At 66.0% G+C, this 57,671-nt stretch carries 53 protein-coding genes and 1 pseudogene (1 of these 54 running past the window's edge); 29 read left to right on the top strand and 25 right to left on the bottom strand.

Going from position 1 to position 57,671, the window contains the following annotated elements:
• Positions 1-476, top strand: a pseudogene (locus HH308_RS22290) (hypothetical protein); the annotation flags it as partial.
• Positions 477-1,439: 963 nt separating this feature from the next.
• Here the strand turns inward: HH308_RS22290 and HH308_RS22295 are convergent.
• The 3 genes from HH308_RS22295 to HH308_RS22305 are packed head-to-tail and all read right to left on the bottom strand — an operon-like array spanning position 1,440 to position 4,927.
• Positions 1,440-2,417, bottom strand: coding sequence for a quinone oxidoreductase family protein (locus HH308_RS22295; protein ID WP_170196456.1), 978 nt, complete (start codon positions 2,415-2,417; stop codon positions 1,440-1,442).
• A 12-nt stretch (positions 2,418-2,429) separates the two neighbouring features.
• Positions 2,430-3,236, bottom strand: a complete 807-nt coding sequence (locus HH308_RS22300) for a PaaI family thioesterase (RefSeq protein WP_170196457.1) — start codon at positions 3,234-3,236, stop codon at positions 2,430-2,432.
• Positions 3,236-4,927: an AMP-binding protein gene (locus HH308_RS22305; protein WP_170196458.1), complete on the bottom strand. Its 1,692-nt coding sequence runs from the start codon at positions 4,925-4,927 to the stop codon at positions 3,236-3,238. Before HH308_RS22305 ends, HH308_RS22300 begins: the two co-directional genes overlap by 1 nt.
• 234 nt (positions 4,928-5,161) lie before the next feature.
• Between HH308_RS22305 and HH308_RS22310 the strand changes: the two genes are divergently transcribed.
• The 3 genes from HH308_RS22310 to HH308_RS30525 are packed head-to-tail and all read left to right on the top strand — an operon-like array spanning position 5,162 to position 8,163.
• Positions 5,162-6,616, top strand: a complete 1,455-nt coding sequence (locus HH308_RS22310) for an aldehyde dehydrogenase (protein ID WP_170196459.1) — start codon at positions 5,162-5,164, stop codon at positions 6,614-6,616.
• A gap of 12 nt (positions 6,617-6,628) precedes the next feature.
• Positions 6,629-7,507: a helix-turn-helix transcriptional regulator gene (locus HH308_RS22315; RefSeq protein ID WP_170196460.1), complete on the top strand. Its 879-nt coding sequence runs from the start codon at positions 6,629-6,631 to the stop codon at positions 7,505-7,507.
• Positions 7,504-8,163, top strand: coding sequence for a helix-turn-helix transcriptional regulator (locus HH308_RS30525; protein WP_312870805.1), 660 nt, complete (start codon positions 7,504-7,506; stop codon positions 8,161-8,163). Before HH308_RS22315 ends, HH308_RS30525 begins: the two co-directional genes overlap by 4 nt.
• A gap of 15 nt (positions 8,164-8,178) precedes the next feature.
• Here HH308_RS30525 and HH308_RS22325 read toward each other — a convergent pair whose 3' ends face one another.
• The gene (locus HH308_RS22325; protein WP_170196461.1) at positions 8,179-8,496 is read right to left on the bottom strand and encodes a 2Fe-2S iron-sulfur cluster-binding protein; all 318 of its coding nucleotides are present in this window, start codon (positions 8,494-8,496) and stop codon (positions 8,179-8,181) included.
• A 253-nt stretch (positions 8,497-8,749) separates the two neighbouring features.
• Here HH308_RS22325 and HH308_RS22330 point away from each other — a divergent pair, with 253 nt between their 5' ends.
• Positions 8,750-10,078 carry a cytochrome P450 gene (locus HH308_RS22330; RefSeq protein WP_170196462.1) on the top strand — a complete coding sequence of 443 codons (1,329 nt, stop codon included), beginning with the start codon at positions 8,750-8,752 and terminating at the stop codon, positions 10,076-10,078.
• A 2-nt stretch (positions 10,079-10,080) separates the two neighbouring features.
• The gene (locus HH308_RS22335) at positions 10,081-11,304 is read left to right on the top strand and encodes an NAD(P)/FAD-dependent oxidoreductase (protein WP_170196463.1); all 1,224 of its coding nucleotides are present in this window, start codon (positions 10,081-10,083) and stop codon (positions 11,302-11,304) included.
• Between the two features lie 191 nt (positions 11,305-11,495).
• On the opposite strand, the gene HH308_RS22340 is transcribed toward HH308_RS22335, so the two are convergent.
• Positions 11,496-13,109 (bottom strand): HNH endonuclease, encoded by a 1,614-nt coding sequence (locus HH308_RS22340; RefSeq protein ID WP_312870807.1) that lies wholly within the window; start codon positions 13,107-13,109, stop codon positions 11,496-11,498.
• 236 nt (positions 13,110-13,345) lie between these two features.
• On the opposite strand from HH308_RS22340, the gene HH308_RS22345 reads away from it, so the two are divergent.
• From HH308_RS22345 to HH308_RS22355, 3 genes are read left to right on the top strand one after another with little or no spacing between them, the layout of a single operon-like run.
• Positions 13,346-14,320, top strand: a complete 975-nt coding sequence (locus HH308_RS22345; RefSeq protein WP_170196464.1) for a pirin family protein — start codon at positions 13,346-13,348, stop codon at positions 14,318-14,320.
• Entirely contained in the window at positions 14,320-14,808 is a 489-nt protein-coding gene (locus HH308_RS22350; protein WP_170196465.1) for a MarR family winged helix-turn-helix transcriptional regulator, read from the top strand. Before HH308_RS22345 ends, HH308_RS22350 begins: the two co-directional genes overlap by 1 nt.
• The gene (locus tag HH308_RS22355) at positions 14,805-15,539 is read left to right on the top strand and encodes a pirin family protein (protein WP_170196466.1); all 735 of its coding nucleotides are present in this window, start codon (positions 14,805-14,807) and stop codon (positions 15,537-15,539) included. Before HH308_RS22350 ends, HH308_RS22355 begins: the two co-directional genes overlap by 4 nt.
• Before the next feature lie 191 nt (positions 15,540-15,730).
• On the opposite strand, the gene HH308_RS22360 is transcribed toward HH308_RS22355, so the two are convergent.
• The 3 genes from HH308_RS22360 to HH308_RS22370 all read right to left on the bottom strand — a co-directional run bounded on the left by HH308_RS22360 (position 15,731) and on the right by HH308_RS22370 (position 18,168).
• Positions 15,731-16,642 (bottom strand): cation diffusion facilitator family transporter, encoded by a 912-nt coding sequence (locus HH308_RS22360; protein ID WP_170196533.1) that lies wholly within the window; start codon positions 16,640-16,642, stop codon positions 15,731-15,733.
• A 146-nt stretch (positions 16,643-16,788) separates the two neighbouring features.
• Positions 16,789-17,445, bottom strand: coding sequence for an MspA family porin (locus HH308_RS22365; protein ID WP_170196467.1), 657 nt, complete (start codon positions 17,443-17,445; stop codon positions 16,789-16,791).
• Between the two features lie 39 nt (positions 17,446-17,484).
• On the bottom strand, positions 17,485-18,168 hold the full coding sequence (locus tag HH308_RS22370) for an MspA family porin (protein ID WP_170196468.1): 684 nt from the start codon (positions 18,166-18,168) through the stop codon (positions 17,485-17,487).
• 500 nt (positions 18,169-18,668) lie between these two features.
• Here HH308_RS22370 and HH308_RS22375 point away from each other — a divergent pair, with 500 nt between their 5' ends.
• From HH308_RS22375 to HH308_RS22400, 6 genes are all read left to right on the top strand, one after another.
• Positions 18,669-20,540: an APC family permease gene (locus HH308_RS22375; protein WP_170196534.1), complete on the top strand. Its 1,872-nt coding sequence runs from the start codon at positions 18,669-18,671 to the stop codon at positions 20,538-20,540.
• Positions 20,541-20,614: 74 nt separating this feature from the next.
• Positions 20,615-22,045 carry an LLM class flavin-dependent oxidoreductase gene (locus HH308_RS22380; protein WP_170196469.1) on the top strand — a complete coding sequence of 477 codons (1,431 nt, stop codon included), beginning with the start codon at positions 20,615-20,617 and terminating at the stop codon, positions 22,043-22,045.
• Positions 22,042-23,064: a methionine ABC transporter ATP-binding protein gene (locus HH308_RS22385; protein WP_170196470.1), complete on the top strand. Its 1,023-nt coding sequence runs from the start codon at positions 22,042-22,044 to the stop codon at positions 23,062-23,064. The genes HH308_RS22380 and HH308_RS22385 overlap by 4 nt, the downstream gene beginning before the upstream one ends.
• The gene (locus HH308_RS22390; protein WP_170196471.1) at positions 23,061-23,756 is read left to right on the top strand and encodes a methionine ABC transporter permease; all 696 of its coding nucleotides are present in this window, start codon (positions 23,061-23,063) and stop codon (positions 23,754-23,756) included. The genes HH308_RS22385 and HH308_RS22390 overlap by 4 nt, the downstream gene beginning before the upstream one ends.
• A gap of 77 nt (positions 23,757-23,833) precedes the next feature.
• On the top strand, positions 23,834-24,694 hold the full coding sequence (locus HH308_RS22395; RefSeq protein WP_376767254.1) for a MetQ/NlpA family ABC transporter substrate-binding protein: 861 nt from the start codon (positions 23,834-23,836) through the stop codon (positions 24,692-24,694).
• Between the two features lie 91 nt (positions 24,695-24,785).
• Positions 24,786-26,171 carry a YibE/F family protein gene (locus tag HH308_RS22400; protein WP_170196473.1) on the top strand — a complete coding sequence of 462 codons (1,386 nt, stop codon included), beginning with the start codon at positions 24,786-24,788 and terminating at the stop codon, positions 26,169-26,171.
• Here HH308_RS22400 and HH308_RS22405 read toward each other — a convergent pair whose 3' ends face one another.
• The 4 genes from HH308_RS22405 to HH308_RS22420 form a co-directional block, all read right to left on the bottom strand.
• On the bottom strand, positions 26,172-27,050 hold the full coding sequence (locus HH308_RS22405) for an N-acetylmuramoyl-L-alanine amidase (protein ID WP_246284778.1): 879 nt from the start codon (positions 27,048-27,050) through the stop codon (positions 26,172-26,174).
• Positions 26,999-27,805 (bottom strand): serine hydrolase, encoded by an 807-nt coding sequence (locus HH308_RS22410; protein WP_312870810.1) that lies wholly within the window; start codon positions 27,803-27,805, stop codon positions 26,999-27,001. The genes HH308_RS22405 and HH308_RS22410 overlap by 52 nt, the downstream gene beginning before the upstream one ends.
• A gap of 104 nt (positions 27,806-27,909) precedes the next feature.
• Complete coding sequence (locus HH308_RS22415; RefSeq protein ID WP_170196475.1) at positions 27,910-28,380, bottom strand: hypothetical protein; 471 nt, start codon at positions 28,378-28,380, stop codon at positions 27,910-27,912.
• A gap of 33 nt (positions 28,381-28,413) precedes the next feature.
• Positions 28,414-30,054 carry a protein kinase domain-containing protein gene (locus tag HH308_RS22420; protein ID WP_170196476.1) on the bottom strand — a complete coding sequence of 547 codons (1,641 nt, stop codon included), beginning with the start codon at positions 30,052-30,054 and terminating at the stop codon, positions 28,414-28,416.
• A 605-nt stretch (positions 30,055-30,659) separates the two neighbouring features.
• Here HH308_RS22420 and HH308_RS30530 point away from each other — a divergent pair.
• Entirely contained in the window at positions 30,660-31,217 is a 558-nt protein-coding gene (locus HH308_RS30530) for a hypothetical protein (RefSeq protein WP_312870811.1), read from the top strand.
• Positions 31,218-31,541: 324 nt separating this feature from the next.
• On the opposite strand, the gene HH308_RS22430 is transcribed toward HH308_RS30530, so the two are convergent.
• A complete protein-coding gene (locus HH308_RS22430) occupies positions 31,542-32,234 on the bottom strand; it encodes a TetR family transcriptional regulator (protein ID WP_170196477.1) in 693 nt (230 codons plus the stop codon).
• A gap of 181 nt (positions 32,235-32,415) precedes the next feature.
• Here HH308_RS22430 and HH308_RS22435 point away from each other — a divergent pair, with 181 nt between their 5' ends.
• From HH308_RS22435 to HH308_RS22455, 5 genes are all read left to right on the top strand, one after another.
• Entirely contained in the window at positions 32,416-33,522 is a 1,107-nt protein-coding gene (locus HH308_RS22435) for a ferredoxin reductase (RefSeq protein ID WP_170196478.1), read from the top strand.
• A 4-nt stretch (positions 33,523-33,526) separates the two neighbouring features.
• Positions 33,527-34,729 carry a fatty acid desaturase family protein gene (locus HH308_RS22440; protein WP_211188741.1) on the top strand — a complete coding sequence of 401 codons (1,203 nt, stop codon included), beginning with the start codon at positions 33,527-33,529 and terminating at the stop codon, positions 34,727-34,729.
• A gap of 105 nt (positions 34,730-34,834) precedes the next feature.
• Entirely contained in the window at positions 34,835-35,173 is a 339-nt protein-coding gene (locus HH308_RS22445; RefSeq protein WP_170196479.1) for a hypothetical protein, read from the top strand.
• Positions 35,174-35,184: 11 nt separating this feature from the next.
• Positions 35,185-35,727, top strand: coding sequence for a hypothetical protein (locus HH308_RS22450; protein WP_170196480.1), 543 nt, complete (start codon positions 35,185-35,187; stop codon positions 35,725-35,727).
• A gap of 119 nt (positions 35,728-35,846) precedes the next feature.
• Positions 35,847-36,344 (top strand): DUF4395 domain-containing protein, encoded by a 498-nt coding sequence (locus tag HH308_RS22455; RefSeq protein ID WP_170196481.1) that lies wholly within the window; start codon positions 35,847-35,849, stop codon positions 36,342-36,344.
• 474 nt (positions 36,345-36,818) lie between these two features.
• Here the strand turns inward: HH308_RS22455 and HH308_RS22460 are convergent, their stop codons facing one another.
• From HH308_RS22460 to HH308_RS22480, 5 genes are all read right to left on the bottom strand, one after another.
• Entirely contained in the window at positions 36,819-37,775 is a 957-nt protein-coding gene (locus tag HH308_RS22460; RefSeq protein WP_170196482.1) for a Ppx/GppA phosphatase family protein, read from the bottom strand.
• Positions 37,772-38,305 carry a DUF501 domain-containing protein gene (locus HH308_RS22465; protein WP_170196483.1) on the bottom strand — a complete coding sequence of 178 codons (534 nt, stop codon included), beginning with the start codon at positions 38,303-38,305 and terminating at the stop codon, positions 37,772-37,774. The genes HH308_RS22460 and HH308_RS22465 overlap by 4 nt, the downstream gene beginning before the upstream one ends.
• Before the next feature lie 36 nt (positions 38,306-38,341).
• Positions 38,342-39,106, bottom strand: coding sequence for an FtsB family cell division protein (locus HH308_RS22470; protein WP_376767253.1), 765 nt, complete (start codon positions 39,104-39,106; stop codon positions 38,342-38,344).
• A 13-nt stretch (positions 39,107-39,119) separates the two neighbouring features.
• Positions 39,120-40,406 (bottom strand): phosphopyruvate hydratase, encoded by a 1,287-nt coding sequence (gene eno, locus HH308_RS22475; RefSeq protein WP_170196484.1) that lies wholly within the window; start codon positions 40,404-40,406, stop codon positions 39,120-39,122.
• A 94-nt stretch (positions 40,407-40,500) separates the two neighbouring features.
• Positions 40,501-41,187 (bottom strand): lytic transglycosylase domain-containing protein, encoded by a 687-nt coding sequence (locus HH308_RS22480; RefSeq protein ID WP_170196538.1) that lies wholly within the window; start codon positions 41,185-41,187, stop codon positions 40,501-40,503.
• A 269-nt stretch (positions 41,188-41,456) separates the two neighbouring features.
• On the opposite strand from HH308_RS22480, the gene efeU reads away from it, so the two are divergent.
• The 3 genes from efeU to efeB are packed head-to-tail and all read left to right on the top strand — an operon-like array spanning position 41,457 to position 44,972.
• Positions 41,457-42,407, top strand: a complete 951-nt coding sequence (gene efeU, locus HH308_RS22485) for an iron uptake transporter permease EfeU (protein ID WP_170196485.1) — start codon at positions 41,457-41,459, stop codon at positions 42,405-42,407.
• Positions 42,404-43,612 (top strand): iron uptake system protein EfeO, encoded by a 1,209-nt coding sequence (efeO, locus tag HH308_RS22490; RefSeq protein WP_170196486.1) that lies wholly within the window; start codon positions 42,404-42,406, stop codon positions 43,610-43,612. The genes efeU and efeO overlap by 4 nt, the downstream gene beginning before the upstream one ends.
• A 49-nt stretch (positions 43,613-43,661) precedes the next feature.
• Complete coding sequence (gene efeB, locus HH308_RS22495) at positions 43,662-44,972, top strand: iron uptake transporter deferrochelatase/peroxidase subunit (RefSeq protein WP_170196487.1); 1,311 nt, start codon at positions 43,662-43,664, stop codon at positions 44,970-44,972.
• A 14-nt stretch (positions 44,973-44,986) separates the two neighbouring features.
• Here efeB and HH308_RS22500 read toward each other — a convergent pair whose 3' ends face one another.
• Positions 44,987-46,198: a nucleoside triphosphate pyrophosphohydrolase gene (locus HH308_RS22500; RefSeq protein ID WP_170196488.1), complete on the bottom strand. Its 1,212-nt coding sequence runs from the start codon at positions 46,196-46,198 to the stop codon at positions 44,987-44,989.
• Between the two features lie 229 nt (positions 46,199-46,427).
• Here HH308_RS22500 and HH308_RS22505 point away from each other — a divergent pair, with 229 nt between their 5' ends.
• The gene (locus HH308_RS22505) at positions 46,428-47,117 is read left to right on the top strand and encodes a GntR family transcriptional regulator (RefSeq protein WP_170196489.1); all 690 of its coding nucleotides are present in this window, start codon (positions 46,428-46,430) and stop codon (positions 47,115-47,117) included.
• A 235-nt stretch (positions 47,118-47,352) separates the two neighbouring features.
• Here HH308_RS22505 and HH308_RS22510 read toward each other — a convergent pair whose 3' ends face one another.
• Both HH308_RS22510 and HH308_RS22515 read right to left on the bottom strand, forming a co-directional pair.
• Positions 47,353-48,252, bottom strand: a complete 900-nt coding sequence (locus tag HH308_RS22510; RefSeq protein WP_312870812.1) for an HpcH/HpaI aldolase/citrate lyase family protein — start codon at positions 48,250-48,252, stop codon at positions 47,353-47,355.
• A 39-nt stretch (positions 48,253-48,291) separates the two neighbouring features.
• A complete protein-coding gene (locus tag HH308_RS22515) occupies positions 48,292-49,467 on the bottom strand; it encodes a CaiB/BaiF CoA transferase family protein (RefSeq protein WP_170196490.1) in 1,176 nt (391 codons plus the stop codon).
• Positions 49,468-49,721: 254 nt separating this feature from the next.
• Between HH308_RS22515 and HH308_RS22520 the strand changes: the two genes are divergently transcribed.
• The 4 genes from HH308_RS22520 to HH308_RS22535 all read left to right on the top strand — a co-directional run bounded on the left by HH308_RS22520 (position 49,722) and on the right by HH308_RS22535 (position 54,279).
• Positions 49,722-51,194 (top strand): aldehyde dehydrogenase, encoded by a 1,473-nt coding sequence (locus tag HH308_RS22520; protein WP_170196491.1) that lies wholly within the window; start codon positions 49,722-49,724, stop codon positions 51,192-51,194.
• 20 nt (positions 51,195-51,214) lie between these two features.
• Positions 51,215-52,606: an MmgE/PrpD family protein gene (locus tag HH308_RS22525; protein WP_170196492.1), complete on the top strand. Its 1,392-nt coding sequence runs from the start codon at positions 51,215-51,217 to the stop codon at positions 52,604-52,606.
• 66 nt (positions 52,607-52,672) lie between these two features.
• Positions 52,673-53,209, top strand: a complete 537-nt coding sequence (locus HH308_RS22530) for a cupin domain-containing protein (RefSeq protein WP_170196493.1) — start codon at positions 52,673-52,675, stop codon at positions 53,207-53,209.
• Entirely contained in the window at positions 53,209-54,279 is a 1,071-nt protein-coding gene (locus HH308_RS22535) for a zinc-dependent alcohol dehydrogenase family protein (RefSeq protein WP_170196494.1), read from the top strand. The genes HH308_RS22530 and HH308_RS22535 overlap by 1 nt, the downstream gene beginning before the upstream one ends.
• A gap of 816 nt (positions 54,280-55,095) precedes the next feature.
• On the opposite strand, the gene HH308_RS22540 is transcribed toward HH308_RS22535, so the two are convergent.
• The 4 genes from HH308_RS22540 to HH308_RS22555 form a co-directional block, all read right to left on the bottom strand.
• Entirely contained in the window at positions 55,096-55,680 is a 585-nt protein-coding gene (locus tag HH308_RS22540) for a metallophosphoesterase family protein (protein WP_211188743.1), read from the bottom strand.
• A 288-nt stretch (positions 55,681-55,968) separates the two neighbouring features.
• The gene (locus tag HH308_RS22545; RefSeq protein ID WP_170196495.1) at positions 55,969-56,859 is read right to left on the bottom strand and encodes an SDR family NAD(P)-dependent oxidoreductase; all 891 of its coding nucleotides are present in this window, start codon (positions 56,857-56,859) and stop codon (positions 55,969-55,971) included.
• A 189-nt stretch (positions 56,860-57,048) separates the two neighbouring features.
• Complete coding sequence (locus HH308_RS22550; protein ID WP_170196496.1) at positions 57,049-57,375, bottom strand: carboxymuconolactone decarboxylase family protein; 327 nt, start codon at positions 57,373-57,375, stop codon at positions 57,049-57,051.
• A protein-coding gene (locus HH308_RS22555) for a phenylacetate--CoA ligase family protein (RefSeq protein ID WP_170196497.1) crosses the window boundary here: on the bottom strand, positions 57,375-57,671 show its final stretch. The gene runs 1,056 nt beyond the window's last position; only the last 297 of its 1,353 coding nucleotides appear in the window; its start codon lies off the right edge, out of view — the gene reads right to left on this strand; it ends in the stop codon at positions 57,375-57,377. Before HH308_RS22555 ends, HH308_RS22550 begins: the two co-directional genes overlap by 1 nt.

The raw sequence follows: 57,671 nt of genomic DNA on the forward strand, positions 1-57,671 counted from the left end.
TCCTGTGCGTCTTTCACCACCTGCTCAAGACCGGCGATCACGGCTGGCTCGACGACATGACCCTCGACCACAGTGGGCGGGTGCAGTATCGGGTCCGTACCCCCGAGGGACTGTGGATCGACGGCCCCGACCTGTCCGGCACCGACCTGTTCGACACCCTCACCCACATCCGCTTCGCCGACCCACCCACCAGCACCAGCACCAGCACCAGCAGCAGCAGCAGCAGAAGGAAACAGCAGCGGCGGCGGTCGGCGTCGACGGTCGACAAGCAACGCCGCCGCCAACAAGAACGCGAACACAATCGAGCCGAACGGGAAACCGCCGAAGCCGCGCACGCAGCCGCCGCCGAACACGACCGCATCACCGGCGAACCCTGCAAGTACTGGCGGATCCGCTCCCACCATCCGAGTCCCACCAGTCACACCCGTAACAACGAACCGTTACCGCAATACGACGACACCCCACCACCCTTCTAAACCAGACACCACACATGCGGCGCTCACACCGAACGCGACAGCGCGTGGCTGTTTCACACCCGCCCACTGCAGCACTCTCGACCGCGGCCAAAAGTGCTGCGACACAGTTCATCCCACAGGTGCGGCGGTCGTCCTCGACGGTCGACAAGCAGCGCCACCGTCAACAAGAACGCGAACAAGATCGAGCCGAACGGGAACCACCGAGGCCGCGCACGCGGTCGCCGCCGAACACGATCGCATCACCGGCGAACCCGGCACATACTGGCGTATCCGCCTCCCCGATACGGCGAACCCCACCAGTCACACTCGTGACAACGAACCGTTACCGCACGACGACACCCCACCACCCTTCCAACCAGGCACCGCGCCGAGGAGCGGAGAGTTGCCGCGCAGGCGACGTCGGCGGCACTCGGAGAGCGGAAACGTGCACGTCCTGAAAATCTCGTTCCCCCGTACGGTTTCCGGGTCACCGACCCCTCGTTACACCGAAGCTCGTTCCTCGCTTCGGCACTCGGGCAGCGGAAGGTTGGGACGCCACCGACAACATCGACGGCACTTCGAGGAGCGGAACGCTCAGCGTCGCCGAATCCCCGTTCCCCCGTACGGTTTCCGGGTCACCGACCCCTCGTTACACCGAAGCTCGTTCCTCGCTTCGGCACTCGGGGAGCGGAAGGTTGCGGCGCCACCGACAACATCGACGGCACTTCGAGGAGCGGAAGGTTGCGACGCGAAATCCCTTCCCCCCGTTGGTCTCTTCGGGTCACCGACCCCTCGTTACACCGAAGCTCGTTCCTCGCTTCGGCACTCGGGGAGCGGAAGGTTGGGACGCGACCGACAACAACAGCACTCGCGGAGCAGAGGGTTGCGGCACGACCGACGTCAACGACACTCGCGGAGCACAAGGTTGCGATACAACCGACAACAACAGCACTCGCCGGAGGGGCTTTCCCGAACCCAGCCTCGTCACTGACGAAGCACGAGTTTGCCGTAGTGCCTTCCGTTTTCGAGTTCGGCGTGGGCGCGCGCAGCGTCGGCTAGGGGGAACTCGGCGGCGATCGGCGGCGGCGCTACCCGGCCGGTGGCGACGAGATCCAGCAGACCGGCGAAGTCGCGCGGCGAGCCCATCGTCGTACCGAGCACGCTGAACTGACCAAAGAAGAACGGGCGTACCGCCAATGTCGCTTGCTCGGCGACATTCGCTCCGAGCACCGGCAGGCGCCCACCGTCGCGCAGTGCCCCGATCGACTTGCCCCACAGCCCCACCGGGTCGAGCACGACGTCGAATCCCGCGCCGCCCGGCGAGAGTCGTCGGGCGGCCTGCGGCCAATTGTCGTCGGTGTGCAGAACGCCGGAATCGACGCCGGAGTCCTTGGCCCGCAACAGTTTCGACTCGGTCGACGCGGTCACCGACACGTGTGCACCAGCAGCGTGGGCAAGCGACGCCGCCATCGTCGCGACGCCACCGCCCGCGCCGACGATGAGCAGCGACTCGCCTTCGCGCAGTCTCGCGCGAGAGAACAGCGCCCGGAAACAGGTCACTCCCACCAACGACAACGCCGCCGCCTGCGCCCACGAGTAGCCTGCCGGTTTCGGGGCCAGACACTCCACCGGCACACTGACATATTCGGCATAGGCACCCGGGGTACGGTCACCGAGGATCTCGAAGTCGGCGCCCGGTGCGGCCTCACGCTCGCCCCAGTGCAGCGACGGCAGGATGACAACGGATTCACCGGTGTCACAACGGATTCCGGCACCATCGGCTCCGGGAGTGTGCGGCAGCGGTGAACCGTAGCGGCCCTGGCGGACGAGGACGTCGTGCCAGTTGAGCGCCGATGCCTTCAGCTCGACGGTCACCCAACCGGTCCGCGACTGGGGTTCGTCGACGTCGCGCAGCACCAATTGTTCTGAGTCACCGAACTGATCGAGGACGATCGCCTTCACCGCATCTCCTTGTCACCGGTGCTCATCGTCACCATTATTCGCCGCCGGGCGTTGCAGAATCACCGTGGCGACCGCACACGTCCGACCGCCGTGCCCGATTGCCGCGACATGTACGACGGCGACCGTCCTGCCCTGATGCACGACGTCGCCTCGAAACACGGTAGGAGCCGTCGCATCGCACGGACGCAGGAACGACACGTCGATGCTGACCGTCGAGAAGCCTTCTCCCACCATCGAATGCGCCGCCAGCTCGGATCCGACGACGAGAACTCCGCCGTGCACATTTCCCATCACGTTGGCCGTCCAGGGCGTCGGTGCCATGACGACACCTCGTTCGACGGTGGTGAACGCCAACGACTCACGCAAGGGCGCCTCGGCGTCGGGCACCGGGCCGTCGAATGCGGCGGTCTGCGGCCGTCCGACCACATGAATCAGGTGCGAGCGGTGAGTGACCAGCGCGAGCATGTCGCCCGTCTCGCTGTAGGCGATCCCACGAGTGGTGGCCCCGACATCCGTGCGCGCCACCAGCTCACCGACCAGCGTCACCGAGGTCCCGTCGACTGGCGCGTCGGCGAGGAAGTCGACTTTGATACCCAAGCTGACCGGCCACCGGCCCGGCGGAACACCGGCTGCGACAACATATCCGGTGACGTCGTCGAGCGGGATGCCCAGCGCCGACCGAACCCGCCCGAGGTGCGGGTCGGTCAACCAGGGGCCGGTGGGGATCGAGAAGACGGCCCGCTGGTCGTCGAGCGACGTCGGCGTCACTCGCATGAGCGCATCGGCACCGCCGGCGACGAACTGAATCGTCTGCGCCATCAGGCGACAGGCGCGGCCGCGCCGGCGGCGATCTCGGCAGCGATCTGCTTGCGGAGGATGTGCTTCTGAATCTTCCCGGTGGCCGTCATCGGCAGCGCGTCGATGACCGCGACATGCTCGGGTGTCTTCTGTATCGCGACGCCGCGCTCGGTCAGATAGGCCCTGATCTCGTCGACGGTCGGAGCGGCGTGACCCGGTTTGGGGACCACGTAGAGGCAGACCTTCTCCCCGAGTCGCTCGTCGGGCATCGCCACGACTGCCAGCGACGTCAAGTCTGGATGGTTGGTCAACTTGTCCTCGACTTCGCGCACGCTGATGTTCATGCCGCCGCGGATCACGATGTCCTTGGTCCGTCCGGTGACCCGCACGAACCCGTCGGCATCCATCACGCCGAGGTCGCCGGACATCGAATAGCCGTCGGCGGTGAAGAGTTCCGCGGTGTCGGCGGGCCGGTTCAGGTACTCGAGCATGTGCGACGGCCCGTGATAGGCGATGTCGCCTTCGGTTCCCTGCGGCACGTCGACGCCGCCAGGATCGACGATCTTGACCCGCGCTCCGGGCAATGCGCTGCCATCTGAGGTGCGGGCGTGTCGCGGATCGTCGTCGACGGTACACGTTGTGGTGCACAGGTTTTCACTTCGACCGTAGAGCGAGAGGATGCTCGCTCCGGGAAGTTTCGCAGTGGCGTTCTCGATGACCGCCGCGGGAATCGGCGAGCCGGCGCACGTCCAGAAACGCAACGTGGAGAGATCGGCGTCGGGGTCGGCGTCGGCCGCGGCCAGCAGGGTCTGCAGAAACACCGTCGCGGTGACGGCGCCGGTGCACCCGAACCGCGCGATGTCGGCGAGTCCACGCACCGGATCCCATTCGGGCATCACGTGCGTGGCCGCGCCGCTGAGCAGTGGCAGCAGCACGCTGGTGACCAGCCCGGTGGTGTGGGTGATCGGCGACGGCCCGAACTGCACGTCGTCCTCGGTGTGTCCGAAGGCCACCTTGAGTGCACGTGCGCCGGACACGTAGGTGTTGAACGTGTGCAGGCAGCCCTTGGGCCGCGACGTGGTACCCGAGGTGTAGACGATGACATAGGGATCGTCGGGGTGCACGCGCAAGTCGATCTCGGCGTCGGCTGCGGCATCACCGACGTCGGCGAAGAGATCATCGAGGACGTCGATCCCGTTGCCCGCGTACCATTCTCGCTTGTCATCGGAGGCCCGGACGGCTACGACCTCGCGCAGCGTGGTGGACTGGGCGCGGATGTCGTCGAACATCGCGACGTAGTCGAAGCCCTTGAAGTCTGCAGGCGCGATCGCCATGCGGATCTCGGCGTCGGCTACGACGTGTGATACCTCGTCGTTGCGGTAGATCGGCATGATCGGAACCATCACCGCACCGATCCGGGCGAGCGCTCCCGCGACCACCACGAATTCGGCCCAGTTCGGCAGCTGCACGGCCACCCGATCACCCGAGCGCAGGCCTCGCCGGTGCAGTCCCACGGCGAGTTTCTGGGTGGCCTCGTAGAGTTCGGCGAATGTCAACGACCGCCGGCCGTCGGTGAGGAAGACCTTGTCGGGCCTGGCGTTTGCGCGCGCCCGCAGAAGTTCGGTGAAGTTCTCATCAGCCCATTGACCGGTTGCGTAGTACTCGCTGACCTCGGCAGGCGTGTAGCGACCAAGGTTTCGTTCGCGTGTCATGAGTGTCGTACGCCCTTCTTCGATCAGCCAACTCGTATGTCTAAAGATTAGAATGGTTGGACCTAATAGGCAACAGTTTCGCAGCGGCGGACCGAGGAGACATCCCCCGTCGGAGGTACGTCGTCACCCCGATTACGGTCTTACCAAAGAAACCATTGATTTAACCTGGCCGATTCGCGATGCTGAAGTGACGCCGTTCACACCTGCCGATCGCGGCCACGACCAAGGAGCAACATGACATCCATCGACTATCGGGAGTTCTACATCGATGGCGGATGGGCGACGCCCGCCTCGACCGCGACGATTCCGGTGAACTCGCCGACCACCGAGGAAGCCATCGGCAGTGTGCCCCGTGCGACCACCGACGACATCGACCGCGCCGTCGCCGCCGCGCGCAACGCCTTCGACGACCCCGACGGTTGGTCGACGTGGCATCCGAAGCAACGCGCCGAAGTCCTCGAGCGCTTCGCCGTCGAAATCGAAGCACGCGCCGCGGAGACCGCGCGACTGGTGTCGATGCAGAACGGCATGCCGATCTGGCTGGCGGAACAGTTCGAAGGCGGGTTCCCCGCCGTGTTGGTGCGCTACTTCAGCCAGTTGATGGTCGAGGCCCCAGAATTCGACGAGCGTCCGGGCATGCTGGGCGGCTCCGCCCGGGTCAGCCGCAAGCCGGTCGGCGTCGTCGGCGCCGTGGTCCCCTGGAATGTTCCACAGGCCATCACCTTCCTCAAGCTCGGCCCCGCGCTCGCGGCGGGCTGCACCGTCGTACTCAAGCCCGCCGAGGAGACCGTGCTCGACGCCTTCCTGATGGCCGAGGCCGCGCTCGCCGCGGGGCTGCCGGCGGGCGTAGTGAACGTCGTTCCCGGCGGCCGCGACATCGGCGCATACCTGGTGGAACATCCCGGTATCGACAAAGTGTCGTTCACCGGCTCCACCGCGGCCGGCCGAAAGATCGCCGAGACCTGCGGGCGACTGCTGCGGCCGGTCACCCTCGAACTCGGCGGCAAGTCCGCCGCGATCCTCCTCGACGACGTCGACCTCGGCGCATCGATGGAATCGCTGTTCGGCGCAACGCTTCTCAACAACGGGCAGATCTGCTGGCTCAATACCCGGGTGCTCGCGCCGCAGTCACGCTACACCGAAGTCGTCGACGCGGTGACCGCCCTGGCCGAGTCGCTCACCATCGGCGATCCGCTCGATCCGAACACCAAGATCGGGCCACTCGTATCGGCGCGCCAGCGTGAACGCGTCGAAGGCTACATCGCCAAGGGCAAGGACGAGGGCGCCCGGATGACCACCGGCGGCGGACGGCCCGCCGGCCTCGACCGCGGCTACTTCGTGCAACCGACCGTGTTCGCCGACCTCGACAACAACGCGACCATCGCTCGCGAAGAGATCTTCGGACCGGTGCTGTCGATCATCCCGTTCGCCGACGAAGCGCAGGCTCTGTCGATCGCCAACGACAGTGAGTACGGGCTGGGCGGAAGCGTCTGGTCGTCGGACCTCGAGCGTGCCGCGACGCTCGCCGACAAGGTGCGCTCGGGCACCGTCGGGGTGAATCACTACACCAACGACCCGGTCGCGCCGTTCGGCGGGATCAAGAGCAGCGGCATGGGCCGCGAGCTGGGACCCGAGGGGCTGCACGCCTTCCAGAATCTACACACCGTCTACCTACCGCCGGCGGGCTGAGCTCCGACGACGATGACTTCGGCCGACCGATCCCCGGGAACCGGTGCAGCGCAACTGCACCGGTTCCTCGGCGAGTTACGACATGCCGACGACGACGTTCTGGCACAGGCGATCTCACGCGAAGTGTGTGTCTGCCTCGGCTTCGCCAAGTCGATGTTCTCGTGGGTCGACGGGCCCGACTGGCTGCCGGCCCACGTGCACGTTCCCGAACGCCTGCGCGGCTTCGACGACCTGCGTTCGGCCGTCGACGGGTCACCCATTCCGCTGCTCCGCGCGCCTCTGGAAGCCGGCCTGGTGCTGCGTCAACAGCCATACACCTTGCAACGCAACGAATTTCACCGCGACTCCTATCGGCCTCTCGTCGATCTGTCCAATCCCGCGGCGTACGCTGCCGCCCCGATCGTCGCCAACGGTCACACGGTGGGAATACTGCATGTCGACCGGCACACATCGCGGATCGACGACGATGACGTGCACTTGCTGCTGATGGCGGCACGGCTTGCCGGGGTGGTGGTCACAGCCGCGCACAATCGTCGGCGGCTGCGCGATCGGCAAGCCGAGGTGACGCGGCTCGTCGAGGACGTCCTGCGAGTCGAGGATCGAAACACCCGGCCGCAGAGCCTCTTCGGCGATGCCTCAAGTGCCGCGACGACCGTCACCGATCGCCGTCCCGGCGCATCCCCGCCGATCGCGTCGCTGTCGGCGCGTGAACGCGACATCCTCGCGCTGGTCGTCACCGGCGCCACCAATCGGCAGATCGCGCGCGAGCTCTACATCACCGAGGGCACCGTCAAGACGCATGTGCGACGGATCTTCGCCAAGCTCGGTGTGCATTCGCGAGCCCAGGCCGCCGCCCGCTTTCAACGGTTCGACGCACGGTATCGGTCGTGAGCGCACACTCGCAGCGTGCGCGTCTGGAGCACGCCGTCGCCCGCGTCGTCGACTCTCCCGATGTGCACGGTGTCACCCAATCTCTTTGTGCCGGTGCCGTTTCCGTCGCCGGGACCGTCTGGGCCGCGCTGGAGGATCGCAGTGCCGGCGCCCGGCGGCCGATCGCCTTCGCACAATCTGGCGGTGGCGCCTATCCGGGGTCGGGGACACCTGGCGTCGGCGTCGTCGAATTCGTCTCGGACACGGGCGAACACTATGCGTTGCTGATCCCGGGGCCGGTGAGCCAGGCGACCCGCGACGACATCGCGCTATTGACCCAGACCGCGATGGCGACCGCCGAGATGCTGCTCAGTGAGCAGCACCTGCATCATCAACGACTGCGGTTGGACGCGCTGCGGGATCAACTGTCCGAGCTGGACCCGTCACTGCACCCATCGCGCGCAACGGGGCCGATGTCCGCAGAATTCGCCTCCGCCGCAGCCCTGTTGACCGAACGGGAACGCCAGGTTCTGGAGCAGGTGCTGTCCGGAGCGGCCAACGCCGCCATCGCCGGAGAGCTCGGCGTCTCACTCGAAACCGTGAAGACTCACGTGAAACGCATCCTGCGCAAGATGGGTGCCGCCAATCGGGCCGAGCTGATCTCGCGCTCGCGCTGAGAACAGCGTGCCGGATCAGGACGACGAGTCGGCGACCTGCACGTGCACGTCGCCGTGACCCGCGATGATCAACTGGCAGGACAGTCGCGAATTGGGTTGTGCCCCTTCCAGAAACTCCATCAACTCGGCCTCCTCGTCGGACGGCGGATCGAACAGCGCGTTCGCTGCGTCATCGAGGTACACGTGACACGTCGCGCACGAACAGCTTCCGCCGCATTCCGCGACGATCCCGGGAAGATTGTTACGCACCGACCCATCCATCACGCTCTGCCCAGTAGGAACATCGACGGTCTCGATCGAGCCGTCGGGCAGATGGTAGATGACATTCGCCATGGGTACCTCCTCAATCTGCGGCAGGTCGGAATCCCACCTCATACCGAAGAATTCTGACTGCTGCAGCAGGGCCCGCGCGTCCCCACAGGTGGGTAGTCGATCACCCCGCAGAGGGATGACCCCGTCGGCTCCACCGCCACGTCCCTCGCGGGGGTCGCAAGTTCCCCCGCTGGGGTGATGCGAGTCACAGGTGTGCCGAGACAGACTTCAAACACGTTCCAGCCCAACGCAACTGGCATGAGAGAAGGACCACATGACCTCCACCGCACCATCCGCCGCCGACCTCACCCTGCCCACCGAGGTCGCCGAACAGGTCGTTCTCCCGGAAGGGCATCGAGACAACGACAAACTGTTCGAGGCATATCGCTGGCTGCGCGAGAACAACCCGCTCGGCGTGGCACACGTCGACGGCTACGATCCGGTCTTTCTCGTCAGCAAGCACGCCGACATCATGGAGATCGAGCGTCAGCCGCATGTCTTCACCAGCGCGGGCGGCGAGAACAAGGGCGCGTTCAATCCGATTCTGGCCAATCAGGCGGGTGACGCGTTCACCAGGTCGATCAACAACGGCAGTCTGCGAATCCTGGAAACGCTGACCTACCTCGACCCGCCGGAGCACACCGTCATCAAAGACATCGCCGGCGACTGGTTTCGCCCGAACAATCTCAAGCAGTGGGAGGATCGGATTCGCACCCTGGCTCGGGAATCGGTAGACCGCCTGCTGAGCACCGACGGCACCATCGACTTCGTGAAAGACTTTGCGCTGCAATACCCCCTGCACGTGATCATGAGCCTGTTCGGCGTTCCGGAGGCCGACGAACCACGCATGATGGCGCTCACCCAGGAGTTCTTCGGCACCGCCGACCCCGACGCCGCGCGCGCCGACGTCGAACCGCTGACCCCCGACGCCGCCGCACAGCAGTGGGTTGCGACGATTCAGGACTTCTACGCGTACTTCGATGCCCTGCTGATGGATCGGCGCGCCAACCCCACCGACGATCTGGCGTCGATCATCTCCAACGCGCGCGATCCACAGGGCGAGTACTTCGCCAAGGAAGTCGCCTACGGCTATTTCATCGCCATCGCCACCGCCGGTCACGACACCACGTCGTCGACGTTGGCCGGCGGCATCAATGCGCTGTCGCACGATCCGGGACTGCTCGAACGCCTCAAGGGTGACCTGTCGCTGGTGGGGAACCTGGTGAACGAGTCGCTGCGCTGGGCGTCGCCGGTGAAGCATTTCATGCGCACCGCCCTGGAGCCCTACGAATTGCGTGGCCGCGCGATCAACCCCGGCGATCGATTCATGCTGCTCTATCAATCGGGCAATCGCGATGCCGATGTCTTCGACGCCCCCGACGTCTTCAACATCGACCGCCGCCCCAACAAGCACATCGCCTTCGGCTACGGCCCGCACATGTGCATCGGACAGCACCTGGCCAAGATCGAGCTGCGAATCATGTTCGAAACGCTTCTCCCCCATCTCAAGTCGGTGAGTCTCGCGGGCGGCGACAAGTACATCCAGACCAACTTCGTCGGCGGACTGAAGAACATGCCCGTCGAGCTCGAGTTCGTGCGCTGACCATGTCCACGTCCGATCCCGTCGTCATCATCGGCGCCGGACACGGCGGGGCCGCCCTGGCAGCATTTCTGCGCCAGGGCGGCTTCGCCGGCCAAGTGATGATGGTCGGCGTCGAAGAACACCTGCCGTATCACCGTCCGCCGCTGTCGAAGAAATTCACCGAAGCCGACCACGTGCAGCTGCTCCGACCACCGGAGTTCTACTCCGACAACGACATTCAACTCTGCGTCGGAATGGAGGCAACTGCCGTCGACCGGGCGGCGATGCGGGTGGAATTGGCCGACGGCACGACTCTGGGCTACTCCGCCCTGGTCATCGCGACCGGCTCGACGCCCAGACGACTATCCGATTTCGACGCGAACTCGCCCGGTGTCGTCACACTGCGCACGCTCGACGACGCCGCCGCGCTGGGTGACGCGGTCCGCGCCCGGCGTCGGCTCGCCATCGTCGGCGGCGGCTACGTCGGCATGGAGGTCGCCGCGGTCGCGCGCTCGCATGACGTCCCCGTGACGATCATCGAGCGGGAGGAACGCATTCTCGCGCGCGTGGCCAGCCCGCAGCTGTCCAGCCGACTCAGTGCCCATCACGAACGGCGTGGCACCGACGTCCGCGTCGGCGCGCAGGTGGTCGACATCGCGACCCGCGACGGACGCCCCGAGGCGATCGAGCTGGCCGACGGCAGTTCGGTCGACGCCGACGTCGTATTGGTGGGAATCGGTGCGACGCCGAATGATTCGCTCGCCGTCGATGCCGGCCTGCGGTGCGACGCGGGAATCATCGTCGACGCCGCGGGGCGCACCAGCGATGCGCACGTCTACGCCGTCGGCGATGTGACCCGACGGCCCGTCGACGGTGTCGCCGGCCTGACTCGCCTGGAATCGATTCCCAACGCGACCGAGCAGGCGCGTCAGGTAGCGGCGGCGATCACCGGCGCCGCCATCCCAGCTGCCGAAGTTCCGTGGTTCTGGTCGGATCAGTTCGATCTTAAGCTCAAGATCGCGGGACTGGTCGCGACCGAAGATCAGGTGGTGATACGCGAGGGCACCAAGCCGGACTCCTTCGCCGTCTTCCACCTCAACTCCGACGACACGATTCGCGCGGCCGAAACCGTCAACTCGCCAGGCGAATTCATGGCAGCGAAGAAGTTCATCGGGCAGCGACTGCGAGTGAAGGCGGAACTCTTGGGTGATGGGAGTGTGGCTATGCGGGATGTCGTGCTGGGCTGAGTGGCGCGAAGCTGTTGTTGCGCAAGATAATTCGCAGGATGTGCGCTGCGTACTGCATTCGGTCGCCGCAGGTGACGGCCGGGGACGGAACGCTCCCGGTTGACGATTCGGGCCGCTGGAAGTCTGGACGGTGCCGGCGAACGCGTCGGTCGGCCGCATTCGAGCGTTCGGGTGGATCTGGTTGTGGTCCATCATGTTTGGAGTCGGGTGGTGGTGATGATGTCGACCTTGGTCCAGAGGCCGCTGGTGCAGGCATTGAGGTAGCGTTCGATAGTCGGCCGGTACGGCCGCTCGGGCGTGGCGCAGGGGCGTCGCGCGGCCGCAGCCGCAGCACGTGCGGGCGGTCCGGCGGTAGGCGGATTCGAAACCTCTACGCTGGTGACGGGCAGGTCGAGGCGGTGGATCGGATTGAGCTGCCATGGCGCGTCTGTACCCGCCAGCCGCCACCCCATTCGCCCCGCATGCGGGCCCGTCTCAAGGATCCGGGTCTCCCACTGCCCGGCACGCGTGCCGACGATCCGGTTGTGTCGGCCACACGCGGCGCCGAGCCGATCGATGTCGGTGACCCCGCCCTTGGCCCAGTCCGGGGCGTGATGCGCTTCGGTGCGGGAGAACGGCGTATCACACAGTGGGCCGGTACAGCCGCGGTCCCGCCCAAACAACGCCAACCGCTGCGCCTTGTTCGCGAACCGGCTGACCCGCCCGAGGTACAGCACCTCTTGAGTGTGGGAGGCGAACACCTGCAACCACGTGTTGGCGTGCGCGGCGACCTCGATCAGATCCCGGATCGGCAGGTCGGTGCCGGTGGCGGTGTGCGCAAACCCCGACAGCCCGGCCAACTCGGCCAGACTGGTGGTGATCACCACCTCGGCCGGTAACCGGTCCGGGGCACCCAACCCTCGATGGCCGAGCACGTATCGGCACATCGCTTCGAGGGCATCGTGGTTACGTTGGGCTTGACTTCGACAGTCGCGGGCGCGGGCCTCCGCCAATGCCTCCTGATCTAACTCCGGATCGTCACCGGCGCCGAACAACGGCTGCTCATCGGCGGGGTTGTTCATGCCGGGGGCGGCCCACGCGGTCAGAATCACCTCGATCATCGCCCGCACCGTCGGGGTCAGCTGCCCTTTGAGTGTGCTCATCAGCTGCCGGTCCTGCGGCGACAGGCTCAGGCCACGTTGGCGTCGCCGATCAGTGTCGTCGGTCAGCCGTCCGTCGGGGTCCAGGTGGGCCAGGATCCGGTCACCGATCTTGGCCAGGTCGGTCGGGCTGAAGATGCGGGCGGCCTCTGCGAGTTGCTTCTCAGCGTCGTCGAGCATCTCCGGTCCCGCGGCGGTGGGGACTTTCCCCAGCACGGTCTCGATTACCGTGACGTGATCACCGGAGATGGCGCCGTCGGCGACCGCAGCCGCGGTGTGCGGGCGCCGCGGCGGTAACACCTCCCCGGTCAGTGCGGGTTGTTCACACAGCGCATTCGCGGCGGCCAGGCGGCGTCCCGCCGGGCCGCGCCCCAACCGTAGGCCGGTGCTCAAGAACGTGCCGATGGTGGTGAACCCCGCCGAGGTGAACGCCGCCCGCTCCTGTACATCGGTAACGCGCTGTAGGCCGATGCCGGCGAGTTTGCGGGCCACCCGCTCATGCGTGTAAGCCAACTCAGCAACCTGCTTCGGCGTCAACGAGATCGTCAACGCCTGCTGTAGCCCGTCGACCACCGCTTCAAGCGAGGCATACAACTCGGTGACTGACGACTCCGGCATCGACTCCCCGGCAGCAGACGCCACCCCGACATCCGAATGCTCGGTCACGGCCATCACCTCCCTCACGGCATCGACCTGCAGTTTTCCGGTCTGCACACACACTAACCCGGGGGTACGACAACTCGTTGTGCACGATCGTCAAACCCGAAATGAAGACCTGCTGCGGACGCTGGGCCGCGAACGGTCCGACGCCGACGAATCGGGCCGGGAATACATTCCGACGCCGTGCGTTATCCTTCTCAGAAGTTGCTCAAAACTGAGCAATTACGTCCGAAGGAGACATCATGCCCGCCGTCACCGCCGACACGTTGACCTTGCCCCGAATCGCCGCGACCCCGCTCGACGCCGTCGAGCGCACCGTGAAGTCGGTCACCCGCGGACCGCGCGGGTACGAGGGCGAAGGCTTCCCCGTCGTGCGCGCCTTCGCCGGCGCCGGCACCGCCGATCTCGACCCGTTCATTCACATGGACCAGATGGGCGAGGTAGAATATGAGCCCGGCGAACCCAAGGGAACGTCGTGGCACCCGCACCGCGGATTCGAGACCGTCACGTACATGATCGACGGCCGATTCCAGCATCAGGACTCCACCGGTGGCGGCGGCATCATCGAGAACGGCGCGACGCAGTGGATGACCGCCGGTGCCGGCATCCTCCACATCGAGACTCCCCCGGCCGAACTCGTCGAATCCGGCGGCACCTTCCACGGCATCCAGCTGTGGGTGAACCTTCCGGCCGACGACAAGTTCATCTCACCGAAATATCAGAATCTCGAAGCCCAACAGTCGACGCTGGTCTCCTCGGCCGACGGCGGCGCGCTGGTCCGCATCATCGCCGGCGACATCGACGGACACGGCGGACCGGGTGCGACGCACACGCCGATCACCTTCGCCCACGCCACAATCGCCCCCGGGGCGCAGCTGTCGGTGCCGTGGCGAGCCGATTTCAACGCGCTCGTCTACGTACTCTCCGGGCATGGCACGGTGGGCGCGGAGGGCCGCCCGATCAGCCAGGGCAGCCTCGCGGTGTTCGGCAAGGGCGACGTGCTGACCGTCGGCGCCGACGCCACGCAGGACTCCAAGAGTCCGTCGCTCGAAGTTCTCCTGTTGGGCGGCAAGCCGATTCGCGAACCCGTCGTACAATACGGCCCGTTCGTGATGAACACCCGCCAGCAGCTGATCGAAGCGATCGAAGACTTCAACGCCGGTCGCCTCGGCATCATCCCGCCGGACGCACTGATGCCACACACCGTGGGCCGCTGATGAACGTCGGCGAAAGCGCTTCGCGCACAACGCTGCGGATCGAGGAGATCCTCGATCCGCGATGGGCCGCGTGGCAACCGTTCATCGAGACCAGCGCACACCTGCAGACGGTCCTCGACGACGAACTGCGCGCGACGTCGAACATGAGCCTGCCCGACTACCACGTCCTGCTACTGCTGGCGAAGTCACCCGACCAGCGGATGCGGATGAACGAATTGAGCCGGTCGATGGTGTTCTCGTCGTCGCGACTGTCGTATCAGATCGACACCCTCGCCAAGAAAGGCTGGGTGTCGCGCGAACCGGTTCCCACCGACCGGCGGGGCAGCTACGCGGTCGTCCTGCCGGCCGGGCTGCAAGCCCTGTCCGACGCCGGGTATATCCATATGCGTTCTGTCAAAAGACTTTTCGTCGATTCACTCGACGCCGAGGACGGCGCCGCACTGGCGGTCATCCTGCGTCGGATCGCATCGGGTCTGGAGCAATCATGAGCAGCACCACCATCATTCGCGCGGCCGACCGGTACCACTGGAACAACGAATGGCTCGACTCACGCCAATCTTTTCCCGCGACCGGCAATTTCAATCTGTTCGAGAATGCGCACGGCGTGCTGATGGTCAACAACGACGACACCGTGCAGGCCGGCGAGGGTCTCGACCGGCATCAGCATCGCAACGCCGAGATCCTCACCTGGGTGCTCAACGGCTCTGTGGTGCACCGTGATTCGCAGGGCGTCGAGGGTGAGATCAAACCCGGCGTGATCCAGCGGATGACGGCGGGGCGGGGCATCAGCCACTCGGAGCGCAACGGTTCGAGCCGCAAGGACAACATCGCACTGCGCGTGGTACAGATGTGGGTGGCCCCGGATACCGACGACCTCGACCCGAGCTACGCCGAACGCGACCTCACGTCGGAGTTGGCCGGCGGCGACCTGTTCGTCGCGGCGTCCGGGATGGCACGCGACCGTGGGACGTCGGCGGTGTCGATCGCGAATCGCTTTGCCGCACTGCACATCGCAGCGCCGAAAGTCGGCGCTTCGGTGACACTGCCCGCCGCTGGCTTCGGGCATCTCTACCTGGCGCGGGGCACCGTGGCTCTCGGCGACGAGACGTTGTCAGAAGGCGACGCGGTGCGCTTCACCGGTGCCGGCGAACAGCAGATCACCGCTGTCGACGATGCCGAGATCCTGTACTGGGAGATGCACGCGAGCTTCGACGTGTGAGGATTCGTCGCGTGTTGCGAGGTTTCGGGTCGGCTTGGGGTCTTCGTCTCACCAGCCCCTCTACTTCGTTACAACCGCTCGTACCTCGCGGTCACTCAGCACGGCGGCTACACCGAAGCTCGTTCCTCGCTTCGGCACTCGGGGAGCGAGGCGGCCGCTTCGACGTGTGAGGCGGCCGAGGTGACCAGACCCTACGGGACCAGACTCGGCTCGTCCTCGGTCGACAGTGTCAGCACGGCCTCGACGATCGAATAGTGGCCCTCGAGTCGGGCTTCGAGTCGCCGGAGCCGTCGTGCCACGTCGTGTTCGGGAGCGTCGCCCACCAGATCGACGGCGGCGACCACATAGAATTGTCCCGGCCCGACGAACTCGGCGTGCAGGTAGGTGACTCGCTGAACATCGTCGTGCGCCAACAGGTGGGTGAGCATCCGGTGTCGAATGTCCGGGCGGGCGGCCTGGCCGAGCAGGAATTCCCCGTTGCGCCAGATGAGAATCACGGCGACGACGCCGAGCAGCAGTCCGACGGCGATCGAACCCGCCGCGTCCCAGACCGCGGAACCGGTGAGTTGATGCAACATCATCCCCAATGCCGCGAGGATGAGTCCGATCAGCGCCGCGGCGTCCTCCGCGAAGACCGCACGCAGTGTCGCCTTGGACGTGACCAGGATGTAGCGCATCGGGCGCAACGACCATCGGGACGCGTCGCGACGCGCCTGCCGAACGGATTGCAGAAGCGAGATACCTTCCAGCACAAAGGCGATGGCCAGAACGGCGTATCCGACGACGTAGTCCGAACCCTCCTCCGGTGTGCGAAGCGCCGAGACGCCGTGCATCACCGACACCACCGCACCGACGGTGAAGAGCCCGAATGCGGCGAACATGGACCAGATGTAGGTCTCGCGGCCGTAGCCGAACGGGTGGCGTTTGTCGCGGCCCCGAGCGCCGCGTCGTTCCGCGATCAGAAGAAACACCTCGTTGCCCGCGTCGGCCCACGAATGGGCCGCCTCGGCGACCAGCGACGCCGACCCAGTGATGGCCGCCGCCACCGACTTGGCAACGGCGACAAGGATATTGACCGTGAAGGCGATCACCACGGTCAGCATCGAGTCACCGCCGGTCTGCTCCGGCGCGGGCTCGGGGACGGTGTACTCGGGGATGGACTCGTCGGTGTCGGTCACCCGCACATCGTCGCATAACGCACACACGGCGCGCCTCTGGAAAGAGACGCGCCGCGCGGGATCGAGCGTGATCAGCCGAGGCTGAACGGGCGACCGTAGAAGGTCAGGATCTGACGAGCGTTGTCGGTGTCGACGAACACGTTGGCGAACGAACGCGCCTGCGCGTAGCCGGCGCAGCCGTTGACCATGATGGTCTCGTTGGTGTAGCTCAGACGACCATGGGTGGCCTTCTTGTAGGTGATCTTGCCGTCGTGCTTGGCGGCACCGAAGTCGTCGGCACGCTCCCAGTCGTTGATGTAGTAGTTGACGGCCTGGCCGGGTCCGATCGAGACGCTCGCACCGCTGCTGACCGACGCCGCACTCAGCGACGACGTTCCCGTGGCGCTGCCACCCGAGGTGGAGGTGAGGCCACCGAGGTTGACCTGGCAGCCCACGATGTAACCGGCCTGGATCTTGATCTTGTTGGCCTTCTTCGAGGTACGCGCGTCGTAGGTCGCCGAAACCCAGGCGTTGCGGTGCAGCGGGGTGCCGCCCAGCGACGGGTTGATGTTGGCGCGCTCATTGCTGCGAGTCAGCGAGACGACGGTGCCGTCACCCATCTGCAGGCTGTCGGTCTGCGAGGGCAGCACGATGCGGACGTCGGCGTTCGCCACGGCCGGGGTGCTCAGGCCGACCACGGCCGCCGACAGCCCGGAGACCGCGAGCGCGGCCGAGATGATCTTCTTCATCGAGAGTCCTTGTCTCAAGGTGTGTCTGGTGGTCTTGGATCAGCCGATGGAGAACGGCTGGCCGTACAGGTTGATCTTCTGGTGGTCTTCACCCGAAGTCTCGACGGTCACGAACGAACGCGCCTGTGCGTATCCCGCGCAGTTCTGGATCTGCAGCTGGGTGTTGCGCCAGTTGAAGTAGTAGGTGCCCTTCTTCTCGACGTCCTTGTAGTCGAGCTGCGCGAAGACCACCTGACCGGGCTGGATCGGGATGCTGAGGGTGGCGGTTCCGGTGGGAGCGCCGCTGATGGCGTTCAAGCTACCGGTGAAGCCGGCGGACAGCGTGCCGATCTGCACCTGGCAGCCGACGATGTAGCCGACCGAAATGGTCGCGGCCGCACCGTCATTCGACGTTCCGTTGGTACCCGGCAGGCCGGCTTCGCCGACCGGGCCGTTGTTCGGGCCGGCCTTGCTCGGCTTCAGGTTCGGGGCCTTCACGGTCACGTTGCCCGACACCCATGCGGTGCGTCCGAGGCCGTTCGCGGCGAGCGACGGCGAGATCGTGGCCGACTCACCGGTACGGCTGATGCTGATTCCGTCGCCGCCCTGCGAGCCGTTGGGCAACCGGACGAACGCGTCCGCGTGTGCCGGCGCGACGCCGGTGACGGCGATGCCGACGGCGGCCGCGCCCGCCAAGACGCCCGCGAATGCACCGCGTCGAGCGGACGATTTGATCGTGCTCATGAATTCCCTCTCCAGGACTGTTGGTTCGCGTTGTCGTCCTGCGACGACATCGCGGCGAACCTTACGGCAGGAAAATGAAACAATCGGTTAACAGCGAATTGCCAGCGAACGCTAATCTGCCGCACATTCAGGAAACCCCCAGGTGAATGATCTCAGGCGGGTCTCAGTCAACGTTCGAATCATCGTGAGCAGATCCCTGAAATCCCGGCTTATCGGCCAACTGTCAATCGCCGATTACCGGTGTGTGAATTCCTACGCGACTAAAAGGACCGTACCATTGATGTGAGCGGACTCACATATTCACCAGATACGAAACCACATTCTGTTCGACGCGGCAAATTGCCTCAATTCGCGCATCACGCACCCCGGGCCACACGAACCTTTCCGCAGCCGGACCGCAGGCCTTGGTACGCAGCTATGGTTAGCAAGTGAGTGCGAAGATTCCGTCGCGCATCGGCCATTGGCTGCTGTCCGACATCACACCCCAGCCCGCCGATCAGATGGGCCCGCACCGCGCGCCGCATAAGCACGCGCCCACACATCGCTGGTATCAGGTCATGTGCCTGACCGGCGTCGACTACTTCTCCACGCTCGGCTATCAACCCGGTATCGCGGCCCTCGCGGCGGGCGCGATCGCTCCGATCGCGACGATCGTCTTGGTTGCGCTGACGTTGTTCGGCGCACTGCCGGTGTATCGGTATGTCGCCCGCAAATCGCCGAACGGCGAGGGCTCCATCGCGATGCTCGAGCATCTCCTGCCGAGGTGGGGCGGCAAGATCTTCGTCCTCGTCCTGCTGGGATTCGCGGCGACCGACTTCATGATCACCATGACGCTGTCGGCCGCCGACGCCACTGCACACTTCGTGGAGAACCCGCTGATCCCGAAGTCCTTCGGCAGCCACACGATCCTCATCACCCTGATTCTGCTCGCCCTGCTGGCCGCGGTATTCCTGCGCGGCTTCACCGAGGCGATCAAGGTGGCGGTCGTCCTGGTGGTGGTCTATCTGGTGCTGAACTTCGTCGTCGTGGTCTCCGGAATCGCACACATCGTCGCCGCTCCGCATCTCGTGGTCGACTGGCGGCACGCGATGACCGCCGAGCACGGCAGCCCCATCATGATGGTCGCCGTCGCACTGCTCGTCTTTCCCAAACTGGCACTTGGTCTTTCGGGCTTCGAGACCGGCGTCGCGGTGATGCCGCAGATCACCGGTGACCCCGACGACGACCCCAAGGAGCCAGCCGGACGAATCCGCGGCGCGCACCGACTGCTGACTACCTCCGCGCTGATCATGAGTGTGTTCCTGATCAGTTCCAGCGTCGTGTGCACGGTGCTCATCCCGGACAAGGAATTCCAGAGCGGCGGGCACGCCAACGGCCGTGCACTCGCCTACCTCGCGCACGACCAACTCGGTGCGACATTCGGTTCGGTCTACGACGTCAGCACCATCCTCATCCTGTGGTTCGCCGGGGCGTCGGCGATGGCGGGCCTGCTCAACCTGGTCCCCCGATATCTGCCCCGCTACGGCATGGCGCCGGACTGGGCTCGGGCGGTGCGCCCGCTGGTGCTCGTCTTCGCGCTGGTCGCGTTCGTGGTGACGTTGATCTTCCGCGCCGACGTCGACGCGCAGGGCGGCGCCTACGCCACCGGTGTGCTGGTCCTGATGACCTCGGCGTCGATCGCGGTGGCGCTGTCGGTTCGCAAGCGACGCAAGACGATCGCGACGATCGCATTCGTCATCGTCGCCGCGATCTTCATCTACACCACCATCGCGAACGTCTTCGAGCGTCCCGAGGGCGTGCAGGTGGCCGCGTTCTTCATCATCGCGATCCTGGTGGTGTCGTTCGCCTCGCGCATCAACCGGTCGTTCGAGTTGCGTTCCAGCTCAATCACATTCGACGACGCAGCGCAGGAGATCATCGGCGGCGTATGCCGGACCGGCACCCTGTCGATCGTCACCCACGACCCGCACAGCCGCTCCCTGCTGGAGTACCGCGAGAAGGAACTGCAGCAGCGCGCGGAAAGTCACATCCCCGACGCCGACGAGATCGTCTTCCTCGAGATCAACATCACCGACGCCTCCGAATTCGACACCGACGTCGCGGTACACGGCCGGATCTACGACGGCGGGCCACGGATCCTGTGGGCCAACGCGGCGTCGATCCCGAACACCATCGCATCCATCCTCATCGCCATCCGAGACTCGACCGGCGTGAATCCCGACGTCTACTTCGAGTGGAGCGAGGGCGATCCGATCGTCAACCTGCTGAAGTTCCTGTTCATCGGCGAAGGTGAGGTGGCGCCGGTGACCAGGGAGATCCTGCGTCGGGCCGAGCCGGAACTCACGAATCGGCCACACGTGCACGTCGGGTAGTCGACCGCCAAACATTGCGCCCACCGTGCGCCCAACGGTGTTCGACGCCGTGCGGAAATCACACTATGGGCGGCATGCCTCGACATATCCGATTCAACGCGTTCGACATGAACTGCGTCGCCCACCAGTCCCCTGGACTGTGGCGTCATCCGCAGGACCGCTCCTGGGACTACAACACCCTCGACTATTGGGTCGATCTCGCCAAGCTTCTCGAATCCGGCAATTTCGACGGATTGTTCATCGCCGACGTTCTCGGCACCTATGACGTTTATGCCGGCAATGATGAAGCCGCTATTCGCGAAGGCGCGCAAATTCCGGTCAACGATCCGCTATTGCTTGTTTCGGCGATGGCGCACGCCACCGAGAATCTCGGTTTCGGAATCACCACCGGAACGGGGTTCGAGCATCCCTACCCATTCGCGCGCCGGCTGTCCACCCTCGATCACCTGACCCGCGGCCGCATCGGCTGGAACGTCGTCACCGGCTATCTGCCCGCCGCGGCGCGCAATATGGGCGACGACTCGCACCTGGCTCACGACGCACGCTACGACCACGCCGACGAATACCTGACCGTGCTCTACAAACTGTGGGAGGGCTCGTGGGAGCGCGACGCCGTGCGTCGCGACCGCGCGGCCGGGATCTTCGCCGACCCGGCGAAGGTGCACCACATCGGCCACGACGGCGAGCATTTCCGCGTGCCGGGCATTCACCTGTCCGAACCGTCGCCGCAGGGTTCGCCGGTGATCTACCAGGCGGGCGCCTCACCGCGGGGCCGCCGGTTCGCCGCCGAGAACGCCGAAGCGATCTTCGTCGCGGCACCGACGAAAACCATTCTGCGCGAGATCGTTTCGCGTACCCGCGAGGAACTCGCCGCAGCGGGCCGCGACCCGTACGACGCCAAGATCTACACCCTGGTGACCATCATCACCGACGAGACCACCGAGGCCGCACTCGCCAAGGCGCAGGAGTACCGCCGCTACGCCAGCGAGCAGGGAGCGTTGGTCTTCATGTCCGGCTGGATGGGCATCGACCTGGCCGCCTACGACCTCGACGACCCGATCGGGTCGGTGGAGTCCAATGCGATTCAGTCGGCCGTGGCCGCGTTCTCCCAGGCCGATGAATCCGGAAAGCCCTGGCGCGTCCGCGATATCGCCGACTGGGGCGGCATCGGCGGGATGGGCCCGGTCTTCATCGGATCCGGCGCGGACGTCGCCGCGACGCTGCAGGACTGGGTGGACGACACCGACGTCGACGGCTTCAACATCGCCTACGCAGTGACGCCGGGGTCGTTCGAGGACGTCGTGCACCATGTGGTGCCCGAGTTGCGCAAACGCGATGCCTACCCCGCTCAGTACACACCGGGAACGTTGAGGCACAAGCTGTTCGGCCGCGGCGACCTGCTGCCCGACACCCATCGCGGGGCGTCGTTCCGGGTGGGCGGTCCCGGGTCGACGATCGACGACTCGATCCGCCGTCCCCTCGTCGCCGCCGGAGCGGGCAAGTGACCATCACCATCCGCAACCTGAGCAAGACATTCGGCGACGGCGACAGTGCCACAACGGTTCTCGACGACGTCAGCTTCAGCGTCGAATCGGGCGAGATCTTCGCCGTCGTCGGACCGTCGGGAGCGGGCAAGTCCACCCTGGCCCGGTGTATCAACCTCCTCGAACGCCCGACGTCGGGCGAGGTGATCGTCAACGGCGACAGTCTGACCCAACTCACCTCGACCGAACTGCGTCAGGCACGCCGCCGCATCGGCACGGTGTTCCAGTCGTCGAGCCTGTTGTCGCGGCGCACCGCCGCCGCGAACGTCGCGCTGCCGCTGGAGTATCTGGGTGCGACCAAAGCCGCGACCAAGACGCGCGTCGGCGAACTCCTCGAGCGAGTCGGTCTCGGCGACAAGGCGCAGAAGTATCCGCACCAACTCTCCGGCGGTCAACGGCAACGCGTCGGCATCGCCCGTGCCCTCGCGCTCAAGCCGTCGGTGCTGTTGTCGGATGAGGCGACGTCGGGACTCGATCGGGTGGCCACCGAGAGCTACCTGACCCTCCTCGACACGCTGCGCACCGACCTCGATCTCGCCGTCGTGTTCATCACCCACGAGATGGAGACGATCGTCAAGGTCGCCGACCGCGTCGGACGGCTCGATCACGGCACGCTGCGCGAGCAAGGCGACATCGTCGACATCGCACTCGACGCACAGTCGTTGCTGGGTGCGCAGTTGCGCGCGCCCGGCCGTGCCACCGCAGCCGCCGCCGACACGGTCGCGGTGTCGGTGACCTATGGCTCGCCGACGGTGCCCGCCGATTGGCTGAGTCGGCTTGGAACCGAATTGTCGGTTCCCATCGCACTTCTCGGCGCCAATATCCAGTCGATCGGCGGCGTCGCGGTGGGCGAGGCGACTCTCGGAGTGCCGGCAGGCCGCCTCCCCGAGTTCACTCGCGTCGCGAAAACGCTTGGGCTGCACAGTCAATCGGAGTCGACGCGCGTCGACGACGACCTGCTCGCGGAGGTCCCCGCATGACCGTGCTCGCGATTTCGGTGCCCACCAACGAGATTCCCGGCTTGCTGGTCCCGGCGTTCTTCGACACGGTCACCATGGTCGCCATCGTGATGGCCCTCGTGCTGATCGTCGGCCTGCCGCTCGGCGCGCTGATCCACAATCTGGCGCCGGGCGGACTGTACGAGAATCGCGCGCTGCACACGCCGCTGTCCTGGGTCATCAGCATCGGGCGCTCGCTGCCGTTCCTGGTGCTGATGACCGCCATCATCCCGTTCACCAGGTTCATCACCGGAACCAACATCGGCATCGCCGCCGCGGTGGTGCCGATGTCGATCGCCGGTATCGCGTTCTTCACCCGGATCGTCGAGAACTCGTTGCGTTCGGTGCCCGCGGAAGTCATCGACGTCGCCACCGCGTCGGGCGGCTCACCGCTGCAGATCATCACCGGCGCACAGATTCCCGAGGCACTGCCGAATATCATCGGCGGCCTCACGATCAACACCATCGCGATGATCGAATACTCGACCATCGCGGGCACCATCGGCGCGGGCGGACTCGGTTACATCGCCGTCACCTACGGCTACCAACGCTTCGATCACGGCGTGATGATCGCGACGATCATCACGTTGGTCATCACCGTCGCCATCATCCAAATCGTCGGAGACGCGCTGGTCCGCCGTCTCACGCCGCAACGAACCACCATCACCCGCTGAGGAGAAAACCCTTGTCTACCAACACAGTCACCGACACCGATCCCAATGCCGCACCCGAGCCCGGCGCCGACTCCGGCATCGAACTCAAGACGAAACGACGATGGCCCGTCTACGCCGCGATCATCGCCGTCGTCGTCGTGATCGCCGGCTTCGTCGGCTGGCGGGTGCTCGGATCAGACACCAAGTCCCCCAACGAAACCGCCGGAGCGACGCTGACGATCGTGACCGCCGAAGGCAACGCCGCAGAACAGTCGCTGGTCAACTTCATCGCCCGCAACGTCGCGCCGCGCTACGGCATCACCGTCGCGTTCAAGGGGCTGGCCGACTCGACGACGCTCAACCGCGCGGTGAGCGACGGCGAGGTGGCGGGCACCGTGTACCAGCACAAACTGTGGTTGTCGCAGGTGCTCGCCGCCAACCCCGACTTCAAAGAGGTCGCCGCGACACCGGTGTTCCGCTGGGGCTTCGGGGTATGGTCGGACAAGTATGCAAGTCTGAGCCAATTGCCCAACGGCGCAACGGTTTCCCTCTACTCCGACCCTGCCAACGAAGCACAGGGGCTGTGGCTGCTGGAGCGCGCCGGACTGATCACCCTCAAGCCGGGCACCGACAAGTGGAAGGCCACCCAGGACGACATCGCGGCCAACCCGCGCAACCTCAAGTTCACCCTCCTCGACTTCGCCGCACAGTCGCGGGCCCTGCCCGACCTCGACGCCGCGGTCGGCTACACCGAGTACTACCTGGCGGCGAACATCGACATCGCCAAGCAGATCTATGCACCGCCGGCTCCCGACGAGTTCGCCGGTCAGCTGACCATCGGTACGAAGTGGCAGAACACCGATAACATTCGCAAACTGGTCGCCGCATTCAAAGACCCGGCGGTCCAGAACTACCTGCGCACCGACCCGTCGGTGAAGAACATCCTGCTGCCCCTGTAGCAGCTCACCGCGGTAGGAATCACCGCTACCGGTAGCCGACGGTCATGTACTGCGGATCCTACCGGTCGGTGATTTCGCCTACCCTTGCGTCGTGACGACTCCAGGAACCGGGCGGCATCGAGCGCCCCAAGAACCTTCGGCCCCCGCGGGTGATTCTCACTCGCACAGCCACGGTCACTCCCACGGCCTGGGCAGCGGCCCGGCTCCGCTGTCCCGGGCGGCCCGGTGGGTGGTGATCGTGGCGCTCGGTGCCATCGGGATCGGGGTCGTCGCGGGCGTCGCACTGCTGTGGCCGTCGGGTGCGGCCCATCCGATCCCCATCCAATTCCGCTCGGCCGACGGCGGTCCGATCCGCACCGTCAACGCGACGGTGGTATCGCAGACCCGCGCCGACTGCCAGAGCCAGCTGGTCGGCGTCACCGTCGACGCCGATTCGGTACCCATCACGCCCGTCGCCGGCGGCCCGTGCATCGATTCGACTGTTCGACTCACCAGCGGTGACGACGCCGGAAAGCTTGTGCTGCTGGCGATTCCGACGAACAAGGCACAGTCGGGCACGGGGCCGGACACGCCGAAGCCGGATCCGTCGACCGCCGACCTGCCCCAACCCGGGCAGCCGACACTGCACGTCGACGACAAGATCCGGCTCAGTGTCTCGTCGAGCTATGACGGCCTCGCCCGGTACAGCTTCTACGATTTCGCGCGCGGAACCTCCCTACTGGTGTGGGGCATTCTGTTCGCGCTGGCCGTGATCCTCGTGGCCGCTTGGCGCGGACTGCGTTCGGTGATCGGCCTGGCCTTCGCCTTCGCGGTCCTGGGTGTCTTCACGCTGCCGGCGATTCTCGACGGCCATTCACCCGTCGCCGTGGCGATCGTGTCATCGGCGCTGATTCTGTTCGTCGTGCTGTACCTGGCGCACGGCATCAGCATGCGCACCAGCTCCGCGCTGTTGGGCACGATGGTCTCGCTCGGGTTGGCGGGCTTGTTGAGTCAGGTGGCGATCACGACGACGAACATCACCGGCCTGTCCAGTGATCAGGCGATGAATCTTCAGCTGTACCAAGGTTCCATCTCGGTTTCGGGGCTGCTGCTCGCCGGATTCATCATCGGCACCCTCGGCGTCCTCAACGATGTGACGATCACGCAGGCGTCGGCGGCGTTCGAACTGGCCGCGGCCGGCGATCACTCCCGGATCTCGGCATTTCGGGCCGCGATGCGCATCGGGCGCGATCACATCGCCAGTACCGTCTACACGCTCGTCTTCGCCTATGCCGGCAGCGCTTTGCCGCTGTTGCTGCTGTTTTCCGTTGCAGCGCAACCGTTCGGCTCGCTGCTGACCACCGACCAGGTGGCCATCGAGCTCGTGCGCGCGTTCGTCGGCGGCATCGCCATCGCACTGTCGGTGCCGCTGACGACCGCGATAGCCGTTGCGCTGGTACGACTTCCGTCCGCCGAAGCCGCGCGCCCGGCGTCGTAGTCAGCAGCGGGTGGGAAGCGCCGCACGAATACCGTTGGCGATCCCCGTCGCGTACGCCCGCAGCGATGCCGCGTCGACGGCGATCGACCCGCCGGTCGCCCCCGGGCTGAATTCGTTGTAGACCCAGGGCGTGTGGGTCGCGATCAGCGCGATGATCGGAATGTTGCCGGTCCACAACGGGGCACGACCGCTGAAGTCGTTGTCCGTCACCGCAACTCGATGACCTTCCGCGCGCGAGCGAGCGGCGGCGATGGCCGCTCCGTACCGCTGACTCGCCCGGGCGGTCGCCGCGTCGTCGAATGTGACGCGCAGATGCTTGCCGTCGGCACCGGTGCCCTCCCGGTACAGTCCGACCCGCTGGACGAAGACCTCATGGACTCCGGGGCTGGTGTGGATGCTCACCCCGATGGCCGCGTGCGCGTCCTCGGCACGGTCCACGCGCTGGCGATAGGTCACGCTTTCGGCGGTCGAACGTTTGAGCAGCACGACCGGATAACCGCTGCCGCGCAGCATCGCCGCGACCTGACTCGCCACGCTGAACGCATCGGCGTCCTCGGCACCGTTGGGGTAATCGATCTGCGCCGCACCGGTTTTCGGGTCGAACGAGTCGATCCGCACGGGATTGTGGCCCGGATCGAGCGCGACGACGGGCATGGCACACGCGACTTTCGACGTCGGCGCGGCCAGCGGCGTCGTCGAGGACTGGCTCAGCGACGACGAGGACCGGCTCGGCGTCGACGAGAAGGCACCGCCGCCGCTGGAGGCTGCGGCGCACCCACTCAGGACGACGGCGATCGACAGCGCCATCGTGCCGACGGCCGACCCCGCTAGCGCGCGCAGGTGCCGCTGGGAAGAGACTTGAGGTTCGTGTTCAGCCATTTCGCCACCTGAGTCAGAGTGCTTTCACCGCTGCCCAACGACGTCCCGGGGCCCGAGGTCGTCATGGCTATCGCGGTCTGTCGTCCGTCTTTGCCTGTGATCACCGCGAGTTGGCGGACCACGTAGCCGGAACTGACGCCGGGTCCCCACCCACCCTTGACGGCGGTCGCCTTCGGTGTCGACATCGCATAGGCACCCCACTGTTGATTCCCCGCGACGGTAGCCATGAATCCGAGGACGCGGCTCGAATCAGGCAGACACGGGAGCTGCGCGGCGAAGGTCGCGGCGTCGTGCACCGACCACTGCGTCTGACCGAAGACGGTGAAGCCCGACCGCAGTTGCGTCGTCGGCACGTCGAGGGTCACCCCACCTTCGGCCAGCACCTTCTCGACCGCGGCCGACGCCTGCTGCGCGGTGCCCAGCGATGCCCAGAGCGACTCGGCCGACGCATTGTCGGACTGTTGGATCGCCGCGGTGGTCGCGGTGAGCGGACCGTTGTTGTGGCGCTCGGCGGCGATCGCCAGCGGTACCTTGATCGTCGACCACGCGACCTCGGTCAGCGGAGTGCCCAGATCGATCCGCGCCGACGGATTGCCGACCGCCGCGATCGACACCGATACCGGCTGAGAAACCTTGAGCTTCTTCCAGCCCTGCTTCAGAGCTGCGGCGTCGGGCGCGGGCCGACTCACCGTCGGGCTGACCGCCGACGTGGTCGACGTGGACGTCGGCGTCGAGGAGGTCACCGTGACGGTCACCGTCGTTCCGCCACTCGACTGCCCGCAGGCACTCAACGCAACCGCTCCACACGCCAGGATGGCGACCATTGCTGACAGTCGTTTCGACACTGACTTCCCCCGGCTCAATAGATGACCACCACGGCATTGTTACCACCGGTGCACACGACCGCGCTGCCCTGCGGCGAACACGACATCAGGTAGGACTGACCGGTTACCGGCGAGACGACGCTGACCTGCCGGGACTGCCCCTTCGCCCCGGAATTCAGGTATGCGGTGCGCACCGCGGTCGCGAACGGGCAGCTGGTACTGCTGGAGCCGACGCCGACCGTCGAATCACATTGCGACGAGGCCGGTGCCCCTCCGCCCGGAGCGGGCCCCGGCGGGGCCGCGGGCGCGGTCTGCACCGGGCCCGGCACCGTCACGGTGGTCGCGGTCGTCACGGCCGGAGGCGAAGCGGCTGTCGTCGACGACGGCGCGGCGGCCTCGGTCTTGGTGACCGTGACCGGCGTCTTGTCGCCCGTGAGCCCGCAGGCACTCAAGAACGCGACGCAACACAGCGTCGCCGCGGCGGCGACTATCCGATGCCTGCTCATGTCAGCCTCTCGTTTGATTCCTTGTTTGATTCCTCAGTAGATGACCACGACGGCATTGTTGCCGCCGGTGCACACGACGACGCCGCCCTGCGGATTGCACGCCATGACATAGGACATGCCGGTGACCGGTGAGTAGGCGGTGACCTGACGCGCCTCGCCCTTCACCCCGGAGCTCAGGTACGCGCTGCGTACCGCGGCGGCGAACGGGCAGCTGGTCGGGGTATCGGTACCGATACCGACCGTCGAATCACACGGAGTCGACGCCGGGGCGGGGACCGCCGGAGTCGTCGTCGACGTCGCGGTGGTGGTCTGCGGAGCGACCGTCTGCGTGACCGTCGTCGGCCCGTTCGCGGTGTTCGCGCTCTTCGACGACAGTGCGAAGTAGATCACGCCACCGAGGACGATGAGCAGAATCACGGCCACGACCGCGAGGATCGGGACCATCGATCGTCGCTGCGGCTGCTGGGGATATCCCGGCGGCTGCCCGTACACGTGCGGTCCGACTGGCTGCGGCTGCGAGACGTAACCGGGCTGCGGCTGCGAAATGTAACCGGGTTGGGGTTGCGAAATGTAGCCGGGCTGCGGTTGCGAAGTGAACCCCGGCTGCGGGGGCGGTGCGTAGCCCGAGCCGAGCGGAACCGGTCCGGACGGACGCATCATCGTCGGCGAGTACGCGGCCGGGACGCCGAACTGCGTGCGGTCGTAGGCCCCGGGCTCGGCTCCGGCACCCATGATCTCGGTGGCGCCCTCGGCGCCCGGGCCGGCCGATGCCGGCTCGGCGACGGCCGACTCGTCGTCGCCTTTGCGCAGTGAGATCGTCTTGACCGCTGCGGTGGCCCCCTCGCCGGGCATCCCGAGCGCCGCGCGCGCATCGGCGGCGAAGTCCGCGGCCGAGGCGTAGCGCTGCGTCGGATCTTTCGCCAACCCGCGCGCGATGACCGGTTCAAGAGCTTCGGGAAGATCTGCGTTGAGTGAGCGCAGCGTCGGCGTCGGGTCCAGCACCGCCGCTTTGATCGCTTTGGACACGGTTCCCGCCGGATGCGGCACCTGCCCGGTCAAGCACTCGAACAGCACCGCGGTCAGGGCGTAGATGTCACTGGCCGGGGAGGCGGCTTCGTTGTCGAACTGCTCGGGCGCCATGTAGGCGAACGAACCGATCGTCGAGCCGGTCTGAGTGAGGTGCGTCGACGAATCCGCTTGGGCGATACCGAAATCCACGAGGTAGGCGAAGTCGTGGTCGGTGACCAGAATGTTCTCCGGCTTGACGTCGCGATGCACCAGCCCGCCGGCGTGCGCGGCGTCGAGCGCCTCGGCGATCTGCCCGACGATCCCGACCGCCCGCTTCGGGGACAGCGCACCGCAGCCGGACAACACCTTGCGCAGATCCTTGCCGGAGACCAGGCGCATGTCCAGGTAGAGGACGCCGTCGAGATCGCCGAAGTCGTGGATCGGGATGATGTGCGGTTCGCCGAGGCGCGCGACGGCTCGCGATTCGCGCCGGAACCGCTCCTGATACACCTGATCGTCGGCGAGCTGCGGGTTGAGCAACTTCAACGCCACTTCGCGGTCCTTGACGGTGTCATAGGCGCGATAGACCTCTCCCATTCCGCCCCGACCCAACAGCTGGTCGAGACGGTAGGGGCCGAACTGTGTGCCAACACGGCTTGCGGACATGAATGGAGTCTAGGCGTATGATTCGGCGTCGTCGCGACGTCGACTGAACGATGGACACGAGTGGACATGCCAGGTGTTCCGCACGCCGCATTACCGATATTCACGACATGGCCCGTCGCGCGGTGATGAAATTCTCTCTATGGCCGCAACCCGCGGGATGACCCGAAGCGTTTGGGGCAGTTCGTATGTCGAATGGTTCCTGATCGTCACCATTGCCACGATTCTGATCACCCGCGCCTATCTGGAGCTCACCGGGTATCCACAGATCGGTGGCCACACGCTGCACATCGCGCACGCGGTCTGGGGAGCGTGCCTGCTCATGATCGCGCTCGTCATGGGTTGGCTGTTTCTGGGCCCGACGATTCGCGTGACGTCGGTCGCCGTCGGCGGGATCGGCTTCGGCCTGTTCCTCGACGAGATCGGCAAGTTCATCACCGTCGACAACGACTACTTCTTCGGGCCGTCGGCGGAGGTGATGTACGTCAGCGTGGTCGTCGTGCTGATCACGACTCGGGCGATCCGCGACTTCCGGCCGATCGGCGTCGACGAGGCGCTGGCCAACGCGGCAGCGATCGCCGCGGTCGGAGTCAGCGGCGGTCTCCGAGTTGCGCCGCGCCCAGGGCATCGAATTGGCCGACCGCGCCGAGCAACTCGGCGCCGACGTCGCCGTCGTCGAGCCGATTCGGGCATTGCTCGCGCAGAGTGCGGACCGTCGGGATCGATTGACCGAAGCGCGGGCCCGACTGTTCTCGATGATTCCCGGATTCGTGCTGAGTCGACGCTGGGTCCCGGTGGTGACCGTGACCCTACTGTGCACCTCGGGACTGGCCACCGCGATCGGGCTGGCTCAGCTGCTGACGGGCGGCATCGACGTCCAAACCGACAGGGCCACAGTGCTTCTCGATCCACTCGGCGCCGCCGACGCGATTCGGCTGATCGGCGCGTCGATCACCTTCACGCTCGTCGTCGTCGGGCTGGCGGGGCGTCGTCGACGCGGCGCGGTCTGGACGATGGAGATGATTCGCATCGGCGCCCTGGTGGTCACCGCACTCAACGCGCTGGTCGACTTCGCCGCCGAGGGCTTCGGCGCGCTGGTGAGCGTCGCCATCGGACTGGCCGCAGTCGCCGTGCTGACCCACCAGATCAACCTTCGGACTACGTGAGGGCAGCCAAATCCGAGGGTGCGGGCATCCGTCCGCGCTGGTTGAGCGAGCGCAGCGAGTCGAAACCATGGTGACGCAACCGATTTCGCACGACCGCTCATCTCGCGTTCCGACCGTGGTGATCATCCCAGCTGTGCACCCACCGGGTGCATCCGACGATTGCGCTGATGCTGCAGTCCTGGTCACCCACGACCCGGCGAAATCCGTTGTCTCACCATGGTTTCGACTCGCTCGTCGCTAGCGCTCCTCGCGGCTCAACCAGCGAAATGGGTCCACCGTCGGTGAATCCAGGCTCAACCAGCGGAGGTGCTGGCTGAGCGTGAGCTACTTCGCGCGCCATTGCGCCATGCCGAGGAACACCATGACTAGTTGCCGCTCGGTGCGCGCGACGATGTCCCGTTCGGCCGCGGCACCGCGATAGTCGCCGTCGAGCAGGTCGGCGACGGCCGTCATCATGATGGTCACGATCAATTCGGCTGCGGTCTCGAGGTCTTCCGGCGGCCACGTCACCAGGTCGGGAAGGCGCGACAGGTCGATGGCGAGTTCCTTCGCGAACAATCGCAGTTCCATGTCGATGGCGCGTCGGACCTCCAACACACCTCCGTGGCGCTCGCGGATCAGGAAACGGAACTGCGACTCGTTGTTGTGGACGTGCTCGAGCAGAATCCCCAGCGAATTCTTCGCCGTGGGCATCGCCTGCCGCGCGGCCAGGTCGCGTCGTCCGTCACGCAGCGCGCGGCGCAACACCCGCATCGAATCCTCGACCAGGGTGACGCCCAGATCCTCCATCGACGCGAAATGCCGGTAGAACGCCGTCGGAACGATGCCCGCGCCTCGCGCCACTTCACGCAGGCTCAGGCCCCCGAAGCTGCGCTCGTCGACCAGCGCCATCGTGGTGTCGAGCAGGGCCTGCCGGGTGCGCTCCTTCTTTTCGGCGCGGCTCTCCGACTCGCCGGCGCCACTGTCACCGGCCGGGCGTGCGCGGCGCGGTCCACGCGCGTTCTCCGATCGGCTCACAGTCGGCAAGTCTAGGCGCGCCGGAGAGCGCCCGACGTTGGCCCCTCCCTTTTCCAGCCACTCCGGTGAGGACCGTCACAAGCGCCAGCGCTTGACGCACCGGGCGGTTCATATGTCACACTTCTCTGTGTACAGATGTTCACTGAAACATCCCAGCCAGCCCCAGGATGGATCCGAACCCATGAGCCTCAAGCTTCCCACCGCGCAACGCCGCGGCTTCCTCGCCGGCATTCTCGAAGCCGCTCTCGCGCCGCACCCGGTGGACACCTACCTCCAGCTGTTCGACCCGATGCTGACGTGGCGCGATCTGCGCGCCAAGGTGGTCGGCGTGCAGCGGCGCACCGATCGCACGGTGACCCTGACCCTGCAGCCCACGCGTCAGTGGAATGGTCACCTCGCCGGACAGTTCATCCAGCTCAGCACGGTTATCGACGGTGTGCGCCACAGCCGTTGCTTCTCCCCGGCGAACGCCGCCGACGGCGGCAACGGACACATCGAACTGACCGTCACCGCCCACCCGGACGGCTTCGTGTCGCGCCACCTGCGCGAGAACATCGTCGTCGGCGACGTGCTCGGCCTCTCCCCCGCCGACGGGTCGTTCACGCTGCCCGAGAAGATCGGCGGACAGGTGGTGTTCGTCAGCGGTGGCAGCGGTATTACACCTGTACTCTCAATGCTGCGAACATTGATCGCGACAGAGTACACAGGAAGCGTCACGTTCGTGCACTACGCCCGGACCCCCGACGACGTTCCCTACGCCGCGGAGCTGAGCGTCATCGACGCCGCATACCCGAACATCGACGTCTCCCTGCGTTACACCGACGTTCCCGGCGGTGAGTTCTTCTCCCCGGAGCATCTCGACGGCATCGCGGGGCTCAGCGCCGACGCCGACGATCCCGCGCAGATCTTCCTCTGCGGTCCGGCACCGCTGATGGACGACGTCAAGACCTACTGCGCCGAGCGCGACCTGACCGATCGCCTGCACTTCGAGGCGTTCACGATCTCCACCCCCACCGTCGACCCCAATGAGCCGGTCACCGGCGAACTGTCCTTCACCCGGTCGTCGACGACGGCCGCCAACGACGGACGCACGATCCTCGAACAGGCCGAAGCCGCAGGCCTGTCCCCGGAGAGCGGCTGCCGAATGGGCATCTGCTTCTCCTGCACGGCAATCAAGAAGTCCGGCTGCACCCGCAATGTGCTGACCGGCGAAACCGACACCGAAGCCGACAAACACATCCAGCTGTGCATCAGCCAGCCGGTCGGCGACGTAGAAATCGAGGTGTAAGACCATGGCAATCCAGATCAGCGACTTCTATCGCACCGCAGCGAGGCAGACCCGCACCCCCAGGCAGGCGAAGGCCAAGAGCAACGAGACCATCACCATCGACCTCAGCTACGAGCAGGTGGAGCAACTCGGCGCCGACCTCGACGCACTCAAGGCTCGGATCACGGCCGACCTCGGCGACTCCGACCGCGAGTACATCTACTCGATCATCAAGGCGCAGCGCGGATTTGAGATCGCCGGTCGGGCCCTGATGTACCTCGGCTTCTTCCCGCCCGCGTGGCTCGCCGCGGTCGGCGCGCTGAGCGTGTCGAAGATCCTCGACAACATGGAGATCGGCCACAACGTCATGCACGGTCAGTACGACTGGATGCGTGAGGACAACTACAACTCCCGCGAATTCGAATGGGACACCGTGTGCCCCGCCGATCAGTGGAAGCACAGCCACAACTACATGCATCACACGTTCACCAACGTGCTCGGCGAGGACCGCGACATCGGCTACGGCATCCTGCGGATGGACCGCGACCAGAAATGGAATCCCTACTACCTGGGCAACCTCTTCTACGCCACCGCGCTGATGGTCTTCTTCGAGTGGGGCGTGATGTTGCACGACCTCGAGGTCGAACGCATCGTCGCGGGTGAACGCAAGTGGTCGGACGTCAAGGGCCTCGTCAAAGGCATGTGGCGCAAGGCCAGCAAGCAGGTCCTCAAGGACTATGTGGTGTTCCCGCTGCTGACCGGTCCGATGTTCATCACCACGTTCCTCGGAAACGTCGCTGCCAACCTGATCCGCAACCTGTGGACCTACTCGATCATCTTCTGCGGTCACTTCCCCAGCGGCGCACAGACTTTCACCGCCGAGGAGTGCGCCGACGAGACCAAGGGCCAGTGGTACCTGCGCCAAATGCTCGGCTCGGCGAACATCGAGGGCGGCGAACTGTTCCACATCATGAGCGGCAACCTGTCGCATCAGATCGAGCACCACCTCTTCCCCGACATCCCCGCCAACCGCTACCCGGAGATGTCGGTCGAGGTGCGCGAGATCTGCGAGCGCTACGGCCTGCCCTACAACACCGGCCGCCTGCGCGACCAGCTCGGCTCGACGTGGAAGAAGATCGCCAAGCTGTCGCTGCCGAACTCGTGGACGCGCGACGACAACAACATCGTCGTCAACATCGCGCGCACGCCGGCCGCACTGGCAAGCTGAACTGTTCTCACCGCACACGACCTACCCGCCGGAGCCGTGCTCCGGCGGGTATCGTCGTCGCTGAACGCCATCGGACGCTGAACTGTGAAGGGGCCAGGCACGGTCATGGGCGAAGAATTCGAACGCAAGCTCGAGCGCAACAAGGACATCGCCCAGGAACTGGTCGAGACCACCGCGCACCGGGTGGGCCGGATCACCAACATCATCACCGGGGCCGTCGCCGACGTCGCACGGGAGGTCGGTGATCTGGTCACCGACGGTTTCGAGATGCGCGACGCCGCGCGCCGCGCGAAGGCCGACCAACGAGAGAGCCTGTCCGGCGTCGACGACGATCAGGACGAGATTTCCGAGGCCGGAGTCGACCGGCAGTCGCTGCCGTCGGCGTCGAACGACCACCAGGATGACATCATCGACGCCGAGATCGAGAGCGACGACCAGCGGTGAGTCAGTTCGCGGTGAGCCAACCATCGATTCCCGCCAGTTACCCTCCCGTCGGTCCACCCGGGCACCCCGCCGCAGCGTTACGCCGTCCGCCGTCGCTGCTCGGATCCGCCGTCGGCACCGGCATCATCGGCTTCCTGATGGTCATCTACTCGGTGATCACCGGATTCCTCATGCTCAGCGACGATGGTTGGAGCTGGATCAGTTGGGTCTTCACGTCGGGATCGGGACTGCAGAAGTCCATCGTCACGGCATGGCTCGTTTCGGTCCCACTCTCGCTGCTTCTGACGGTCAGCGCCCTGCTCAGCCCGGTGGGCGCGGCGTTTCGCGCCATCGCGGCACTGCTGTTGTCGGTCGCCGTGCTCGATCTGCTCGCGTTCACCCTGACGTATCTGCTTGCGGGGTCGCACTGGGCGGTCGGCGAAAACGCCCTGCTGTTCACATTGGCGTGGGGGTTTCCGATCATCTTGATCGTCGCGACGGTGGCGGTGGCACCCACCTATTTCTTCGGGTGGAGCTACTTTCGGCAGCGCCGCGGCGCGTTCTACGCGCGCTGAACGAGATTGTCGGAGCAGCCGGCGCGGCTTCTTTTCACCCGCGCTGAGCGAAATTATTGGCGTTAACAAAGCGTTGCCATAGTCTCAGAGGCCAAATTGCTCTCTTGGAGGTCAGACACGTGTCGTTACGTGAGGCGTTCGCCTTTCCCAACCCGGTCAACGACTACGCCGCCCGGTCGACGGCGGGACTCGTCGTCGCCCTGGCCGTCGTGACCGTCGTAGTCAATCAGTGGTGGCTCTACGCGCTGCTCGCGATCGGTTTCGTGCTGCGCGTGGCCGGCGGACCGAAGTACTCCCCGTTCGGTCGCCTCGCCGTGCACGTCATCGTGCCGAAGATCTGGAAGAAGGAGAAGCTGGTTCCCGGGCCGCCGAAACGGTTCGCGCAGACCATCGGCGCCGTCCTGTCCACGGTCGCGCTGGTGTTGAGCCTAGCCGGATTCGGCCTGGCCGCTCAGATCGCGATCGGCTTCCTGATCGTCGCCGCCACCCTTGAGTCGGTGTTCGGATTCTGCCTCGGCTGCACCATCTTCGGCTTCCTCCAGCGAGTAGGCGTGATCCCCGAGACGGTGTGCGAGGCATGCAACAACATCTGGGCACGGGATACGGCGTCGGTCTAGGCGGCTTATCAGCGCAGCGAATCCGGCTCACTCGCGTATCGTTCGACTTCTCGGATAGTGCCCCACATCACGCGACTCCGCCCCGATGCGCGCTAGCTCGGCGCTAACCCGAGGTTCTTCACTTCCGAGTTCGGGTCACCAGGCCCCTCGTTACACCGAAGCTCGTACCTCGCTTCGGCACTCGGGGAGCGGGGGTACGGCACTCGGGGAGCGGGGGTACGGCACTCGGGGAGCGGGTATGGCACTCGGGGAGCGGGGTACGTTCCCCACTTCCGAGTTCGGGTCACCGGCCCCCTCGTTACACCGAAGCTCGTTCCTCGCTTCGGCACTCGGGGAGCGGGGGTACGTTCCCCACTTCCGAGTTCGGGTCACCAGACCCCTCGTTACACCGAAGCTCGTACCTCGCTTCGGCACTCGGGGAGCGGGGTAGGGCACTCGGGGAGCGGGGTACGGCACTCGGGATGCAGCGCGACCTCAGTCCAATAGTCCCAACGCTATTCCGTCGAGGATGTCGTGCTCGGAGACCACCAATTCGTTGATCGACGCCGTCTCGGCCAAGATGTCGGCGAGGGCCAAGGTCACCAGCGAGCCGCCGCCGATCACGTCTACCCGACCCGGATGCATCGGGCCCAACGCCGCACGATCGTCGCGGGTCATCGCTATCAGCGACTGACAGACGTCCCGCAAGGCGTCGAATCCGATGCGCGACAGGTGAATTTGCTCGGCGTCGTAGACGGTGAGGCCTAGGCCGAGCGCGGCGAGCGTCGTCATGGTTCCGGCGACGCCGACCCAGGTGACGGTCTCGCCGACCGGAACCGCGGCCAGCGCCGGAGCCAGACGCTCGGCGATGAAGTCGCGGCCCGCGGCGATCTCGGCGTCGGTCGGCGGATCGGAATGCAGGCAGCGCTCGGTCAGCCGGACACACCCGATGTCGGCCGAGTACGCCGCGCGCACGTGCGCGGCTGCCCCGTCACCGAGCACCAATTCCGTTGAGCCACCGCCCAAATCGGTGACGAGGAACGGCCCCGCCGACGGATCCAGCTCCCCCACGGCGCCCAGAAACGACAGTCGCGCCTCCTCGTCGCCGGTGATCACCTCGGCGACCGCGCCGTCGACCACCCGACCGAGCAACCGCGCGGTCATCGCAAAGAAGTCGTCGCGGTTGCGCGCATCCCGCGTCGCCGACGTCGCCACCATTCGAACGCGTTGCACGCCAAGGGTTTTCATCGTCTCGACGTAGTCGGCCAGGGCGATCTCGGTCCGCTCGATCGCCTCGTCGGCGAACATTCCGGTGGCGTCGACGCCCTGCCCGAGCCGCACCACCCGCATCTCCCGATGCACGTCGACGAGCCCCGCACCGCTGGGCGCCGGGTCGGCGACGAGCAGGCGGATCGAATTGGTGCCGCAATCGACCGCGGCGACGCGGGTCATTCGCCGCTCTCCGACAGCTCCGCCGACGCCTCCGGCAGCGATGGCCAGTCGGCGGGAATGGCGGTGCCGCGCAAGCCGTTCGCCGCGGCCAGCGCCACCGCCTCATCGCCCAACGGGTTGACGCCCGGCCCCTTGGCGAGCGAATGCGCGATCAGCACGTGCAGGCACTTGACCCGATCCGGCATGCCACCGCCGGAGAAGTCGGTGCCCAGCGATTCCATCGCATCGCGCTCGGCGAGAAAACTCTCGTGCGCGCGCCGATACCCTTGTGCCAGTTCCGGATCGGTGCCCAGCCGCTCGGTCATCTCGCGCATCACGCCGGCGGACTCCAGCCGGCTGGCCTCCGCGGTCAGCCGCGGGTCGGTGAGGTAATAGAGCGTCGGAAACGGAGTGCCGTCGGGCAACCGCGGGGTGGTCTTCACGACCGCGGGGCGCCCGTCGGGCGTCCGATAGCTGATCTCGACGACGCCGCGGGGTTCCCTACCCAATTGCGCCGCAACGGCTTTCAAGTCTTCTTCGGAAACACTCACCACACCACAACCCGTTGATCGACGTCGCGAATACGACTATTTGCCGGTCGCCGGAGTGGCGACCGAATCCCACAGATTTCCGTACCACGGATTACGTGCCTTCGCCGCGGCGCGATCCTCTTCGGCCTTGCGCTCGGCCTGCCCGGGGAACGTCAGGATCAGCACCGTCTCACCGGGGCGCGCGTACTGCAGCCGGGCGCGCGCCTTGGCTTCGGTATAGGCCGGGTCGCCCTGCTCGTTGACCTTCTGCTGATACTCGGCGACTTCGCGGCGCAGCTGCGCATTCGAATCACGCAACTGGTCGAACTCCGACTGCTGCGAGAAGTACGTCCGCAGCGGCATCGCCAGGGTCAGAATCACGAACGCGAGGACGATCGCCATGATCACCGCATGCCGCGGATTGACGCCGCGCATCCGGTGCAACGCCGACTGCGCGAGCCCCGGACGCGACACGTTGGTGCGGGCACCGCGGGTAGAGCGCGCCCTGGTCGGTGCCGCCTCGGAATCGGAATCGCCCGGCGTCGAGTCCCCCGGCGTCGAATCTCTCTGCGCCGAGTCCTTCAGCGCCGAACCCCTCTGCGCCGAATCAGACTCTGCGTCAACGCCGTTCGACGAGCGGTCGGAGTCGTCGCCGAATCCGGCAGCCGTGACCAACGGATCGGCGACGTCGAGACCGTCGTCCTCGGTCTGCTCGACGCGCGGCTTGGAATTCGCCTGCGCCGAGCTGCGCCTCCGGTCACCGGGGCGGGTTGATCGAGTCCGATCACCCCTGCCGCGGTGACCTCGAGTGCGCTCTGCCATGCCTTCTAGCTAATCACGAACCCATGGCGAAGCGGGGGAAGGCGAGGTCGCCCGCGTAGCGTGCCGCATCGCCGAGACCCTCTTCGATACGCAGCAGCTGGTTGTACTTCGCGACGCGCTCGCTGCGGGCGGGAGCGCCCGACTTGATCTGCCCACAGCTGCAGGCGACGGCCAGATCGGCGATGGTGGTGTCCTCGGTCTCACCCGAACGATGGCTCATCATCGACTTGTAGCCGTTGTTGTGGGCCAACGCCACGGCGTCGAGCGTCTCGGTCAGGGTGCCGATCTGGTTGACCTTCACCAGCAGTGCGTTGGCCGCACCCTCGCTGATGCCGCGCTCGAGGCGCTCGGGGTTGGTGACGAACAGGTCGTCGCCGACGATCTGCACCTTGTCGCCGATGGCCTCGGTGAGCGCGACCCAGCCCTCCCAGTCATCCTCCGACAGCGGGTCCTCGATGGAGACCAGCGGGAAGTCGGCGACCAGCTTCTCGTAGAACGGGATCATGTCGGCGGCGCTGCGCGTCGAGCCCTCGAAGGCGTATCCGGTGCCCTCGGTGTAGAACTCGGTGGCCGCGACGTCGAGCGCGAGCGCGATGTCGGTGCCCATGGTGAAGCCCGCCTTGCTGATGGCCTCTTCGATGATCTTGAGCGCCTCGCTGGTGCCCGCGACGTTCGGCGCGAAGCCGCCCTCGTCGCCGAGTCCGGTCGACAGGCCCTTCGACTTCAGCACCGACTTGAGCGAGTGGTAGACCTCCGCACCCCAGCGCAGCGCCTCCTTGAAGGTCGGCGCGCCGATCGGCGCGATCATGAATTCCTGCACGTCGACGCCGGAATCGGCGTGCGCGCCGCCGTTGATGATGTTCATCATCGGCACCGGAAGGATGTGCGCGTTGGGTCCGCCGATGTAGCGGAACAGCGGCAGTCCGGCCGACTCGGCGGCACTCTTGGCGACCGCGAGCGACACACCGAGCAGCGCGTTGGCACCGAGGCGGGACTTGCCGGGAGTTCCGTCGAGGTCCAGCAGGACCTGGTCGACGACCCGCTGGTCGTCGGCGTCGATGGTGATGATCGCGGGGGCGATCTCGTCGAGGACGGCTTCGACGGCCTTGGTGACGCCCTTGCCCAGGTAGCGCGCATCGCCGTCGCGCAGCTCCACGGCCTCGTGCTCACCGGTCGATGCACCCGACGGCACGGCCGCGCGGGCGAAGGTGCCATCGTCGAGGACCACCTCGACCTCGACGGTCGGGTTGCCCCGGGAATCGAGAATTTCGCGTGCGCCAACCTGCTCGATAATTGCCATGGCTGCAGCCCCAATCATTTTCGTCAACGTCGACGCCGCCGGTGTGCCGGCAACGTCTCTCGGTGTGAATTGCGCCTATGAGCCTACTGCTCGGCTAGTAGTTCACGCCGATCGAGTAGGCATTCGCCCGATCCCGGACTTCGAGAAGATAGCTGCGCGAGTTGTTGTAGGTCAGAATCGCCTTTTCCCAGCCCTTCGCGACGGTCATGTCACCGCCCGCCGACACGCAGAGATACCGCGCCGCCGACAGCGCGGCGTCGTCGAGATTGTCGGGGTCGGCCTTGCCGTCGCCGTTGGCGTCGACGCCGAACCGCGCCCAGGTCTCCGGCAGAAACTGGAACGGTCCCATCGCCCGCACGTAATTGGGCTTGTCCGGGGTTCCCGGGTCCGCGGTGTCGACGATGCGCATGTTGCCGTTAGTGCCGTCGAGTTGCGGACCGCGGATCTTCGGCGAGGTGTCGCCGTTGGGCGCGATGGTGGTGCCACGATGACGACCGTGTTTGCTCTCGGTCCCCGCGATCCCCGCGATAGTCGTCCACGCGATGCCGCATTCGGGGTGTTGCTGGCGCTGGATCTCCGCGGCGTTGCCGTAGGCCTCCATCGCGATCTTCGGGATACCGGTTGACGCCACCGCCGAATCGGCCCATGCGCTGAGCTTCGACGCCGTACGACCGGGGGCGTTGATGTCGATGTAGGGAACGGCCTTGCCGGGACCCGGTGGGATGCCCTGCGGAATGTCGGGGCGATTCAACGACGGGATGTCGAGGCAGCCGGTCGCCATCACCACGGTCAACGCCAGCGTCGCCAGGAGTCCGATCCGCCGTCGGATCGGACGTTGCCCGTACTGCACCACTTATCTTCCCTCACAAAACTCAGTCTCGACGCCCACAATCTACCGGGTGAAACTCCGAGAATGAGAATTCAGTTCCCGCGAAACGGACAATCGACCCGGTGCACACCGCTGGATATCGCCCCGTTGTAATCTTGCTTGGTTAGCCTTGCCGAAGCAGCATTCGCCGCGTCGACGTCGCTGCTGATCAAAGGATATTGATGGAAACGCTCGCCGCGGCATCTGGCCCCACGGTATTCGCACAATTGTTCGGTAGTGCCCTGATCGGCGTCCGCGAAGGGCTCGAAACAGGCATCGTCGTCATGATCTTGGTTGCGTTTCTCGTCAAATCCGGTCGCCGCGACGCTCTCAAATGGGTGTGGCTGGGCGTCGGGCTCGCCCTGGCCATGGTGGTCGGGACCTTCGCGATCATTCACTACGGCACGTCCACGATCGACGGCCTCACCGCTGAGCTGATCGCCGGTCTCGCATCGTTGGTGGCGGTGGTGATCGTGACGTTCATGGTGCTGTGGATGAGCAAGGCCGCCGCGCATATCTCCGGTGATCTGAAAGAGGGCATGTCCAAGGCGCTCGTCGCCGGCGCGCCCGCGGTTCTCGCGCTGTCATTCCTCGCGGTCGGACGGGAAGGCTTCGAGACGGCACTTCTGATGGTCGGTTACGCCGAAAGCGTGTCCGGCGGGATGTGGCCGCTGGTCGGGCTGTTGATCGGTGTGCTGGTCGCCGTCGGCTTGACCGTCGCCCTCTATTTCGGCGCGGTGCGCATCAACTTCGCGAAGTTCTTCCGGTACACCGGCGTCTTCCTGATCTTCGTCGCCGCGGGAATCCTCGCCTACGGGGTGCGTGCGCTGCAGACCTACGGCTGGCTGCCGGGCATTTCGAACACCGCATTCGACTGGTCGTCATGGTACGACTTGTCCTCCTGGTACGGCACCGTGCTCGGCGGTGTCTTCAACATCCACCCCAACCCCACCTGGCTCCAGGTGATCGCCTGGGCGGCCTACCTGATCATCGTGCTGGCGGCCTTCCTGCGTCGAACCGCCTCCACGCCCACTGCGAAGGCCTCCGAACCGTCTGTAGCGCAAGAGAATTCAGCATCGACGACGACGCACGACGCCGTCGCCGCCAAGGGAAAGGAAACCCCAACACCGTGAAACACGCACTCTCCACGACGGTCGCCCTCGGCGCGATCGCACTCGGCGCGCCGCTGGCCCTGGCCGGCTGCACGTCGAAGAGCGATTCCACCGGCGCGGTCTCGGTGACGTCGAGCAACGACTCCTGCGAGTTGTCCACGACCGATGCCACGACCGGCGACGTCAACTTCAAGATCACCAACTCGGGGTCGAAGGTGACCGAGTTCTACGTCTACGCAAACGAGACACGCGTGTTGGGCGAGGTCGAGAACATCGGCCCCGGCTTGACCGGAAACCTGAAGGTCCAGATCGTCGATCCGGGCAAGTACACCGTCGCGTGCAAGCCGGGCATGGTCGGGCAGGGCATTCGCAAAGAGATCAACGTGACCGGCGACGCCAAGGAGAAGTCGCAGGCGCCGGCCGACGTCAACGCCGCCAAGGCGCGCTACCTCGACTACGTCCGCGGCCAGACCGCGGCACTCAGCGCGCAGACGGCGACGTTCGTGTCCAACGTGAAGAACAACAACCTCGACGCAGCGCGCGCACAGTTCGGCCAGGTCCGCACGTCCTACGAGCGCATCGAGCCGGTCGCCGAGTCCTTCCAGGACCTCGATCCCAAGATCGACATGCGCTGGGACGACACCGCCGACGGAAAGGATCCGTTCACCGGATTCCACCGCATCGAGCGCTATCTGTGGCCCCCGCAGGCCAACGAGATCGGCGACGCGACCGGCCAGATCGCACCGGCCGACGCAGCGAACGCGAAGACCGCCGACACCCCGGCTGAGATCGCCAAGATCGCCGATCAGCTGCAGACCGACGTCAACTCGCTCAAGACCGAGGTCGACAAACCGAACTTCGAGTTCGACACGCAACTGTTCGTGCAGGGCGCCAAGTCGCTCATCGACGAGGTGGCCGCGACCAAGGTCAAGGGTGAGGAAGACCGCTACTCGCACACCGACCTGTGGGACTTCGCCGCAAACGTCGAGGGCTCGCAGACGCTCATCGGTGAGCTGCAGCCCATCATCGAAGCCAAGAACAAGACGTTGATGAATCAGATCAACACCGCGTTCACCGATGTCAACAACGCGATCGACAAGTATCGCCAGGGCGACGGCTACGTCTCCTACGAGAAGGTGACCGCCGAACAGCGTAAGGAGCTCTCGGACAAGATCGACGCACTGTCCGCGGCCCTGTCGCAGGTTCCCGGCGTCGTCCTCGGCTGATCGCCGCTGTCGACACCGCACTAGATCGAAATAAGGAAGAAGTTCGGCCATGAGTGACCCCCAGACTCCCGGTGAGTCCCCCGTAACCTCGACGCGGCTGTCGCGTCGTGCACTGTTGGGGGCTACCGGTGTCGGGGTGGTGGCCGCGGCGGCGGGCGGCGCGGCGATCGGTCGCGCCACCGCCGCTGAATCTCCCCCGCCGCAGGACGTGATCGGGTTCCGGGGCACGCGTCAGGCAGGCATCATCACCGCCGCGCAGGACCGGCTGCACTTCTGTGCGTTCGACGTGATCACCGACGATCGGGCCGCCCTGGTCGCGTTGCTCAAGCGGTGGACCACCGCCGCCGAACGAATGACCCGCGGCGAACAGACCACGCCCGACGGCGCCGTCGGGCTCGGCGATTACACACCTCCCGCGGATACCGGTGAGGCACTTGGCCTTTCGGCGTCGAAGCTGACTCTGACGATCGGCTTCGGGCCGGGCTTGTTCGGCCCGACGCCCGCGTTCCCCGACGCCCGCGACCGGTTCGGTCTGGGTGCCCGACGCCCGGCGGCACTGACTCAGTTGCCCGCGTTCCCCGCCGAACGACTCGACCCGGACCGCAGCTACGGCGACATCTGCGTGCAGGCGTGCGCCGACGATCCGCAGGTCGCGGTGCACGCCATCCGCAATCTCGCCCGGATGGGCTTCGGCGTGGTGTCGGTGCGCTGGTCGCAGCTGGGCTTCGGGCGCACGTCGTCGACGACGACGTCGCAGACCACGCCGCGAAACATGTTCGGGTTCAAGGACGGAACGAACAACGTGCGCGCCGAGAACACCGATCTGCTCGAGCGGTGGGTGTGGGTGAAGCCCGAGGACAACCCGGCGTCGGCGCAGTGGCTGACCGGCGGTACCTACCTCGTGGCCCGACGCATCCGCATGGACATCGAGCCGTGGGACCGCGGGAATCTCCTTGAGCAGGAACAGATCATCGGGCGCACCAAGGGTGAGGGCGCGCCGCTGGGGCAGGACAAAGAGTTCGACGCCCCCGACTTCAACATCACCTCCAAGGGATCCCCGCTGATCCCGATGACCGCGCACGTGCGACTCGCCCACCCCGACCAGAACAACGGAGTGCGACTGCTGCGCCGCGGCTACAACTTCACCGACGGTTCCGACGGCTTCGGCCATCTCGACGCCGGGCTGTTCTTCCTCGCGTTCTGCCGCGACATCGGCAAGCAATTCGTGCCGATGCAGACCAAGCTGGCGACACGTGACGCCCTGACCGAGTACCTGATCCCCAATGGCGCGGCCGCATTCGCGATACCGCCCGGCCTGCGCGACGGCGAGTGGTGGGGGCAGCACCTGTTCGAGGGCTAGTCCGGGCTTACTGCTCAGTCCGACGTCGTGCGAGTCACGTTGGGCGCATGGGGGTGCGCGTCGTCGGGCCCGGACGTCTCGATCGACTCCGATCCGTAGTAGTCGTCGATGCTGACCTCGTCGTCGAGTTCGGTTGTCTCCGAACCGCTCTCGTCGGCGGGGGCTTCGTCGACCTGTTCGATGTCGCCGTCGTAGTCGTCGGCGGTGGGCTCGGGCGCGGTGGGGTGTGGCTCTGCGGGTTGCGGCGCGGCCACGGCCGGTGCCGGTTGGTGCGGCGCCTGCGGTTGACCACCGGGGCCCGAATTCTGTTGCGCCGCATAGCCGTCCGCGACGCCGAGGTGGTGCAGCCAAGCCTGCGGACTATCCAGTTTCTCGGCGACGGCCTGCGCCGACGCCTCGGCGGCGTAGACCCGATCCATCAGGTCGAGCACCCGCTGGCGAGTGATGTCTTCGGTGCTGCGGCCGCCGACTTCGACTGTGACGGAAAGCAATTCGGGATCGACCTCGGGCTTCGGGAAGCCCGACGCGGCGAGTCGTTCAAGCACCTTCTGCGCGAGGGCGAGGGCCGGCGCCGTCGTGGCGATGCCGTCGAGCACCGATCCGCGTTGTTTCTCCGCGGCCTTGCGCTCCTCCCATTCGCGGATCTGCGTCTCGAGATCGCTGTGCTCGCCCGCGAGGATCCCCGGGGTGCGGTGGGAGATCTTGGCGACGAAGGAGCGTGCGACGTCGTCGATGTCGAACGGGGACGTCGGGTCGTCGGCCGCGATGCGCGCATGGAAAAGGACTTGCAGCAGCAGGTCGCCGAGTTCCTCACGCAGATCGGCTTGCGTACCGACGTCGATGGCGTCGAGGAGTTCGTAGACCTCTTCGAGGAGGTATCGGCGCAGTGAGTCGTGGGTCTGCTTGGACTCCCACGGGCCGGTGCGGCGCAGTGTGTCCATCAGTGCGACGGCCTCGATCAGGGCGTCGCCGGAATGCCGCTGCACCGCGATCAGGACTTCGCCCCGATCGACTCGGGCCCGCACCAACGGATGATTGCGGTCGGTGCTCAGCAGGACGGTCAGCGGATCGCCGTCGTCGGCGACGGGCGCGGCCGAGGCCTGCTGAAGCGCCCACAGCGTCGTCGGATGGACGTCCTCGGTCACCAGAACCGGGCCCACCACGAACTTCATCGCCCCCAGCGGCAGCACCTCGGGGCGTAACGGGTCAAGCAGTATGACCGTCATGGCGGCGACTACCTCCGGATTTCTCGAATTCCTTGGTCAGAACACGTTAGTTTTCGATCTCAAACATAGTCTCATCCTCAGGTCGACGTTGTGTGTTGAGCGTCGAAGACGGCCGATGTTCATCACTGTGGGTTGACCGGCGAGCGGCCCGCGTGTGTGCACGCCGATACACGCGCAAGCGGATATTGTCGATTAAGTGTGAAATCGCTGTCGATACGAGGAGGCCGACATGGCGCGCACCGACGAGGCCTTGCGTGGGCGCCGCGAACGACGCCAACTGCCCGACGAGGTGGCGGGTTACGTTCGAGAGCAGATCATGTCGGGCCGGATGCGCCCCGGCGACTTCCTCCGGATGGAACCGATCGCCGAGGCCGTCGGAGTGTCGATCACGCCCGTCCGCGAGGGACTCCTCACTCTCCGCAGTGAAGGTTTCGTGACGCTCGTCCCGCGCCGCGGATTTCAGGTCGCCGAGTTCACTCGTCAGGACGTACGGGACCTGTTCTGGGCACAGGGCCAGCTCGCCGGCGAGCTCGCCGCACGCACCGCCAAGGTGGCGACCCCAGAGCTGCTGGAACGGCTCGAATCGATCAACGCCGCCACCGTCGAGGCCGCGGCCGCCGGCGACACCCAGGGCGTCGGCGACCTGGGACACGCATTCCACCGGGAGATCAACCTGGCCGCGAACTCCGACCGGCTGGCGCGGCTTCTCGCCGGTGTGGTGAAGCACCTGCCGAACCAGTTCTACGCGTCGCTGGAGGCGCACGTGGAAGATACGCGCAGCCAACACATCGAGATTCTCGACGCCCTGCGCACGCGCAACCCCCGCCGCGTCCGCACGATCATGCAAGCCCATCTGGTCGACAGCGCCGACCACGTGATCGCCATGCTGGAGCAGGCCGGGCTGTGGGTCGAGTCCTGACTCCGGGTTGGGCGGGTTGGGTTGGGTTCTTTGTCTCGCCAAACCCCTCGTTACACCGAAGCTCGCAAGCTCGCTTCGGCACTCGGGGAGCGGGGGGGTTGCGTCGGCGGAGCGGGGTTGGGTCCGCGGAGCGGGGTTGGATCCGCGGAGCCGAGGGTTGCGTCCGCGGAGCGGGGGGTTGCGTCCGCGGAGCGGGGTTGGGTCCGCGGAGCGGGGTTGGGTCCGCGGAGCGGGGTCAGGCGTTGGCGGCCACCGCGTCGGCCAGTGCGATGATTCCCTCGGCGGTCTTCACATGTGCGATGTCGATGTGCTGGCCCTCGAAGTCGACGGCGGAGCTACCGGCGGCTTCCGCTTCGCGGTAGGCCGCGAGCAGTCGGCGGTAGTAGTCGACGGTGCCGGCATCCGGGGTGAAGACCTCGTGCGCTACCGCGACGTGCGACGGATGGATCACGACGAGGCCGCGGTAGCCCAGGCGCCGGTTGTCCAGGCAGAAGGAGCGCAGGCCGTCGAGGTTCTTGATGTCCTGCCACACTCCGACGACGGGATGGTGCAGCCCGTTCGACCGCGCCGCAAGGACCAGGCGGCTGCGCAGATACAGCGTCTCCATGCCCTCTGGCGTGAACTCGATGCCGAGTTCACGCCCGGCGTCGGCGTCGGGTCCGGTGGCGCCGAGCAGTGAGACGACCCGCGGGCTCGCCGCCGCGATCTGTTCGCAGTGCGCCATCGACTGAGCCGTCTCGTAGGACACCAGCAGGCCGATGGCCCCCTCGGTCAAACCCTCGCGCCGCTCGATGTGGGTGATCACAGCGTCGAGCCGGACGATGTCGGCGGCGTCGAAGACCTTGGCGAGGAAGAGTCCGGTGAGGCCCGGCCGGATGACCGCCTCGAGGTCACCGTTGAGCAGCCCGGTGACGTCCGGGTTGCAACGCACCCACAGATCCGGGCGCACGCCTTGCTCGGTCAGCCGGTCGATGGTTCCCGCGACGGTGGCACGCGCCTCGATCTTCTCGGCGGGCGGCACCGAGTCTTCGAGGTCGAGGATGATCGCGTCGGCTCCCGACGCGATTCCCTTGTCCGCCCAGGCGGATTTGTGACCGGGAACGAAAAGCATTGAGCGGTAGGGTTTCATGGACATGTTGACGCCTCCTCGGCGGTCGTGGTGAATTGGTTGGGTTCAGATCTGGTCGGCGAAGAGCACGCCGGTGGCGATCAGGTCGTCGATCTCCTGCGCGGTCAGGACTTCGGCCGCGACGTCGCGGCTGTCCTCCCCCACGCGCGGGGCGGTCCCGGCCCGGTCGGGTCGCTCGCCGTCGAAGGTCCACGGCGGTCGGACCAGCGGCAGGCCGTCGTCCTGGGGTTCGAACATGCCGAGGTGTTCCACCTGCGGATGCTCCCGGTAACCGCTCATGGACAGCACCGGCGCGAAGGGGACGTCGTTGTCGGTGAGCAACTGCTCCCACTCGGCGTAGGTCTTCTTCAGGAACTCGGCGGCGACGATGGGCACGAGTTCGAAGTAATTGGCCTCACGCGGGCGGTATTCGCCGAAACGCGGATCGGATAGCAGGTCGAGGCGATCCATGGCCTTGCACAGCGAGCCCCAGAACTTCTGCGACGACGACAGATGCACCGCCATCGCCTCCCCGGAGGCGGTGTTGACGCAGAAGTTCTGCGCCTGCGGGTGCCTGCTGGTCCGCGTGGGATTGTGTCCCAACTCGAACAGTTGCGCCATGCTGTCGGCGGTGAGCACGCTCACCGCTTCCATGATCGAGGTCTTCATATACTGCGGCTGACCGGTGTTCTGCCGCCCGACGAGCGCGGCGAGGACTCCGGTGCAGGTAGCCATCCCGGTGATCAGGTCGGCGCTGAGCCCACCGGCGAGTTGGGGGTGCCCCTCGTCGCCGAAGATCGAGTAGAGGCCGCCGAAGGCGTGCCCGATGGTGTCGTAGGCCGGACGGTCGGCAAGCGGGCCGGTGGAGCCGAAGCCGGTGACCGAGCCGTAGATGATGTCCGGGCGAAGCGCCTTGCAGTCCTCGGGGCCGAGCCCCATCGCCGCGACCTTGCCCGGACGCAGATTCTCCAGCACGACGTCGAAGTGCGGAATCAGCGCCTTCACCACGTCGACGCCGGCTTGCGTCTTGAGGTCGACGGCCAGGCTGCGCTTGCCGGTGTTGTATTGCCGGAAGTACGGGCTCTTCTCGTTTTGGTGCCGGCGGAAGTCCTCGCCCACCACCGGGCGCTCCACCTTCACCACCTCCGCACCGAGTGCGCACAGCATCGACGTGCCGTAGGGCAACGCGATGTATCCGCCGATCTCCAGGATGCGGATGCCTTCCAGGGGCTTGTGTTGCATGATCGCCTCTCCTCGTGATCCGGCTCACAATATTTTTTATATAATCTAGCAGAAGGTTGATTCGGCCGCCAGCCCCGGCCGACGACGCGCCGAGCCGCTTTCGAATTCCGAAAGCCCTTCCTTCCATCGAGAAAATATAATATAGTTTGTATGTCGGCGATCACAGTGGAGCGAGGAAAACACTCCTCACCTGCGGATACAGCCGAGAGACAGCAGTGATTCGAAACACAACAAGCCAGCAAGAGGAGCACCCGATGAGCGGATGGCAGGAACGCTACGACAGGCTGTACATCGGCGGAGAGTGGGTGTCGCCGTCGAGCACCCGCACGTTCGACGTGATCAACCCGGCCACCGAGGAAGTCGTCGCGACCGTCCCCGAGGCCGTGGAGGAAGACATCGACAAGGCAGTCGCCGCCGCGCGGCAGGCCTTCGACAGCGGGCCGTGGCCCCGCACTCCACTGGAGGAGCGCATCGCGCTGCTGCGCAAGTTGAGCGCCAAGCTCGCCGAGCACGAAGCCGATGCGGCGGCACTGGTCACCTCCGAGATGGGGGCGCCGATCACTCTGTCCACGAAGATGCAGTCGATCGGCCCCCGCCTGCTGCTGGACGCCTTCCTCGATCTGGCCCCGCAGTACCCCTGGACCGATTTCCGGCAATCGATCACCGGCAACGCGATGGTCACCCGCGAGCCGGTGGGCGTCGTCGGAGCGATCGTGCCGTGGAACGCGCCGCTGCTGATCACCATGATCAAGCTCGCACCCGCGTTGCTGGCCGGCTGCACCATGGTCATCAAACCCACCCCGGAGACACCGCTCGACGCTTACTTCCTGTCGCACCTGCTCGACGAGATCGGACTGCCCGCCGGAGTGGTCAACGTGGTTCCCGCGCAGCGCGAGGTCAGCGAGTACCTGGTGCGCCACCGCGGCGTCGACAAGATCTCCTTCACCGGTTCCACCGGCGCGGGTCGGCGGATCGGCGCCATCTGCGGTGAGGCGCTTCGCCGGTGCACGCTCGAGCTGGGCGGCAAGTCGGCGGCAGTGCTGCTCGACGACGCCGACCTCGACGCCGCGATCGCCGCCATCCGCGCGGTCTCGCTGCGCAACAGCGGGCAGGTCTGCTCGAACAAGACGCGCATCGTCGTCGCGAAGTCGCGCCGCGACGAGCTCTACGACCGCCTGGTCGACCTCATCGGGTCCATGCCGGTGGGCGACCCGTTCGATCCCGCCACCGAGATCGGCCCGATGGCCAGCGCCGGGCACCGCACCCGCGTGGAGGGCTACATCGACGTCGGAATCGATTCCGGCGCAAAGGTATTGGTCGGTGGTCGCGGCACACCCGACGGACTGGATCGCGGTTGGTTCGTCCGGCCCACCATCTTCGCCGACGTCGACCCGAACGCCCGCATCGCGCAGGAGGAGATCTTCGGGCCGGTCCTGACGGTGCACACCTTCGACACCGAAGCGCAGGCCGTGGCCATCGCCAACAACTCGGAGTACGGCCTCAACGGGTCGGTGTTCGCCGCCGATCCCGAGCACGCACTCGCCGTGGCCCGCCAGATCCGCACCGGAACCGTCGAAGTGAACGGCAACGGCGTCGGCTTCACCGCGCCCATCGGCGGCTTCAAGAGCAGCGGCATCGGCCGGGAGGCCGGCCTCGAAGGCTTCGACGCCTACGTCGAACTCAAGTCCTACGGATTGCCCGCCACCACCTACGACCAGCTGTCCTGAGCTCTAGGAGAACGACTTCCATGACTGCACCCACGATCGAGCAGGCCGCGGCCGCACTGGTCACCGACCTCACCTACGACGCGATCTCCCCCGAGGCCCTGGCCGGCACCCGCCGCTTGATGGAGGACCAACTGGCGCTGCAGGTCGGCTGCAGCTCACTCCCCTGGTGCCGCGCGGTGCTGGACCTCACGCGGGCGTCGCACGCCCCCGGCGTCTCCAGCGTCACCGCGGGCGCCGACAAGTTCAGCGCCGCCGACGCCGCGTTCGTCAACGCGACCTACGGTCACAGTTTCGAGTACGACGACGCCCACAGCGCATCGTTGAGCCACCCCGGTAGCGCCGTGGTCTCCGCCGCGATCGCCGTCGGTGAGGAGATCGGCGCCACCGTCGAGGAGGTGCTTGTCGGGATCGTGGCCGGATATGAGATCTACACCCGCATCGGCACCCTGGCCGCGCCGATGCTGCTGCAGAACGGCTTTCATCCGCACGCGGTGCTCGCCCCGTTCGGAGCGGCCGCCGTCGTTGCGAAAATGAAGGGCTTCGACGCCGAGACCACACTGCACGCGCTGTCCATCGCGCTCAGCCACAGCGCCGGGACCACCGAATACACCAGCTCGGGCGGTTCGATCAAACGCATCCACTCCGGAATCGGCACCCGTAACGGGATCCGCGCGGCCGAGATGGCAGCGGCGGGTATCACCGGACCGACGCGGTTCCTCGCGGGTAACAAGGGCTTCTTCAACACCTTCGTCCGGCGCGAACTCACCGACGCCGACGTCGATCGCTTCTCGCTGAACCGCCCGTTCGAGATCGCCGGCCCGTTGTTCAAACCCTATTGCGCCTGCGGCTACAACCACGCGTTCATCGACGGTGCGCGCACTTTCGCCGACCGTATCGCCGACATCGAGAAGGTGGAGCTGGCGATCCAGCCGTCGGGCGACGTCGTCGTCGGCAACAAGAACGTGAGCGCCTGGGCGCCGCAGAAGATCGAGCAGTTGCAATACGCGCTGCCCTTCCAGTTCGCGCTGTCGGCGCTGCGCGTCGGCAACGGTTACCAGGTGCACAAGGCCTATCTCGATGGGCGCCTGGACCTCGGCCCCGACAGCGAGGTCGCCGCGCTGGCGCAGAAGATCTCCATCCGGCCGGAACCGGAGCTGGACAAGGAGTACGGCCGAAAGATGGTCGGCGACATCACCGTCACCTTCGCCGACGGTGCCACCGAGCATCTGTTCGTCGAGGACTCGACCGGTTCCGCCGCCAATCCGATGTCGGAGGCGGATCTCGACGCCAAGTACCGCGACCTCGCGGTCGGCGAGCTCGGCGACGCGCGCGCCGACGAGCTTCTGGCCGCCATCAAGGGCGCTCCTCTGGACACCCCCGCCACCGCGTTCGCCGCTCTGCTGCGCCGCTGACCCAGTTTCACCCCGTAGTCACACCAGTTTCACCCCGTAGTCACACCTCACCCAAGGAGTAAGCACATGCCCGGAGAACACCTCAACGCACAGGCGCGACTCATCGTCACCGGTCTCGACGAGAACGGCAAGTCCGCCTTCATCTCGGACGGCAACAGCGAGGTCCGGGTCGCCACCCCCGGCTTCACCGTGATGGAGCTGTGGCAGTTCGACTCGATCCCGAACAACATCCTGGCCCCCAACACGCTCGGCGACCAGCCGGTCATCGACCCGCCGCCGGCCGGGCTCGTGGTCCGCGTCGCGAGCTTCCCGCCGGACAGCGAGTTCGACGCCGCCGCCTACGCGGACTCGCTCGACGCCTTCCACGGCGCCGACAGCCACGACGGCGCCGAAGAGGGCCAGGCCGGCGGCCTGTGGCACGAGACCGACACGGTCGACGTCGTGACCCTGCTGTCGGGCGAGCTCTACGCCGTGACCGAGGCCGGCGAGACGAAGATGGTGCCCGGCGACACCGTCGTCAACCGGGGCATCAAGCACATCTGGAGCAACAAGACCGACAAGCCCGCCGTAGTGCTGGCCACGATGGTTGCGGCGACCCGCTGATGAGGGGCGTCTACTTCAAGGGCAACCGCGAGCTCGAGGTCACCGACTTCCCGGATCCCACGCCCGGCCCGGGCGAGGTCGTCGTGCGGATCAAGGCGTCGGGCCTCTGCGGCAGCGACCTGAAGTTCTACCGCGATCCGCCGGAAGAGGCCCTCAAGGCACTGGGCTTCAAGGACTTCTCCGAGCGCGGCGTCACCGAGGTCCCCAAGATCGTGGCCGGGCACGAGCCCTGCGGTGTCATCGAGGAGCTCGGTCCCGGCGTGGACGCACGTGCCTGGAACGTCGGCGACCGGGTGATGGTGTTTCACTACAAGGGTTGCGGCTACTGCGACTTCTGTCGTACCGGCTGGTCGCAGTTGTGCGTCCAGGGTGCCACCATCTACGGCGCCACCGCGCACGGTGGCCACGCGGAATACATCGTGGTGCCGGCCGAAACTCTGGTGACGCTTCCCGAGTCGATCAGCTTCTCGGCGGGCGCGGCCATCGCCTGCGGCACCGGAACGGCGTTCGGCGCGATCAAGCGCGCGAACATCACCGGCGCGGACACCGTCCTGATCGTCGGCGCCGGGCCCATTGGACAGGCGGCCATCCAGTTCGCGAAGGCACTTGGCTGCCAGGTGATCGTCTCCGACGTGACCGAGGACAAACTCGCCACCGCGTCGCGCCTCGGAGCCGACTACGTCATCGATTCGACGAAGACCGACCTCATCGAGGCGGTCAAGGAGTTCACCAAGGGCCGTGGCGCCTCCGCGGCGATCGACACCTCGGGCGTGCCCGCCGCGCGTCGAGCCGCGACCCGCGCGCTCGGCACGTGGGGCCGGATCGCGCTCGTCGGCCTCGGCGGCAACATCGATCTCGACGTCTCACCCGACCTGGTGATCAAGCAGATCTCGGTGATCGGTTCGTACACGTTCAACAACGTGGGCATGGGTGACTGCGCTCGGTTCGTCGCCGACCACGACATCGACGTCGACGCGGTGTTCAGCGACCGCTGGAACATCGAGGATGCCGGCAAGGCGTACGTGGAGTTCGACAAGCAGACCCGCGGCAAGGCCGTCTTCGAGTTCTGAGAGCGGGTCGTACAGAAAGTCCCGGTGGAGCCGAGCTCCACCGGGATTTCATGTATATGGCGCTCATCGAGTGAGCGGCGTATGCCGTGCGTATGCCGGCGGCCACCGTGGACGGTACCGAATATCAGGGAAATTGGGCTGTGCCAACCGTCATCGACACCGCAGCGGGAAGCATCAAATCGAAGGGTGAGGCCGTCACCATAGACTTCGGCCAGCTCGCGTCGACAGTGACTGTCACGGGGCCGGGTCGGCAGCTCGAGAAGAGTCGACGGCCGGTGTTCTAATGGAGTGTCGCAGCTAAACGGTGTGGTATTGCGACACTGGGCCCCGAGCGGCCGATTGCACTCAGCCCCGTCACCGGCGCCGGGGGAACATTCACCCCGCCACCGCTGAGCAGGCAGTTTCCAATCAAGGCCAGTGCATTCTGCCCGGCCGATCACACCTACCACTTCAACAGCGGGTACGCGTCAGCGCTCGAGGTGGATGCAGTATCGATTCGTTGTTACTAGTGGGGCAGATGATGTACATCATCGGGGGGTGAGTAGGGTGCCCGGCCGCTGTGTCGCGGGTGAGTGGAAACGCGCGAACGGTTCACCTCGTTTACTCGCACACACCTCACCTCAACGGGCGGGTGTGTGCGAGGAAACGAGGTGGACGCGGCGGTCATCGCCGGCGGGAGCTCGACCGGACCACAGTTACCTACCGGAGGCGCTGTTGCCCCCTTGCCACGGCACGTTCAGACGGTCTCGCGAAAACTGGACGCGACACGCCACCAGCGACCCGCAGGGTGGCGGTCGACGGGCTCCTGATGTCGTGTCACTCGAATAACACGATCCGAGCACCACGCACGTATTCGATGCGGGTGTCTCCGTACTGAGTCATCGGCTGGCTCGGGTAGGTGTGACCGTGGATCATCAATTGCGGCCGATTGTGTTCCAGCCAGTTACCGAGGGCGTCGATGCCCACGTGCGCTGGGTCGTCGTGGTCGTTGATCCCGCGGGGCGGGCAGTGGGTCACCAGTACATCGGCGGTCGGCAGTTTCCTGATCATGCGCCGGTACTGACGCTGGGTGTAGAGCACATCGGGGGTGTCGGATTTGTAACGAACACATCCCTCCAAGCCCGTGAACGACACGCCACCGACCTCGACCCGCGTCAAGTGCAGATTCGTCATCCGCAGGTCTTTGAGGTATCTGCCGTCACAATGGTTGCCGTACACGCCCAAGACCGGGACCGTGACGCGATCGATTCCAGCGAAGTCGTAGCGAGTGAGGTCCCCGGCCGACACGACCACGTCGATTCCGTGCACAGCAACGAAATCCGGCAGGCTCATACCCAGCTTCGGGCTGATGTCAGCAATCACGAGAATGCGCACGAGCGTTCCCTTGTCGGCGTACGACATACTGTGTATTCGGCAATCCGAATCGGCTCGCTCATGCGCACTCCCACGACAATCAACCATGGGCCAGACAGCTTCGGCGAAGCCCACTCCAGCGGATATCAATCTACTCCCGCTGCCCTACCAACACTCATTGTCTCTACCCTTCAGATGACATCTGACAACACCACGAACCAATGTCGCAAATATCCGGTTTTCAATATCCGCAGGCGAACTGAGTGAAACCCGATAGACAAATTCCGTTTCGATATCTCACTATCGAGAATGTCGGAAAATATGAGCGCCGGTAACTCATTTACCGACGGCGGACAGATCCTGCTTGTCGATCGTGGCGAACGGGGTGTGCGAGGCGGGGTCGAGAATCTCGTCGATGTGCTCCTGCACCAGTTCGGGCGTGAGGTCTTTGCTCGCGAACCCCTGATTGAAGCCGAGCACGAGGCGTTGCACCTCGCCGCCCTGTGCCTGCAGCACTTCGCCGTTGATCGCGCAGTCCTGGTGGGCAAGGTAGGCGACGACCGGGCTGACCAGCGAGGTGGGCAGGTTGTCGCGCATGAACTGCTTGAAGTCCTCGGGCAGGTCCGCCTCGTCGGACATCCGGGTCGCGGCGGTCGGCGCGATCGCGTTGACCTTGATCCCCACTTCCTGCGCCTCGAAGGCCAGCGTGCGAACGAAGGCGAAGAGCGCACCCTTCGCCGAGACGTACGGAGTCTGCTGCGGGAACCCGATGAGGGTCGGCGACGTCGTGCAGATGACACGCCCCGCTCCGCTCTCGATCAAGTGCGGCCAGGCGGCCGCGGTCACCCCGGCGGTGCCGAAGAAGTGGACCTCCATGTGCCGACGGAGCGATTCCATGACGCCCGTGCCGAACTCGTGCACCTGGTTGATGCCCGCGTTGTTGACCACGATGTCGAGGCGACCGAACGCTTCGATCGCCGCGGCGACGATGCCTTCGGGATTCTCGGTGACCGAATCGAAGTTCGCCACCGCGCGGCCACCCGCCGCCACGATCTCCGCGACGACTTGCTCGGCGGGCTGCGCGCTCGAGCCCGACCCGACCGCGGATCCGCCGAGGTCGTTGATGACCACGGCCGCGCCGCGGGCGGCCAGCAATTTGGCGTGCGACGCCCCGAGCCCGCGGCCCGCTCCGGTGACGATCGCGACGCGGTCGGTGAAATTCAACATGTGTCCACTCCTTGTTTCGAGACGACCGGTGGCCGGGATGCCGGCCACCGTCGAGCGCTCAGCGGATGAGGCCGTCGGCACCGTGCCCACCCGCCTCAGGCGTCGGGCACCGACGTGACCCAAACCACTGTCATATGTAATATATGATGCATCTTGCTCGATCGTCAATCGATGCGATTCGTGCGGCGGTCAGGTGTCCGACGACTCCTCGACGACCGCACGCAATATCCCGAGCGCGGCGACGGCCGCCGGCCAGCCCGCGTAGAAGGCGAGATGAGTGAGAGCCTCGGCGAGCTCGTCGGCGGTGATGCCGTTGTCGAGAGCGCGCTGCAGGTGTCCCCGGAGTTGCTCCGGGCGGCTCTGTGTGACGAGTGAGGCGACGGTGATCAGACTGCGGTCGCGCGGCGACAGCCCGGGTCGGGCCCAGACGTCGCCGAACAGTACGTCGTCGGTGAGCTGCGCGAGCTTCGGCGAGATGTCGCCGATCAGCCGTTGAGCTCGACTCGGGCCCGACATCAGACCCGCTCGATCAGATTGACCTTGACGTGATCCGGGCGTTTGAGTGTGCGCTCGGGCACCAGGTTCACCACGACCTTGACGTTCAGCGCCGACCGCACGCGCGATTCGATGTCGTGTGCCAGCGCGCGCTGCGCGGACTCGTCGACTCCGTCGGCGTATTCGACGACGAGCGGCAGCGGCTGCTGAGTGGAATGGCCCTCGAAGTCGACCCGGATGCGCATCTCCCCCGTCGCGACCGGTTCGAATTCTGCGATGAGTTGTTTGACCGCGGACGGGAACAGGTTGATCCCGCG

Source organism: Gordonia asplenii (genome assembly GCF_012933505.1).
GTDB lineage: Bacteria > Actinomycetota > Actinomycetes > Mycobacteriales > Mycobacteriaceae > Gordonia > Gordonia asplenii.

Coding starts and splice junctions, on each gene's coding strand:
- HH308_RS22315 (WP_170196460.1), top strand. CDS start 6,629: ATGACTTCGGCCGACCGATCCCCGGGAACCGGTGCAGCGCAACTGCAC.
- HH308_RS22445 (WP_170196479.1), top strand. CDS start 34,835: ATGGGCGAAGAATTCGAACGCAAGCTCGAGCGCAACAAGGACATCGCC.
- HH308_RS22525 (WP_170196492.1), top strand. CDS start 51,215: ATGACTGCACCCACGATCGAGCAGGCCGCGGCCGCACTGGTCACCGAC.
- HH308_RS22365 (WP_170196467.1), bottom strand. CDS start 17,445: ATGAAGAAGATCATCTCGGCCGCGCTCGCGGTCTCCGGGCTGTCGGCG.
- HH308_RS22540 (WP_211188743.1), bottom strand. CDS start 55,680: ATGTCGTACGCCGACAAGGGAACGCTCGTGCGCATTCTCGTGATTGCT.
- HH308_RS22510 (WP_312870812.1), bottom strand. CDS start 48,252: ATGTCCATGAAACCCTACCGCTCAATGCTTTTCGTTCCCGGTCACAAA.
- HH308_RS22355 (WP_170196466.1), top strand. CDS start 14,805: ATGAGCAGCACCACCATCATTCGCGCGGCCGACCGGTACCACTGGAAC.
- HH308_RS22545 (WP_170196495.1), bottom strand. CDS start 56,859: ATGTTGAATTTCACCGACCGCGTCGCGATCGTCACCGGAGCGGGCCGC.
- HH308_RS22325 (WP_170196461.1), bottom strand. CDS start 8,496: ATGGCGAATGTCATCTACCATCTGCCCGACGGCTCGATCGAGACCGTC.
- HH308_RS22550 (WP_170196496.1), bottom strand. CDS start 57,375: ATGTCGGGCCCGAGTCGAGCTCAACGGCTGATCGGCGACATCTCGCCG.
- HH308_RS22380 (WP_170196469.1), top strand. CDS start 20,615: ATGCCTCGACATATCCGATTCAACGCGTTCGACATGAACTGCGTCGCC.
- HH308_RS22535 (WP_170196494.1), top strand. CDS start 53,209: ATGAGGGGCGTCTACTTCAAGGGCAACCGCGAGCTCGAGGTCACCGAC.
- HH308_RS22390 (WP_170196471.1), top strand. CDS start 23,061: ATGACCGTGCTCGCGATTTCGGTGCCCACCAACGAGATTCCCGGCTTG.
- HH308_RS22310 (WP_170196459.1), top strand. CDS start 5,162: ATGACATCCATCGACTATCGGGAGTTCTACATCGATGGCGGATGGGCG.
- HH308_RS22335 (WP_170196463.1), top strand. CDS start 10,081: ATGTCCACGTCCGATCCCGTCGTCATCATCGGCGCCGGACACGGCGGG.
- HH308_RS22370 (WP_170196468.1), bottom strand. CDS start 18,168: ATGAGCACGATCAAATCGTCCGCTCGACGCGGTGCATTCGCGGGCGTC.
- HH308_RS22470 (WP_376767253.1), bottom strand. CDS start 39,106: ATGGCAGAGCGCACTCGAGGTCACCGCGGCAGGGGTGATCGGACTCGA.
- HH308_RS22330 (WP_170196462.1), top strand. CDS start 8,750: ATGACCTCCACCGCACCATCCGCCGCCGACCTCACCCTGCCCACCGAG.
- HH308_RS22360 (WP_170196533.1), bottom strand. CDS start 16,642: ATGCTGACCGTGGTGATCGCCTTCACGGTCAATATCCTTGTCGCCGTT.
- HH308_RS22505 (WP_170196489.1), top strand. CDS start 46,428: ATGGCGCGCACCGACGAGGCCTTGCGTGGGCGCCGCGAACGACGCCAA.
- HH308_RS22375 (WP_170196534.1), top strand. CDS start 18,669: ATGGGCCCGCACCGCGCGCCGCATAAGCACGCGCCCACACATCGCTGG.
- HH308_RS22415 (WP_170196475.1), bottom strand. CDS start 28,380: ATGAGCAGGCATCGGATAGTCGCCGCCGCGGCGACGCTGTGTTGCGTC.
- HH308_RS22530 (WP_170196493.1), top strand. CDS start 52,673: ATGCCCGGAGAACACCTCAACGCACAGGCGCGACTCATCGTCACCGGT.
- efeB (WP_170196487.1), top strand. CDS start 43,662: ATGAGTGACCCCCAGACTCCCGGTGAGTCCCCCGTAACCTCGACGCGG.
- HH308_RS22435 (WP_170196478.1), top strand. CDS start 32,416: ATGAGCCTCAAGCTTCCCACCGCGCAACGCCGCGGCTTCCTCGCCGGC.
- HH308_RS22440 (WP_211188741.1), top strand. CDS start 33,527: ATGGCAATCCAGATCAGCGACTTCTATCGCACCGCAGCGAGGCAGACC.
- HH308_RS22350 (WP_170196465.1), top strand. CDS start 14,320: ATGAACGTCGGCGAAAGCGCTTCGCGCACAACGCTGCGGATCGAGGAG.
- HH308_RS22305 (WP_170196458.1), bottom strand. CDS start 4,927: ATGACACGCGAACGAAACCTTGGTCGCTACACGCCTGCCGAGGTCAGC.
- HH308_RS22300 (WP_170196457.1), bottom strand. CDS start 3,236: ATGGCGCAGACGATTCAGTTCGTCGCCGGCGGTGCCGATGCGCTCATG.
- HH308_RS22405 (WP_246284778.1), bottom strand. CDS start 27,050: ATGGCTGAACACGAACCTCAAGTCTCTTCCCAGCGGCACCTGCGCGCG.
- HH308_RS22515 (WP_170196490.1), bottom strand. CDS start 49,467: ATGCAACACAAGCCCCTGGAAGGCATCCGCATCCTGGAGATCGGCGGA.
- HH308_RS22345 (WP_170196464.1), top strand. CDS start 13,346: ATGCCCGCCGTCACCGCCGACACGTTGACCTTGCCCCGAATCGCCGCG.
- HH308_RS22460 (WP_170196482.1), bottom strand. CDS start 37,775: ATGACCCGCGTCGCCGCGGTCGATTGCGGCACCAATTCGATCCGCCTG.
- HH308_RS22420 (WP_170196476.1), bottom strand. CDS start 30,054: ATGTCCGCAAGCCGTGTTGGCACACAGTTCGGCCCCTACCGTCTCGAC.
- HH308_RS22500 (WP_170196488.1), bottom strand. CDS start 46,198: ATGACGGTCATACTGCTTGACCCGTTACGCCCCGAGGTGCTGCCGCTG.
- HH308_RS22520 (WP_170196491.1), top strand. CDS start 49,722: ATGAGCGGATGGCAGGAACGCTACGACAGGCTGTACATCGGCGGAGAG.
- eno (WP_170196484.1), bottom strand. CDS start 40,406: ATGGCAATTATCGAGCAGGTTGGCGCACGCGAAATTCTCGATTCCCGG.
- efeU (WP_170196485.1), top strand. CDS start 41,457: ATGGAAACGCTCGCCGCGGCATCTGGCCCCACGGTATTCGCACAATTG.
- HH308_RS22480 (WP_170196538.1), bottom strand. CDS start 41,187: ATGGCGACCGGCTGCCTCGACATCCCGTCGTTGAATCGCCCCGACATT.